The organism is Oribacterium sinus (assembly GCF_963553175.1).
Taxonomy (GTDB): domain Bacteria; phylum Bacillota; class Clostridia; order Lachnospirales; family Lachnospiraceae; genus Oribacterium; species Oribacterium sinus_B.
In genome coordinates, this window is record NZ_CAUVME010000007.1 from 1 (window position 1) to 57,671 (window position 57,671).

Consider the following 57,671-nt stretch of genomic DNA (forward strand, 5'->3'; position numbering starts at 1 on the left):
GTTAGGCACGCCGCCAGCGTTCATCCTGAGCCAGGATCGAACTCTCATAAAAAGTTAAGAGATTACTCTCTTTAAGTTCTTTCTCCAGTCAAAACTTAGCTTAGCTTTTGTTTTTCCTTTTTTTACTTTTGGTTTATTAAACCGTTCGTGTAAGTTTCGTTTGAAACATTACTGAAAATTCTTCAAGAATCTTCAGGGTCTGTGTATTATTCGATCTTTGATTTTCAAGGTTCAGTTTTGCAAAAAGTTTTTCGGTTCATCTTGGCTGAAGCCTTGATTTTCCTTGCTTTCTTTTTGCTTTTTGCTGTCTTGTTTTTTGCGACAGCTTGTGTATCTTAACACCCGATAATGGGACTGTCAATAGTTTTTTTAAATTTTTCTTACTTTTCGATTTTTTGCTTATTTTTTCTCTGCTATCGCCGATAGTAATTACCCATAAATGTTCGTGACATCTTCCCCTATTGCCGGATGAAACAGTATTTCTATAGAACTAAAAACCATTACCGCTTTTAAAAGCAGTATGATAAAGCTTATAGAATCCGTCAAAAAAAGCTTTGTAAAGTTTCCTTTACAAAGCCTTTTCCTCGGAATGACAGGACTTGAACCTGCGGCCTCTTGACCCCCAGTCAAGCGCGCTACCACCTGCGCTACATCCCGATAGGGAAAAATATATCTTATTTTCCCCCACAATGCAAGCTTATTTTGATTTTTTTTGGAAGAAACTCTGGGGAATCTGTTGCACGATTCCAATAGCAATAGCAATGGTAAAGGCTGTAAGAAAGCAAGACCGCCCATATTTTAACGATAATGCTCCATTTCCCGTAATTAAATAATAAATTGCCTTATATACACCAATACCCGGAATCAGGGGGAAGATACTGGTGGATAAAAAGATTGTGGTGGGGCACTTTCTCTTGGCCGCTAAGGATCGGGAGAATACTGCCGCAAAAATCCCCGAAAACAGAACCGCCATGGAATCCATTCCTGAAATATCCTCCACCATCAGATAAATGAACCAGGAAACAGAACCGATAATGCCGATGTCCCAAAAGTATTTATAATGTACTTGATAAAGAAGGGCAAAGGAAACCGTACCCATCCCTGCCGTTACTGCACAGAGCGCTTTATACAATACGCCATAAAAATTTATTCCTTGGGCTTCTCCCATTTGCATAGCAAAAGGTAAAACCTCCGCCGTTGCCGCAACTCCAACGGACATGGAAACGCAGGTAAGCATCGCGGTAAGCAACAAAGATGTTCCTACCAGGTAGTTGTTTTGAGAAAATTCTCTAACGGAATTCGTGAAAAAGGCTCCCGGAACCAATAGCATCAAAGCTCCCAGCATTACTCGACTGGGATGTTCGCCGATTCCGAAATAATACATCACATTTACACTTAGCGTCACCACACAGCTTCCCAAAATCGTCATAATATAACTTGTGCTCACAAAGCGGGACAAGTAATAACTGGCAATTCCCAAACATATACCGGCCAAACCGGATATAGCCGAATCCATAAACGGGACTCCAAGAGCCATGGCAAAACCGAAGGATCCAAAATAGTAGGCAACTAAAATCCAAAAAAATCCATATCCCTCTATTTTATCTATAGCATCCAAGCGTCGAAAAATTTCCGCTTTCGGAATTCTATTCTCCTTGGAAAGACTGCGGGACAAGGTATTCACCTCTTCCACCTTTCGTAAATTATAAACAGTATCCGGTACATTCATTACGCCTGATTCTTTTATACCTTGCTCATTGGTTCCGGAGGCAAAGATTCCTCGATTTAAAACATAAGCGGAAAAATGCTGAACCCCCAGTGATTTTGCTACATAATTCATAGTTTCTTCCACGCGGTAGGTTTCTGCACCGCTTTTCATAAGCATTCTTCCCACCGCCATGGGAATCTCTATATCCAATCCGGAACAACTCTGCCCCTTATCCATTTTTTCCAATAACTCTGCCATCTTAAGCTTCTTCACCCCTACTATGCAATTTTCTCAGCAAAAGAGGGAAGAATTCATCTTCTTCCCTCTTTGAGAATCTCATATTACCCTAGGCAGATTTAAATTGCAAGGGATGAGAGCATAGTCCATCTTCGTATTTTGAAATTTTGTACAAAAAGCTTTATTATGATGGATTTGCCGCACTGCTTTCTGCTGCAGAGCTACTTTCCTTCTCTTCATTTGCAGAAGAGCTTTCTTCCTTATTCTCTGCACCGGACTCTGTGCTTTGCGCCGCAGGATCTTTTACGGTTTCCTCTACTGTATACTTGTCCAGCTTCTGGCTTACACATTGATTCCGAAGAGAATTCAGGTCTTCAAATCCGCTAAAATTGAATTTCACTGTACTGAACCAAGATACCACTCCGGTATCGATGGTGGCGTAGTGATAAGGAATATCCATATCATTTAAATCTACTGTAACCTTACCGCTTCCCTCGTCCATAAGGTTGGTAAATGCGCCTGTAAAATAATAGCTGTGTTGCGCATTGTAACTCTTATCCGGAATGTTAATCTGCACATTGACCTTCATTACCGGGAACATGATGTTGTGCTCAAAAGCATTGGCACTCTTGGAAGTCAGGAAATAATATCCCAAGTATTCCGCTCCAACAAAGCTTACCTCTTCTCCTTGGCTTGCTAACTGAGACTGAATCTTATCCGTAATCTCCTTCTGCATATCCTGCAATAAAGAATCTGAAATTGCGTCAGCCTTTTCCACATAGGAAGGCAAGCCCTCTACCGTGATTTCTTTCTCTGTTTCCTTCGGAGCAATACCGTATTTTTGAATCAAAGATTCCGGATTGGCCGGCTCAATTTTCACCTTTACCTTATCACCATTCTTCAAATCCATGGAAGGTTCAACCGTGAAGTAGTACCCCTTGGAGCCATCCATATCTCCGGTTCCTTTCCACTCCACAGCTCCCTCCGGGGAAATGCCGGTAAACTTATAGTCAAAATCCTTAAAGGCATCAAAAAGCTGTACATCCTTTAAACCTTCTACCTTGAATTCTGTTCCCTTCGAAGTGAATTTAACTTTGAACTGTTCTTCCAGTTCTTCCTGATTGAATCCCCAGCTAAGCTTTACGGTCTCTCCGTTCTTCAACTTTCCGTCCGACGAATCCCCTTCAATCTTCCAGTTTCCGTCAATGTAGAAATCATAAAGCAGCTCTGCCGCTCCGTAGTTCTTGGTCAAGCTGTCCTGCAGGAAATTTCCACTTTTCTTTAACTTGATTTTCTTTTTGTAATCCTTGAGGTACGCATCCTTGTCAAACTTCACTAAGGCTTTTCCGTAGCCATCATAGCCGTCAAAGCTTACCGTGACATACTTGTCCAAATTGACTTTTGTCTTTCTTGGTAATAAAGCGAAGAAAGATGCCAAAACAAGTAAAATCAAAACAACGGCAACTCCTACAAAAAGTGCGGAATTATTCTTTCCTGCATTTTCTGCATTGGCATTGTCTTTTACCTGTTTTTTTGCCTTAATTTCTTTGATCTTTTTATCGGTTTCCGTTTCTGCCTTCTCTTTTAATTCGGATGCCTTTTCCGCTACAGCTGCACCTGCTGTTGTAGCTGCCTCCTCTACTTTCTTTACTACTTCTTCAGCCTTAGCCCCGGCTTCCTGAGTCGCTTCTTTAGCTTTGGCTTCTGCTTCCTTTGCAAGCTCTGCAGCCTTGTCCTGAACTTTTTCTGCTGCTTCTCCCGCGTGGGCTTGTGCCTCTTGAACAGCTTCTACGGCATGAGCTTGTGCCTCTTGAACAGCTTCCTCAAGCTTGCTTTCTGCTGCTCCAGCCTGCTTTTCCACCTCAGGAGCAATTTCATTCACTTTATCCTGAGCTTCCTCTGCCAGCTGTTCCACCTGCCCTTGCGCTTCCGTTGCAAGATTCTCAGCATGATTCTTCAGCTCTTCTTTTCCTTCTTCCAACTTTTCTTCTACAGCTTCTGCTGCCTGAAGATTCTCAGAAGGAGTGCTCCCGGCTTCTCCGGAATCGCCATCTTGCTGTAACTTTTCCTTTTGTTCATCTTGTTGTTCCATACTGACCTCCCCTTAATGAAAAGTATTATTTCACTAGCTTAAGAATACCTTTTTAAGGATGAAAAGGCAAGAATAAAATTATTTCCTAGTAATAGAGGAGAAACCGCATCTTTACAGCCGGTTTCTCCCCTAGATAGATTCTGTATTTAATTCTTTTCTTTACGCTCTTCCTTTAATCGCTCTTCGTAATCCTTTAAGGCTGCCAGAGCTTCTCTGCTTAATGGATACATTACAATCAGATTAAAAATTGTCATCAGTCCAACGCCCATGTCTCCCATATCCCACACTACGGTGTATTGTGCCAGGCCTCCCACAAACAGCATAATCAAGGCAAAAATCTTATAGCCGGTTTGAGATGTCCAGTTATCTCCGAAAATGTAAGATATATTGGAACGGGCATAGAACAGGATTCCCAAAAAAGTCGAAAAGCTGAAGAGCCACAAAATAATAGCAATAAAAATCTTTCCGAAGGAACCGAAGTGATATGCCATAGCAGTCTGCAAAATATCCATTCCCTGCAGATTTACAATCTGCTCTTCCGGTACCAAAAGCATGATAAAAGCGGTACAGGAACAGATTACAATGGTATCAATGAATACCCCCATAGCTTGAAACAATCCGATTTTCGCAGGGTGATCCGTATCTGCAGCCGCCGCTGCACAAGGCGCAGATCCGGAGCCTGCTTCATTGGAGAAAAGTCCGCGCTTCACACCATTCATGACCACCGCACCGAAACCGCCTGCCACCATTTGCCGAAGACCGAAGGCTTCAGAGAAGATTCTTTGAAATACACTTGGCAGTGAAGTGATATTTCTCAAGATCACAAAAACGGTAAGCGCAAAGTATAAGCCGGCCATCACCGGTACAATCACATCTAAAACCTTTGCTGTAGCGTGTTTTCTTAACACAATCACCGCTGCAAGAAACACCAAAATCGCTGTGGAAATAATCGGTTTAACGGAAAAAGCATTTTCAAATGCGGAGGACACGGAGTTTCCAATAACCTGACTGATTCCTCCCCAACAAATCAAGCCGGAAAGGGCAAAAAGTATCGCAATAATGTTTTTCTTTTTGGGAATTTCTCCATTCAGTTCCTCTCCGGGAGCCTTCTTAAAAAAGAAGTCATGGATGTAGTAGGCAGGACCGCCACGGAATCCCCCGTATAGGGGATCTTTTCTCTTATGCAGCTGGGCTAATGTAGCTTCTACGAAAGCAGTGGAAGAACCGATTAAAGCGGTAATCCACATCCAAAAAACCGCACCTGCTCCCCCTGCGGAAATGGCCGCAACTACTCCCACAAGATTTCCCATTCCTACTCTTGTTGCCGTGGAAACAATCAGGGTCTGTAAGCCGGACAGTTTCCCTTTCTTCAAATCTCCCTTTTCCTTCCCTTTCGGTTTTTCCAAAATCACCGCCACCATCTCTGAAAATAAACGAATAGGAAGAAATTTCGTGCGAATCGTATAATATATGCCGGCGGGGATTAATAGAATCACCATCAAAGATAGCCCCAAACCGCTTCCTCCGGGCAACGGAATCTTTACCAAGTCTCCCCATAAAAATCCGGTTACCGCTTCAATCATTGATACAATAAGTGCCATAGTTTCCTCCCCTTCTTTATTTAGGCGCATAGTTCCGGTCGTTCCTTCAAGAAAGTTTTGCCGATACAATTTTCTGCAAATTCAATTTTGTTTCTTTGTGCTTTCTCGCTTTTATGCGTCTATGCTTTTATGTGTTAAAGCATTTATCGTAAAAGAAAAAGCACAATGTGCTTTCCCCTATTGTAACAGCTATTTTCTTTTTGGCAAGGACTTTTCTTGCCTGAGGATATTCATTATCTCTCTTCAGGATATGTATCCATTTTATTTCCTAACAATATTCTTCCAATCCCTTCTTCATGGCATGGATATATGCTTCCTTAATATCCTCCGGCCCTTGAATTTTTACAGCTCCTCCCAAAGAAAATACCCAAGCAAAAAACATTTCACTCACAGCCACATCTACATGACAGATGGCATAGCCTGACTCTTCCGCAGGAAAAAGGGAAATCTCTTTTCCAAAACGGTCCAGGAGAATTCCAACCATTTCCTCCCGAAAGATAAGGCTCACCTTTTTCCGTTCTCCTGCAAACATTGAAAAGGTTCTTTGCCGAAAATGCTCCATGTCCAGATTCTGAAAAGCATCTTCCCCTTGTCTTTTCTCCTCCATAATCCGGATATTTTTCATTTTGTCCACCCGGTAGTGTTTAAAAATCTCCTCCTCTCCATCATAGCCAAGAAGGTAATAATTTTCATTTTCCAGAATCAAATTCCAGGGACTGACCAGGTAGGGCTTTTTCTTTTTCTCCACCAGTTCCTTATGCATATTCCATTGCAGGTAGGAAAAACTGATTTGTTTATTCTCTGCAATAGCTCTATGTAATTCGTCCACCACATAATAAATGGATTCATTCATGCTCTTGATTCGCCCGGGAAGCATCAGCTGTCGGTTTAATTGCCTGGCTTCATATTCGCTGACAAAGGTGGTGAGCTTCTTGATAAGCTCTTTAGACTTTTTCTCCGTAATAAAGCGGGAGGCCTGCACCGCATCCGCCAAAAGCTTACATTCCGCCAGCTCAAATTCTTTACTGCCAAGGTAATAGACATAGCTTCTGCCCTGCTTTTCCATCACAACATCATAGCCCATTTGGCGAAGGCACTCCAAATCATCATAAATACTTTTCCGGTCTGTTTCGATGTCCATATCCCTAAGATAATCCTGAATTTCCGCCATGCTTAGCGGATGCTGTTCATCAGCCTTGTGCAGTAATATTTCTCGCAAATGATACCACTTCCACTTTTGATTCCTTCTTTTTGCCATATCAGCCCCCAATAATTAGAATGATATTCTAAAATACTTTACGCACATTTTAACAGGAAAAGGCACAATAGGATATTCAGAATTGCAGAATATTGAAAACGAGCATCCCAAGTTTTTACAGGATACTCGTTTTCAATAAAAAACTATAAATCAGTCTCGCAAATTATAAGAGTGCCTCTACTGCCTTCTTTACATCCTCCATAGAATGGGTTGGCTCAAAACGCTGTACCACATTTCCCTTTCTATCCACCAAGAACTTGGTGAAGTTCCATTTAATATCCGGATTCTTCTTGTACTTCGGATCCTTGGCAAAACACATAGCCCCCATGGCCATAGCCTTTACGCCCTTTCCAAAGCCCTCAAAACCCTTTTGCTCTTTAAGATAGCTATATAAAGGAAGAGCATTGGCACCATTGACCTCTGCCTTTTTCATCTGATCGAATTCTGTTTTATACTGTAAGGTACAAAACTCATGGACTTCCTCATCAGTTCCCGGAGTCTGTCCCGCAAACTGATTACAGGGAATATCCAAAATCTCCAGGCCCTTTTCATGAAAATTCTCGTAGAGCTGCTGTAAGTCCTCATACTGCGGAGTAAAGCCACAGCCGGTTGCCGTGTTGACAATCAATACAACTTTGCCTTCGTACTCTTTTAAAGAAAGCATTTCCCCATTTCTCTTCTCTACACTGTAATCATAAATTCCCATATTTTCCTCCTGTACTCTATTTTCCCTTAGGGGCTAAACTTGTGTAATCGTTTTTTATCTAATATATTGTTTACAATTTAATTTTACTCTATCATATTCCTTTGTCAAGAAATTTTTCACCTTGCATTTTAATTTGATTATTTTTGTTACATTTGCAACATTTATCTCTTTTTTTCTCTGCTATCCTAAAGGCGTAAAGAGAAAAAATCAGGAGAGGAGTTTATATGATTACGAAAGAAATGACCTTAGCGGATGTTGTAAAGGAATATCCCGGTACCATTCCTTATTTAAATGAATATCGTTTGGATTATTGCTGTGGAGGACATGACCCTATTGAGAAGATTGCCAAAGAGAAAAATATTGATTTAGAGCCTTTTATACAGGAGCTGGAAAGATTGGCAGCCCTGCCAAAGAAAAATAATTTAGACTACGAGGGGGAGCTGCAGCGTTTTCGTGCTCTGTCCGTACCGGAAATGTTGGCGGATTTAGAGCGTAGCCACCATATCAAGGAAAGAGAGCTACTGGCAGATGTGGAAGCTCTTTTGAATAAGATTCTTGTGGTGCACTACGAGCACCATGGAGAAGAGCTTAGTTCTATTCATCATCATTTTGCCCTCTTAAAGGCAGATTTGGAAGAACATTTTGCGAAAGAAGAAAAGCTGGTCTTCCCAATTATGAAAAAATCCGGAAAACCAAGCTCTGGAGACATTGCATACGTAAAGAGTTTGGAGGAAGAACACAGTACAGCCGGAGAACTGATTAAGCTTTTACAGAAAGAGACAAATTTCTTTACAGCCCCGGAGGATGTTTGCCCTACCTATAGAAGATGCTTCAGCCAGATGGAAGCCTTGGTGGAAGATATTTTCATGCATATCTTTAAGGAAAATTCCATCGCCTTTCCGGAGTATTATGAGCAGGAATAAAGGGGTTTTAAAAAAATAAAATAATTTTCTTAGCAATATAGGTCTGAAACGGGGCACGCTCTCGCTATGTTCAACACTACTTAGGGAAGGAGTATATTTATTATTGAAATGACGCTCCGATGCAGTATGGATCTTTATTCGGGGCACGCTCCCGCTAACCTCGCCTTCGCAGCGGTACTAACTTCAAGCTTCGCCTTGCTCGCTTTCAGTAAGTACCGGCGGGCTCAGATTGCCCCTCATACAGACCCATACTGCATCAGTCGCTTACACTAGTAAATTTCTATAGCCCTTCCCTAAGTAGGCTTTCCACAAGTACTGACAGCTCAGATTGCCCCTCATACAGACCAATACTACATCAGTCGCTTACACTTGTAAATTTCTATAACCCTTCTCTAAGTAGGCTTTCCACAAGTACTGACAGCTCAGATTGCCCCTCATATAGACCAATACTACATCAGTTACTTACAGTAGTAAATTTCTATAACCTTTCCCTACACAGGCTTTTCATAAGCACTGACGGGCTCAGTTTACCCCCTCCTTTAGACCTGTACTGTAAATTCATGCTTTTATTATCCGTTTTATTTTCAAAAAAAGGGACTACAATAAAGAACGAAATTTTCGGCAATATAGGTCTGAATACGGAGTAGTCTGAGCCCGATATTTGCTGATAGCAAGCGAAGAGAAGGACTGTTGAAATTAATTGATTGGAGCGAATGATGCATATGGGTCTGTATGAGGGGCAATCTGAGCCCGTCAGTACTTACTGAAAGCGAGTAAAGCGAAGCTTGAAGTTAGTACTGCTACGAAGGCGAAGTTAGCGGGAGCGTGCCCCGAATACAGACCCATACTGCATCAGAGCGTCTCTCGATATTGAATACAGTCCTTCTCTACTCAAAATTAAGTATAGCTAAAGTATGCCCCATTTCAGACCTATATTGCTTAGAAAATTATTTTAATTATTTACAGCCCCTTTATTTCAATCTAATACAGAGCTTCCTGAAAGGTCTCTACAATTTCATTTAACTCTTCCTCCTGTATGGTTCTTAAGTCCATCCAGTAATCATCTTCCCAGATTCTTCCGATAATCGGCGTTTTTCCTTTTCGAAGTCTGGCTTCCAGCTGAGATACGGAAAGCTTCTCCGGATGATAAACCACAGCATAGCTGTCCATATAGGTATCCGGAAGAGAGCCTCCACCAACCTGGGCTTTTGAGGGCTGTAAAGAATATTCTCCGGGGATAGATTCCTTTTGGAACAAATGAAGCAATGCTTCCCCCCGTCTTTTGACCACGCTCTGCTCTTCCGACAGCATACGAAGTACAGGAATTCTTTCTTCAATCCCCTCCTCCTTCAGATATTCTAAAAAGCATAGTTCCAATGCGGTTATGGTAAGCTTATCTACCCGAAGAGCCCTGGTAAGAGGATTTTTCTTCATTTGATCAATATATTCTTTTTTTCCGATAATAATTCCTGCCTGAGGACCTCCCAAAAGCTTGTCTCCGCTGAAACAAACCACATCCACACCGGCTTCGATGGCTTCCTGTACCGTCGGTTCGTGGGGAAGGCCGTATTTTTCCAAAGGAAGGAGCACGCCGGAGCCTAAATCTTCAACAATAGGAATTCCGGTTTCCAAAGAAAGAGGCTTTAATTCTCTGGCCTCTACCGACTCCGTAAAACCGCAGATTTTATAATTGCTGGTATGCACCTTTAAGAAGGCTTTGGTATTTTCTGTGACCACTTCCACATAATCCCGATAATGAGTCTTATTGGTGGTGCCCACTTCCCGCATCTCCGCTCCGGAAGCGGCACAAACATCCGGAATACGGAATTTTCCGCCAATTTCCACCAGCTCTCCACGGGATACCACAACCTCTCCCCCCTTGGCCAGGGTAGAAAGAATCAATAAAACCGCCGAAGCATTATTATTGACCACCATAGCGTCCTCTGCACCGGTGATTTTGCAAATGCTGTCCTTAATATGGCTGTAGCGCTCTCCCCGCTCACCCTTTTCCAAATCATATTCCAGATTAGAGTAGGAAGAAAGCATCTTGGCAAGCTCCTGCCCGATCTTCGGAGATAGTAAAGCACGACCAAGGTTGGTATGCAAAATGGTGCCGGTGGCATTAATCACTTTTCTTAGCTTCGGCTTTACATCTCCCTCGATGCGCTCCGTAATCCGACTGTAAAGAGAAGAAAAGGCCTGTTCTATTCGGCTTTCCTCTTCTTCCTCCCGAACGCATTTTCGGAGATTTTCCACCTCAAGCCTTACGCAGTCCGTAACGTAGGATAAGCCGTAATCCTGAATAAAGGAGAGAATCTGCTCCTCCTCCAATATATTGTCAATTTTTGGAATTCTTCTAAAAAATGCATTTCTATCCATGGTCTTCTTCCTTTTCTCTTGTGTTTATACTTTCTTTAGAATCCATTGTATCATAAATTCACTAAAGGATAGCTACATTGAATGAAAAACTCCGGGATTTCCATCCGAATTTTATGTATAAAAAAAGAGCTTAGAAGAAATGCTTTAAAGGAGTATCTCCCAAGCCTTCATTCTAAGCTCTAAATTTGCTACGATTCTTTATAAAAATTGCTTTTATAAAGTCTTGTTATAACAAAATATCATTTTTATAAAATATCGTTTTTATAAAATAGTATTTTTATAAGCTGCTGTTTTTTCCTGCTGTTTGTAAACGGATAAGGGCACGATAAAGCTTTGCCTGATTCCGAAGTCTTTGTTCTTCAGAAAGTTTTTCATCCTGAATCTTCTTCTCAGCTCGCTCCTTGGCTCTCTCGGCACGATCAACATCGATTTCTTCACTCCACTCAAAGGTGGTGGGAATCAATCGACAATGGTTGTCCATCATGGAAAGCATTCCTCCGATACAGGCTGCCTTTCTTTCGCTACCATCCTTCATAATCACCTTGGCTGTACCCATACCTACCGCTGTGCAGTAATTGATATGGTGAGCCATGATAGCCAGGTCTCCTGTAATGGTTCTTAAGCTGACACGTTCTACTTCATCGTCAAATTTTTGCCCATCCATAGAAACAATCTCTAAATGGAAGTTTGCCATAAAGGTCCCTCCTTACTGTTTCTTAGCTTTTTCAAAAACTTCATCGATGTTTCCTACTAAGAGGAAAGCAGACTCGGGAAGCTCGTCACATTCTCCGTTCAAAATCATCTTAAAGCCGCGGATAGTTTCCTTTAATGGAACATACTTTCCTGCAAGACCGGTGAACTGCTCTGCTACCGAGAAGCTCTGAGACAGGAAGTTCTGAATTTTTCTGGCACGGAAAACGCTAATCTTATCTTCCTCAGACAATTCATCCATACCCATGATGGCGATGATATCCTGTAATTCCTTATATCTCTGGAGTACCTGCTGTACACCTCTTGCCACCTGGTAGTGCTCTTCTCCTACGATTTCCGGAGTAAGAATACGGCTGGTGGAATCCAAAGGATCTACTGCAGGGTAAATTCCCTTACTTGCGATATCTCTGGACAATACGGTGGTCGCATCCAAGTGGGTAAATGTTGTTGCAGGCGCCGGGTCGGTAAGGTCATCCGCAGGCACATAAACCGCCTGAACGGAGGTGATAGATCCCTGCTTTGTGGAAGTAATACGCTCCTGCAAAGCACCCATGTCTGTTGCCAGTGTTGGCTGATATCCTACCGCAGAAGGCATTCTTCCGAGAAGTGCGGATACCTCTGAACCTGCCTGGGTAAAACGGAAAATGTTATCAATGAAGAGCAATACGTCCTGGTGCTTCACATCACGGAAGTACTCCGCCATGGTCAGACCGGAAAGAGCAACTCTCATTCTCGCTCCGGGCGGCTCGTTCATCTGTCCGTAAACCAGGGCAGTCTTATCCAAAACGCCGCTTTCCTTCATTTCTCCGTAAAGATCGTTACCCTCACGAGTACGCTCTCCTACACCGGTAAATACGGAAATACCGCCGTGGGCTGTTGCCACGTTGTGGATCAGCTCCATGATCAATACGGTTTTACCTACTCCCGCACCACCGAAAAGTCCGATTTTTCCTCCCTTTGCGTAAGGACAAATCAGGTCTACTACCTTGATACCTGTCTCCAGGATCTCTGTAGCAGGGGTCTGCTCCTCGAAAGAAGGAGCCGGACGGTGAATCGCCCATCTTTCCTCTGTCTCAGGGGCAGGTTTTTCATCTACAGGATTTCCCAAAATGTTGAAGATTCTTCCCAAGCAGGGCTCTCCAACAGGTACTGTAATGGGGTTTCCTGTATCAACAGCTTCCATTCCTCTAACCAAGCCATCGGTGGAACTCATTGCGATACAACGTACCACATCATCTCCCAACTGCTGTGCAACCTCCGCAATCAGCTCGGTATCTCCAAGCTGAATGGAAATTGCGTTCAATAAGGAGGGGAGTTCCCCTTCCTGGAATCGAATATCCAGGACGGCACCCATGACCTGTATAACCTTTCCTACATGTTTTTCTGTCATGTATCTCTCCTTTTTCTACACTACAACTCTTCCGCACCGGCAACGATTTCCGTGATTTCCTGGGTAATACTTGCCTGTCTTGCTCTATTGTAGAATAGACTTAATTTATCAATCATCTCTCCGGCGTTATCTGTAGCCGCCTCCATAGCCGTTCTTCTTGCCGCCAGCTCACTGGCAACAGAAGTACAAATTCCGCTATAGACCAGCCCTGCAAGATATTCCGGTACTATCGCATTAAAAACATCTTCTCCACTTGGCTCGTAGAGAATCAGGTTACGAATCTTCTTCGCTTCTTCTTCGCTTTCCTCTTTAAAATCAGACAAGGGCAAGAGAGAAATAGCTCCTGCCTTCTGGCTCATCATGGACACAAAATCCGTATAGATCAATGCCACATGGCCGAATTCCTGATTTTTATAGGCTTCACAGATTTTCTGGGCAATGCTGTAAGAGTCGGAAATTCCAACCTCTCCAACATGAGTATAGCTGTCATTAAACAGCTCATACTTCTTCTGCCGTCCATACTCTAAGGCTTTCTTTCCTAATGGGAACAAAGCAAATTCCTTGCCCTTGATTTCTTCCTCCAGGGTACGGAAAAGATTGGCATTATAGCCTCCCGCCATACCACGGTCTCCCGCAATCAATACATAGCACCACTTCTCGGAGCTGTTTTTCTTGGTATAGGGAGAAGAAAAATCTGTATTTCCATTGGCAATCTCAGAAAGAGTTTTCTTTAAAGTCTGAAAATACGGTTTGGTATTCTCCGCCTTTTCCTTTGCCTTTCGAAGCTTAGAGGAAGCCACCAGCTCCATGGCCTTGGTAATCTGCATGGTATTCTGGATGCTCTTAATGCGGAGTTTCACTGACTTCATATTTGCTGCAGCCATGTTTTCTCCTTCTTCCTGGGTTTACAGTCTCTTTAAAAATTCCGCTGTAAAACGCTCTAAGCTAGCCTTAAGTTTCTTCTCCGTCTCTTCTTCCAGCTTACCGGTCTCTCTGATGGCATTCATTGCGCTCAGAGCCTCTGCATCAGCATCTAAGAAGTGATAAAGCTCTTCCTCATAGTGACGGATATCCTTAACCTCTACAGCAGTCAAGATTCCATGAACTACTGCATAAAGAATGGCAACCTGCTTCTCAACGGCAACAGGCTCTCCCTTACCCTGCTTCAGTACCTCTACGATACGCTCACCCTGGGCAAGTCTCTGCTTGGTATCCTGGTCAAGGTCGGAACCGAACTGTGCAAAGGACTGTAACTCTCTAAACTGAGAGTAAACCAGCTTCAAGGTTCCTGCTACCTTCTTCATGGCCTTAATCTGCGCATTTCCACCTACACGGGATACGGAGATACCGGGGTTAACCGCCGGCATAATTCCACTATGGAATAACTCTGTCTCTAAGAAGATCTGTCCGTCCGTGATGGAAATAACGTTGGTAGGAATATAAGCGGATACGTCTCCGGCCTGAGTCTCGATAATAGGAAGGGCTGTTAAAGATCCTCCTCCTAATTCAGGAGACAGCTTTGCGGCTCTTTCCAACAATCTGGAGTGTAAGTAGAATACGTCTCCGGGATATGCTTCTCTTCCTGGCGGTCTACGAATCAGAAGGGAAATGGCACGATATGCCACAGCATGCTTACTCAAATCATCATAGATGATAAGGACATGCTTTCCCTGGTTCATAAAGTACTCACCCATAGCACATCCTGCATAAGGGGCGATGTACTGCAAGGGGCTCGGCTCGGAAGCGGTTGCCGCAACAACGATGGAGTAATCCATAGCGCCGGCTTCCTTTAATTCATTTACCAATGCGGTAACGGTGGATCTCTTCTGTCCGATGGCTACATAGATACAGATAACATCCTTGCCCTTTTGGTTAATGATGGTATCAATTGCAATAGTGGTTTTACCGGTCTGTCTGTCACCGATAATCAACTCTCTTTGTCCTCTTCCAATAGGAATCATGGAGTCAATCGCCTTGATTCCTGTCTGCAAAGGCTCTTTAACCGGCTGTCTCTTGATGATGCCGGGTGCAGGACTTTCCACTGCACGGAACTCTGTACTTTCGATAGGACCAATGCCGTCAATAGGCTGTCCAATCGCATTTACCACTCGTCCGATTAATTGCTCCCCTACAGGAACAGATACTACTCTACCTGTGCGCTTAACGCTCTGCCCTTCTCTGATTCCTACGTCGGAACCGAAAAGTACCGCAGAAACACTGGTTTCTTCAAGGTTTTGAGCCATACCAAAGGTGCCGTCCTCGAACTCTAAAAGTTCTCCGGACATACAGTTTGTCAGACCGGAAACACGGGCAATACCGTCACCTACGGTGAGTACGGTGCCTGTTTCGTTCTGTACAATGGCATTTTGGTAATATTTAATCTGGCTTCGAATGACCTCGGAAATTTTTTCTGGTTTTAATTCCATTCTATGCCCATCCTTTTTACAAGACTACTTCATTAACAGTTTTACGAATCTCTTTCAATCGAGCAGAAACCGTACCGTCTAAGGTCTTTCCTGCTACTTCTACCTTCAAACCGCCCAATACCTTCGGGTCGATTTTCTCGGATAGAATAATGCTTTTTGCACAAAGCTTTTGCAACTTTTCGATTAAAGCTGACTTTTGCTCCTCTTGTAATGGTACTGCACTGATTACCAGAGCTTCTGCAATGCCCTGATCCTCCTGATACAGCGCTTTATAGGTCTTGTAGCTTTCTTTAAAGCCTCTTACCAGACCCTTTTCCAAAAGCAGCTTCAAAAAATTCAATAAATAAGGCTGCAGTTCCGTTGCAAAGGCTTGATCCAAAAGAGACAATCTCTCCTTCTTAGGAACGGAAGGCTCTGCAAGAAGAGAATAATACTCCGGATTTTCCTCCAGGAGTGTTTTTACACAACTCATCTCTTCTAAGATTTCTTTTTCCAGATGCTCTTCCTTGGCTAAGTCGTAAAGACTTTTCCCGTACAAGCTGGATGCCTTATTCATGATGCCTCCTCTACATTTTGTAAGAACTCATCAATTAAAGCCTTATGCTCATCTTCGTGGATTTCCTTCTCCACAACTTTTCCCGCAATATCCATAGCAATGCTTCCGATTTCATCCTTTACCTCATTCAAGGCTTTCTTTCTCTCTAAACGGATATCCTCTTCCGCCTTTGCTTTAATAGAACTTGCGTGTTGTTCCGCCTCTTTAATCAATTCCTCGGCACGGAGGTTTGCATCCTTCTTCGCATCCTCGATGATACGGTTTGCCTCTCCTCTAGCATCAGACATACTGGTCTCATATTCTGTCTTAACAGCCTCAGCTGCTTCTTTTGCTTTCTTTGCCTCTTGTATATCCTTATCTGCCGCTTCCTGTCTTTTCTTTAAGATCTCGTTAATTGGCTTAAAAAGAAAACGCTTAATGAGATATACCTGAATAAAAAGGTTCAAAATCTGGGCAATGAAGGTCCATGGAATGATGGTTACCAACTGTTGCGATTCCATACTTTTCTCCTTTCTTCACTTCTTGGTAGTATTTTTTCTTACTGTAAGAAATTCATGAACATACCAGGAGCAACGAAGATCAGAAGAAGACCGGTTACGAATCCGTAGATACCGGTTGTCTCGGCAATCGCACAACCCAATAACATAGTAGAAGTAACATCACCCTTACACTCAGGCTGTCTTCCGATAGCTTCCAAAGCCTTTGCTACAGCGTTACCTTCTCCGATACCGGGTCCAATACCTGCAATTAATGCAGCACCTGCACCGATAGCACATCCTGCTAATGCAATACCTCTTGCTAAAAACTGAAATTCACTCATTTTCTTGTCCTCCTAAATAAAATTGTTTATCCTTCTGCTGCGTTGGCGATATACATAATCGTCAACATGGTAAAAATAAATGCCTGCATGGCACTGGTAAACCAGTCAAAATAAAATCCTACGATAGCGGGGATACCCACTTGCAAAATAGGAATATTTGATAGAAAATCTCCTACTACACCGGGGATTAAGCCAAAGAGCGCGGAAGAGGCAATGGCCAATGATGCATAAATCAAACCACTGATAACCACTCCGGACAAAATGTTTCCGAAATGACGACATGCCATACTAATGGGGGTAGCCACATCCGAAAGGATGTTAAATGGCGTCATAACAGGAATGGGCTGGGTAAATCCCTTTAAAAATCCAATAATTCCACCTGCCTTAATCTTATTGGCAATGATGATTACATAAACCGTAATCGCCCAGGCTGCCTCTGTGGACAGATCTGCGGTAGGGCTTCGTAATCCGATCAAACTGATTAAGTTGGAAACGAGACTGGTGCCAAAAAGGGCTGCCACAAAGGGAATCATCTTATCAAACTTGGTTCCTCCCGTGTTGCTCCGTACTAAGTTGTTGGCACTTTCTACAATCAGCTCTGCAATGGCTTGCCTTTTACTAATATTTTCCACCCGTAGATTCCGAGTAAGGAAGATACATAGTCCTGTGATAATCGCCATAACAATCCAGCTGACTACTAGGGTTTCCGAAAGCAGAAAATCTCCTAGGAATGGAATTCCTGTAGGAATTTTAAGGAATATTTTTGCTCCAGAAATATCAAAATTCATACTCTAGTTTTCACCTCCTTGTGTTTTCGTATTCTTTTTCCAGGAAAGTACCCCTCGAATTCTCAAAAATGCTCCGGGAAAAAGTAAGGGAATAATACCGGCTACGGCGTTAAATATGGGAGCGATTAGCGCTATCACAATCCAAATCAACTGTAGCATGGTACGGTTTCGGTAAGACGCTCTCATCTTCTGATATGCATCCTCCTGATTTTCCGTATTGACAATTTCCTGTACAGTAATCCCCATGAGATAAAAATTCATTACTGCCACAAAAGTTCCCAATACGGCGGAAAGAATCACTCTGTAGTCAAAGCTGACTTTTTCCGGTTTGGCTATATGAAGAAAGAAAAAACAGATTAGCAGCACAAGGCAAGCTATTCCGCACTGCACAGCAATCTGCACAGTTTCTTTTTTCACAGTAGATTGTACCTTCATTTTTCTTATCCTTTCTAATGTAAAAGCTAAAGTCGGAGCTTCCTAACGATGTTGGTTAAAAGCCCGGTCCTTTGTCTCTTGCTTCTTCTCTTTCTCGGAGACAGACAGGTAAAACTTATAGGCTGTCATAAAGGAAGCCGCAAGACCGAAGAAAAATGCAGGCAGGTATATCCAGTAAGAAATGTGAAAGTGCTCTCTTAATTGATATGCCACAAATAAGCATAATAAAAGCGGCATTGCAAGGGATAATCCAAACTGACTCAGAATCGTTAGATTTCTGAATGCCTTTGACCATTCCTTCATGCCGCTCTCCTCCTTGATTGCTCACTTACGAGATAATTCCCGTTGCCATTTTCCATATAAAAAGGATTCTACACTAGCCCTACGAAATAGACAATATTGTTAAAGAAAAAACTTTTACAATTTCTTTCAAAGCAAAAGCAAATTTTATGGTAGTTCTTTTTTGCTTTTAGCACTTTTTACTGTAATGTTCTTTCTAAATCCGTCTTTTCGGGACAGCTCCTTTTTTATGAAAATTTTCACAACAGATACTTTATCGACTACTTTTGTAAGTTTTAAAAGAGTTTTATGAAAAATTTTATTCAGTTTATTTCTTTATGCTTATGAAATACTCTTTTCTGCCATATCTTGATGATGATAAAGATATCTTTTGCATTTATCCTACGGAAACGGGAGCTTCCTTAGCTTCTTCCTTCTTTTCCTGTACCGCTTCCTTCGGTTCTACCTTCTTCACTCTTTTACCGGTAATGGCGGAAGTGGGACACTTCTGAGCACAAATACCGCAATCGGTACATTTTTCATTCATCACTGCCAAATCATTCAGGACATGAATGGCATCGAAGGGACAGTTCTTCTCGCAAATTCCACAGGCAATACAGCCAATGGAACAACTATCCTTCACCGCCTTGCCCTTCAAAAGATTCTTGCAGGAAACGATGTGTTTCTTCTTGTAAGGAACAAAGGAAATCAACGCCTTGGGACAGGCCTTGATACAGGCACCGCAGGCCGTACACTTCTCCTTATCCACAATGGCAACACCATCCACCACATGAATGGCATCAAAGGCACAGACCTTTACACAGGAACCATAGCCACAGCAGGAATAGGGGCAGGACTTTTCCGTTCCTCCCGGAACTACAGCCAAGTCATTGCAGTCTGCAATTCCCGTATAGCTGGCAATCTGCTTTGTCTTGGAGCAAGAACCCTGGCAATGCACATGAGCAACCCTTTTTTCCTGGTCCATGGATACCTCTCCGGCACCAAGGATTTGTGCAATTTTCTCCGCTACAGGACTTCCTCCAACCGGACACTGTGTTACGGGAGCTTCTCCCAATGCCATAGCCTTAGCACAACCGTCACAGCCGGGGAATCCGCAGGCACCACAGTTGTTTCCCGGAAGTGCCCCGCGAATCTTTGCCTCTGTTTCGTCAACCTCTACTTTGAATTTCTCGGAGGCCACTCCTAAAAATACGCCCAAAATCAAACCTGTTGCACCCACTAAACCGGCGGCAACCAGGACCAATGTTGTCATTAGACTCATACTCAATCCTCCTTAAATCAATCCGCCAAAGCCGAAGAATGCAATCGCCATAAGGGCTGCGGTAACCAGGACAATGGGAGACCCCTGGAAAGAACGGGGAATTCTATCATTTCCTTCAATGATATTCTCCCGGATTCCTGCCATAAGCAGTAATGCTAAAGCAAAACCTACGGAAATTCCCAGTCCGTAAACTAAGCTCTGGGCAAAATTATAGCCATAAGAAACATTATTCAAGGCCACACCCAATACCGCACAGTTTGTGGTAATCAGAGGAAGGTATACTCCCAAAGACTCATAAAGAGAAGGTACATTCTTCTTTAAGAACATCTCTACAAACTGTACCAGTGCCGCAATAACCAGGATGAACACAATGGTATTCAGATACTCCAGACCATCCGTTAGCCCCAAAGCTTTGCAAAGGGGGCTGGAAGCCGCCAAGAAGGCAACATAGATGCCATGGGTGATTACAGAGGCAATCACGATAACGAAGATTACCGCTCCTCCCATACCCTTGGAGGACTCTGTCTTCTTAGACACACCAAGGAAAGGACAGATTCCCAAGAATTGGGAAAGCACTACGTTACTAACCAGGGAATACTTAATGGCAATCAATAGCAAATCAATCATACTGCCGCCTCCTTCTTCTCTACTTCACTCTTTTCAGGAGCCTTTTCCTTGCAATCGGAGAAGCAGCCCATGCAGTTTCCGCCACAAACAAATTCCTCCGGAGCATCTCCGTTGGTTGCGGAAGGAAGACGCAACTTGTTCTGAATTGCCGTAAGAACCGCAAGAACCAGGAAGGCACCGGGAGCCAGTACGAAAATGCTGATGCTGTAGGCCTCCGGAATCAATCTGAAGTTAAAGATGGTTCCTGCACCGATTAACTCTCTTACGGATCCGATAATGGTTAAGGCCAAAGTGAAGCCGATGCCCATGCCCAGACCGTCAAAGAAGGATAAGGCCGGGCCGTTAAACAAAGCATAGGACTCCGCTCTTCCTAAAATGATACAGTTAACTACAATCAAAGGAATATAAATTCCCAAAGCCTCATATAAAGCCGGTACATAGGCCTGAATCAAAAGCTGAACAATGGTAACCAAAGATGCTACTACCACGATTTCTCCCGGAAGACGCATACGCTCCGGAATAGTTTTACGAAGGGCGGAAATCAGCATATTGGAAAACATTAATACCGCTGTGGTGGACAATCCCATTCCCAATCCGTTTATCGCACTGGTGGTGGTTGCCAAGGTAGGACACATTCCCAGCATGATAATGAAGGTAGGGTTTTCTTTGATAATACCGTTATATAATCTTTCTATGTATTTATTCATTTCCCCCTCCTACTTTAAAACGTAATTTTCCACAAATTCCGTGGATGCATTTACCGTATTGGTTACCGCAGTACTGGTAATGGTGGCACCGGAAATCGCATCGATTTCATTCTCTCCTGCACCGCCGCCTTTTTTCACGGCAATCTTTGTAGTTTTCCCGGCAAACTGCTTGTAGAACTCGGGAAGAGTTGCTTTTTGTCCAAGACCTGCCGTCTCCGGTAAGGTTTCCGGGAAAGAAATTCCGGTAACCTTTAAGTCTTTATCCACACCTACAACCACTACAACGGGACCGCCGTAGCCTGCTGCATGTCCCTTCAGCACATATCCTACAGTTTCCCCTGAAGCATCCTTAGCCACAATAGCATCCGTCAGCTCTGCGCCGCCGTTATCCGTTGCCAAAGTTCCTTCTTCGGTAGCCTTCTGTAAAGTATCCTTCAGTTCCTCACTGTCATAATCCGCAGCATCCAAAACCACCTTGTAGGCTTTGTTGGTTGCTTCTTTAATGGCATTGGCAATGGTATCCTTCGTCATTCCGTATACCACGCCTAAAAGCAGTCCGGAGATTAAGGTAATGGCAGTAAGCACTAAGGCGTCTTTCATAAAGGAATCTTTTTTCATCTTACTTTCCCTCCCTGCCAAATGCCTTCGGTATCGTCATGTTATTGATGGTCGGTACCAAAATATTGCTCAAAATAATCGCATAGGAAACTCCCTCTGCAGAACCGCCGAAAAGACGGAACAATCCGGTTAAAATTCCCACAAGCACCGCAAAGACAATCTGTCCGTTGGGGGTAATGGGAGAAGATACATAGTCTGTCAGCATAAAAAAGGCACCGAAAATCAATCCGCCTCCTAAGATTTCGGAAGCCAGATAATGCATATCAAAGCCTCTTCCGGAGAAGATCAGGGTAAACAGCGCTACGGTTCCGATATAAATCAAAGGCATTTTCGGAGAAATAACCTTCCGAACAATCAGGTATAAAGCACCGATCAAAAGACAAATCTTAGATACCTCTCCGATGGTTCCCGGAATTCTTCCCACAAACATATCCATCAAATTCATGCTGGCATCCGGAGTTGTTTTTAAAATTGCAAGAGGGGTTGCGGTGGCAATTCCGTCTGCCCCTGCGTTGTTGAAAGCAGTCATCTTTCCTGCAAAGGAAATCAAGAGGAAGCAACGAGCCGCTAAAGCCGGGTTCATGAAGTTGGCTCCCAGGCCTCCATAAAGCTGCTTTACCACAATAATGGCAAACACGGATCCCACCATAGGAATCCAATAGGGAATTCCCGGAGGACAGTTTAATGCCAAAATCATACCGGTTACCGCAGCAGACCAGTCATTCACTGTTACCGGCAGCTTCATAGCCTTCTGATAAGCAAACTCTGTAAAAACCGCCATCAAAGTGGTGAGTACCACTACGAATAGAGCGTGAAATCCCCACTGTAAAACACCGTAAATAGCAGTGGGAAGCATGGCAATCACAACGTCTCTCATTAATTCCGCGGAAGTCACCCTGTCACGCACATGGGGATTCGCAGAAAGATGTAAAAGTTTCATTTATTTACCTCCCTGGGCCTTTGCGGCTTTTGCTCTCTTCTCTGCATTTACTTTTCTCTTCATCTGCTTAAAGCCCTGGGTCAAAGGACGCTTTGCGGGACACACATAGGAACAGCATCCGCACTCGATACACTCCATACCGTAAAGCTTTTCAAAGCGTTCCGTGTTCTTCTGAAGAGAAGCCACCATCATCAAGGTAGGCATCAAATTCTCCGGGCAGGCAGTAACGCATCTTCCGCAGTTAATGCAGGGAGTGGTCGCTTCTTCCGCCACCGGATCCTTCTTAAACGCCAAAATAGAGCTGGAGTTCTTGGTCACAGGAATGTCCAGCACGAAAAGCGGCATACCCATCATGGGACCTCCGGAAATCACCTTCTCCGGATCCTCCGAGAAACCGCCTGCTGCAGAAATCACCTGCTGATAATTGGTTCCTAAGGGCACACGGAAATTACCGGGGCTGGCTACCGCATCTCCGGTTACTGTTAAAATCTTTCTAACCAACGGCTTGGACTCGCAAACCGCCTCATAAATAGCCACAACGGTGTCTACATTGTCCACTACAACCCCTGCATCCGCAGGCAACATGGAGGAATTAATCTTTCTTCCGCTGGCTGCATAAATCAGCTGGCGCTCTCCCCCCTGGGGATAACGGGTTCTTAACGGCACAACTTCAATCTTATCCATGCCTTTTACCTTCTCCGTTAAAAGCTTGATGGCTTCAGGCTTGTTGTCCTCAATGCAAATCTTTCCTTTAGCGTTGGGAAAAAGGGAAAGCACCACCTGTAAGCCGCCGATCAGCTTATCCGGCATCTCCAGCATATCTCTGTAATCGGAGGTAAGATAAGGCTCACACTCCGCACCATTCACCAAAAATAAATCAATCTTATCGATTTCTTTCGGACTAAGCTTTACAAAAGTAGGGAAACCGGCGCCTCCTAAGCCCACAATGCCGGCGTCTCTTACGATGTTTACAATTTCTTCCCGAGACATTGCTTTGTAGTCTCTTTTATCACCAAAGCCCGGAATGGATTCATATTGTTGATCATTATCCACCACAATGGACTCCACCATAGCTCCCCCTACGGTCAGTCTCTTCTCAATGGCTTTAACGGTACCTGACACAGAAGAAATAACAGGTGCGGAAATAAAGCCGTTTGCCTCTGCAATCTTCTGTCCTAAAAGAACCCGATCTCCCTTTTGTACCAAAGGCTTGGCAGGGGCTCCAATGTGTTGCGAAAGTGGATAAACCATCAACCCCTCCGGACGCAAATCAACAATGGACTTATCCATTGCCAATTCCTTTCCGTCATAGGGATGAACGCCACCCTTAAAAGTGGTAACACCCATTTTTATACCTCCCAAAATCTTTTCATAGACAAATATTATTATACTATGAAGATTCTTAAAAACAAAGAAAGAGAACCCTATGCACGGAATTTTGTGCATAGAATTCTCCTATATTTTCTTACTTTTTTTATGATATTTGCACAATCAGCTAAAAATTTTTTTGTCAAATTTTTGTCACTAGCTCTTGAAGACTTCCCTTTCATTTTCTATTTCTGTTAAAAATTTTCTGAAAATAGAAAGAAGGGGCTGTAAAAAAAATCAAAATAGTTTTCTAAGCAATATAGGTCTAAATTCGGGGCACGCTCTCGCTAGCTTCGCCACGTAGCGGATACTAAGCGAAAAACTTCGATTCTCTTGTTTTTCGCAAGTACCGACGGGCTCAGACTACCTTTCATTTAGACCTATATTGCCGAAAATCTATTTATCATTTTGATTTTTTACAGCTCCTTATCCCTTCTCCTGTAAACGGTAGGCTTTCAAAAGCTGCTTGGCCAATACCGCAGTAGTTACAGCGCCCAAGCCTCTTGGCACCGGAGAAATCTTTTCGGCAACGGTTGCCATAGTATCAAAATCCACATCTCCTACAAGATTTCCCTTTTCATCCCGGTTGGTTCCCACGTCGATTACCGTAGCCCCCTCCTTACAATAAGAAGAGCCTATTGCTTTTGCTTTTCCCATACAGCAAACCAAAACGTCCGCTCTCTTGGTCACTTCTTTTATATTACTCGTTTTACTGTGACAGAGAGTTACCGTGGCATCCCCATTGGTCATCAGGATGGACAAGGGTCTTCCCACTACCAAAGAACGTCCCAAAATGCAAACTTCCTTTCCCGCCAGGGGAATCTTATAAAAACGGCACATTTCCATAACTGCCTGTGCAGTGCAGGGCGCAAAGGCACTTTCATCCTTTAAAATCAAGCCCGCCATGCTCTCTCTGCTGACCCCTTCCACATCCTTTTCTCTCTTAATCATTCTGAAGGCTGTTTCCTGATCCAAATGAGAGGGAAGGGGACGAAATATCATAATTCCGTGAATCTCTTCATCATCATTTAAAAATTGAATAACCTCCTGAAACTGCTCATTGCTGCAATCCGCCGGAAGCTGATAGCTCTTTACTTCCAATCCGAAGGATAGAAAACGCTTTTTAATGGCCTTCTCATAGGTAACATCCGCCGTCCTTTCTCCTACACGGATAAGCGCCAAAGCCGGCATCACCCCGGGTCTCTCCGCCAAAAAGGCCACACATTCCTTCTCTATTTCTTCCGCCACCGGTTTTCCCAATAATTCTTCCATACTTCCTTACTACTCCTTTCCCCATTTGAAATTAAGTCTTTAAGCTCCTCTTACCACATTTTCTACCGTCTGAATAATCTCTTCCAGCGAAGAAATGCCCGTTCTTGCCCTATCGCAAACTGCCTCTCTTTTCGCCTTGATTTCCCGATTCTGCATACTTTTGGTATTGATATATACATTCAGTATGGCACTTTCCATGGCTGTCTTCAGGAAGCCAGCCCCTACTCCCACATCCGATAGGGCAATTCGGGAACCTCTCTCCTGTAATCTGGCAAATAAAGGAAGCTTCTCTAAGCATAGCTCCAAAAGCTCTGTAGGCACCAATGACGCCTCCGTAAGACAGCGCTCCATCGTTTCCCTGTAAATCTTTTGTTCTTCCTCTGTTTCTCTGGGTAAGGAATATGCCTTTGACAGAGGCAGGAAAACCTCTTCATCCTTTGCTTCCAAAGCAAGAGCCTTCTGTTTTGCCTCCTCCAGGGATTTCATGATTTCTTCCAGTTCTTCCTGAAAGTCTGCATAGCTCTTCTTTCCTAATGTCAGGTTCCCCACCATCAAGCCCAGAGAAAAGGCAAATGCAGCCGACAGAGCCGCCGCCCCGCCACCTCCGGGAATCGGGCTCTTGGAAGAAAGAGCCTCTAAATACTGAACAACGGTTTCTTGCTTCTGCTCTTTCATTCCTTTCCCCTCCTGCACTTGGCCCTTAATGGACTTCTATAACATACCAATCCTATATCCTATAATTTTGCTGTTTATACTAGCATAATATTTCTGTTTTATACAAGTTTTCTGTTTTACACAAGCTTTCCGTTTCGCACAAGCTTTCTGTTATACACAAGCTTTCTCAATGCAATATGGTTGCCCAAATCGCTTGAGTGACGCCAACAAGACAGGACACGATACAGGGAGAACAGGCCTAAACACAAAACAAGGTTCCAAGCTGTCTTCCTCCACCGGCTTGGAACCTTCACACAGTATTTTGCTTTATATTCTTCGAAGGAAAGAATTTATTCTTATGAAAAACTTCCTTTTACGCTTTCTTCTCCTGTAAAGCCCTTACTAGCTCCGGGAGTCCGAAAAGGGTGATGAAGCCCCCGGCATCCTTATGATCGTATAAATCTCCCGTGGTAAAGCTTGCCAGGGAAGCATTGTAAAGAGAATAGGGAGAAGAGGTTCCGGCCTTTATGATATTTCCCTTATAAAGCTTCATCTTGGTCTCTCCGGATACCTTCTCCTGGGTGCTCTTCACAAAGGCCTGCAAAGCTTCCCGAAGAGGAGCAAACCACTTTCCTTCATAAACCACCTGAGAAAACTTCTCCTCTACGATTTTCTTCATTTCCATGGTCTGCCGATCCAAAATCAGCTCTTCCAACTGCTTATGGGCTTCCAAAAGAATGGTTCCCCCGGGAGTTTCGTAAACTCCACGACTCTTCATCCCCACCACGCGGTTCTCCACAATATCCACAATGCCGATACCGTTCTTTCCCCCCAGGTGATTCAGTTCCTCAATCATCTCCTTCAAGGACATTTTCTTCCCATTCAATGCCACCGGCACTCCCTTTTCCCAGGTAATGGATAGAGGGGTTTCCTGATCCGGTGCCTTCTGAGGTGTTACGGAGAGCATTAAAAGATGCTCATAATTAGGCTCTGTCTCCGGGTCCTCCAGCTCTAAGCCTTCATGGGAAATATGCCAAAGATTCCTGTCCCTGCTGTAGGAATTCTCATGGCTCCCAAAAGCCAGGTCAATACCCTTTCCCTTACAGTATGCCATTTCATCTTCCCTGGACTGAAAAGTCCAAAGCTCTGTCATTCGCCAAGGGGCAAGAATATGCAGCTCCGGTGCTAAAGCCTTAATGCCTAGCTCAAAACGAATCTGGTCGTTACCCTTTCCGGTAGCTCCGTGACAAATGGCGCTAGCCCCCTCCTTCTTGGCAATCTCCACCAATCTTTTGGCAATAGCCGGACGAGCCATGGAAGTGCCCAAAAGGTATTTATTTTCATAGCAGGCATTGGCTTGAATACAGGGAAGAACATATTCCTCGCAGAATTCATCCTGAATATGCTCGATATACAGTTTCTCCGCTCCTGACAGCTTCGCCCGTTCCGGAAGGTCGGAAAGCTCCTCTTCCTGCCCCACATCCACGCAGACACAAACAACCTTATAGCCAAAATTCTCCTTCAGCCAAGGAATAATGGCAGTGGTATCCAGACCTCCGGAATAAGCCAGAATAATCTTCTCCCCCTTGGTATTTCCCTCCGGTATCATGCTTCCCATATTGACTCCTTTCAAAAATCCATCTTCTCCAAAAACGCTGCTCTACCCTCAAGACCAGCTTAGAATAATAGATATTTATTCAGATGTCAAGCATATTTATTCATTTATATCCACTATTATTCCTTTTATATGAATATTAATTCCTCCATAGAGAATGATAATTTCTCCCAAGAGAATATTTCTCCTCATTTCGATAGTTCCCGAAGTATTCTTTTTTCAGAGCCCGGGAAATAAAAAAAGAAGATGCAAACAAGCTTACGTTTACATCTTCTTTTTTATTAATCCCAAAGCGCTCCGGGAGCTCCTTTGGTCTTCCTGTTCTTTACACAGCTTTCCAGAGAAATAGCATCATAGATATCTTCTTCCACTAAATCGGAAAACTTCCTGTACTCTTCCAAGGAAAGCTCTTCCAAATCCTTTCCTTCCTTCTCACAGTACAAAACCAACTCTCCCACAACACCGTGGGCAGTACGGAAGGGCATGCCTTTTTTCACCAGATAATCTGCCACATCCGTAGCATTGCTGAAGCCCTTTTTCGCGCTTTCCCGAAGGCGTTCCAAACGGAATTCCATGCTTTCCAGCATTTTCGCCATGACGCGAAGACAAAATTGCAGGGTGTCCATACTGTCGAAGGCCACCTCCTTATCCTCCTGCATATCCTTGTTATAGGCCAGAGGCAGTCCCTTCATGGTGGTCAAAAGAGAAAAGAGATTGCCGTAAACTCTTCCGGTTTTTCCCCGAATCAACTCCGCCATATCCGGATTCTTCTTCTGGGGCATAATGCTGGAGCCTGTGGAATATTTGTCGGACAAGCGGATGTAGCCATAATCGTTGCTGTTCCAAAGAATGATTTCCTCACACAGTCTGGATAAATGCATACTAATCATGGATAGGCAGAATAGATATTCAATCAAATAGTCCCGATCCGAAACGGAATCCATGGAATTTTCCGTAGCGGCGGTAAAGCCAAGCTCCTTTGCCACCATTTCCCGGTCCAAAGGATAGGTGGTGCCGCCGAAAGCTCCGGCGCCCAAGGGAGAGAAATTCATTCTCTTCTCTCCGTCCAAAAGACGACTCCTGTCTCTTAAAAACATTTCCTTGTAGGCCCCGAAATGATGAGCGATGGTAGTTGGTTGAGCCTTTTGCAAATGGGTAAAGCCCGGCATAATATCTCTTCTATGCTTCTCCATGAGTTTTTCAATGACGGCAAGTAATTCCTCCAGATACCCTCTGCATTCTTCACTGTTTCTCCGTACATAAAGACGCATGTCCAGTGCTACCTGGTCATTTCGGGAGCGGCCGGTATGCAATTTCTTCCCCAGCTCTCCGATTCTTTGAATTAAAACCGTTTCCACAAAGGAATGAATATCCTCCGCATCCCCTTCTATCAAAAGCTTCCCGGACTCTAAATCCTTTCGAATCCCTTCCAATCCCTCTTGGATCTTCCGACCTTCCTCTTCCGTGAGAACCCCCACCTTGGTAAGCATTTTCACATGGGCAAGGGAGCCCTCCAAATCTTCCATAGCTAAACGCTTATCAAAGGGGAGAGAGGCATTGAAGGCCTGTGCCAACTCATCCACGTTTTCCGTAAATCTTCCACCCCATAATTTCATCCGCTACTCCTTTACATCCATTTTTTCCACTTCCAGTCCCCGTTTTCTTCCTCTGGGAAGTCTACCGGTATAAACCTTTACCGGATAGGGACTGTGGCCTCTTTTCCGGCTTCTTCCGTTGGGAATATTGTCATGGGGAATCTTCACCCGCAGGTTCTCTGCCCCGGAACGCTGCTCCAAGCTTTTTGGTGCCGGCCCCAGCTTCTTCCGAATCAAGAGAAATGCCGCGAAGAAAAGGATTGCCGTAAAGCTTAGCAAAAGCCCGAATCGCCAACCCTCCGGCGTATATTGTAAACGAACGGTGTGCTGTCCTTCCGATACGGGAACGCCTAAAAATCCTGTAAAGACTGCCTCCGGCTCCACCTTATTTCCATCTACCGTGACCTTCCAGCCCGGATCATAAGGAATACTGAAGAAAATCTTGCCCTCTTCCTTGGCCTGCACCGTACCTTCTATCGTTCTTGTATTCATTTTACCAAGCTTAAATCCTCGTCCGGACAGAGCCTCCACAAAATCGGAAAGCACCTCATAATGAAAACGATATACGGTGGCATCCATGCTCTGCCCCTCCGTCTTGGAGCTGAGCTTTACTTCCGTTCCGGCGGAAAGATAGCCTAAATCCAGCAAATATCCTCTATCCACATGGTCATAGCTTTTTTCCCTCTCCGGAAATTGCACCTTGACCTCTTCCACCTTCGTGTTATTCACATAGGCAAAATAGTGCCCTTCCTCTGTAGCAGTAAAGCTGTAATCCTCTCCTTCTCTTTCACCAAGAATGGTTTCTAAAGCATTTTCCCCTGTAATAGATTCGGAAATACTGTTTTGCACCAGCGCCGGAGTTCCCGCCTTTTCATTCCACTGATTCAGCTCCTCTTCGCTTAAAGCAAAGCCAACAGGTAGAACTTGGGTGTTTTCATAAAGACGATAGTCTCCCTCTCCTGTCCAATAAGCCAGCCCCTGTTCCTCCGCATTCTTCAATTCTTCCTTGGTAATCAGATATTTGACCGAAAGAAGACTGTTCATCAAGGGTGTGGCCCCGTTAATCGCGTAAGCGTTGGTGGAAGCCTCCATTCCTAAGAGAGTATAAACCTCCGACATTTTCCCGTAGGCTGTGGAGGAGAAAATAGAGGCACTGGGATACTGCATAAGCGCCCCGTCATCCTTAGTTTTACGATCCGCCCTATCCACACGGTAAAAATCGGAATCCTCCAGCTTGACTTCCGAAAGCAGGGTAGCCGTTTCCTTCTGTCCCTCCAGATAATTCGCCCGATTGGTGGTGGGCACGGAGGTCACCGCCATATTTGCCGTAGCCTCTATAAAGCAGAGGGCAAGCAAGGTATAGAAAAAGCTTCTTGGGGTAAATGCTTTTTTCTCCAGCACGAAGAGAAGATAGTACAAAAAGCTGAAGAGCATGCCCAGATAGAACACAGACCAATGAAAGCCCTCCACCGTAATCAGCTTCTGACACAGAAGCGCAAAAACAAAGCAGAGGAAGAAGGAAAGACTGTAGTCCTTTTTCGTATTCCCTTTCCGTTTCACCATAAGCTCCGCTCCCTGGGTAAGGATCAGGAAAATGTATAAAAAGCTCTGTCTTGCAGGCAGGCTGTTGGGATAATGAAAGCCATGCCAGATAAAATTCAAAACATTGATGGAAAAGCTTAAAAAGAAGAAAATACTCAGGATGGCGTAAAAGCATTTTCTGGAAAGGGAAATGCTTTGATTTCGGTAATACAGGGGCAACAAAAAGAGCAGCAAGGTTCCGGCATAAATATTAGGCCAATGCTTTAAGCCCTGCTCCGTTTCCACAAAGGCAAACTGTCTGGCCAGCATATCGATGATGCCAAAATATTGGGTAAAGGTCTTCGGAAAGGAAATGCTGGAAGAAGCGGTAAAACGCAGGGCAAAATAAGCCGGGAGCAGAAAAACCGCCGCCATTGCCCCGGCCAAGAAGGAATAAAGACCGAAGCGAAAAAGAATGAGAAAAATCCCCTGTCTTCTTTCCCGAAGGATAAAGAAAAATTGGAACAGAAAATATACCACCAAAAACAGGCAGATCATAATACTGATGTAATAATTGGAAAGAATGGAAAGGGCCAGGCTTACCGTATACAGTCCAACCTCTCCCCTTTCCATCATTCGCTCCAAGCCCAGAAGAATCAGAGGGAAAAGCAGTACACAATCCAGCCACATTACATTCCAGGAATAGGCCGCGATATAGCCGGATAAGGCATAAAGTAAGGCAAAGATAATAAAGTAAGGACTGTTTTTCTGAAAATGATAGCGAAAATACAGGGAAGCCGTCGCTCCTGTCAGTGCAATTTTCAGAAGCACCAAATAACTTACATACTCAATCACCAAGCCCTTAGGAAAAAGCAAAATAAACCAATTCAAAGGGCTGGCCAGATAGTAGGCAATCAGAGCAATAAAATTGCTGCCAAGGCCTATATGAAAGCTATAGAGTAAAGATTCCCCGGATTGCAGCTTTCTTTGAAATTCCTGAAAAAAGGGAGCGTACTGATGATATAAGTCCGTACGCAAAAAGCTTTCTTTTCCAAATGGAAATACCCCCTTTGCCACAAAAATCCCCAGCATGGCCAGAAGGGGGAGCAGGAAGGAAATGATTTCCTGCTTTCCCAAACGGATTTTCTCGAAAGCGCTTCTCTCTTTATTCATAGCATCTTCTCCTTACTTAAAAATCAAAAATTTGCTGGCAAAGTAATTTCCCACCAGATTAATGACCGAACTTCCCAGCCATCCCAGTCCATGGGAAAAATGCAAAATATCCACAAAAAATACCAGCAGGAAAAAACTGGCTATGCCGGAAAACACCCTCAGGGAAAAGAAAGAAATAAATTCCTGAATTCCCTTCTTTTCCGTTTTTTGAAAGACAAAAAACTTATTTCCGTAGTAGGCAAAGACCACCGCCAAGAAGAAGGCAACGCCATAGGATATTTTATAGGAAAAAAAAGGGGAAATTGATTGCTTTTGCAAAAGAAGATCCAGAACGTGGTAAATCACGTAATTCACTAAAGTGGTGAGAACCCCCATTACAAGATATCGTATACTTTCTAATAATTGCTTATTCATTATATTTTTTAACACCTTAAATTCTATTCTTAGTTTTTGAACATGCCTAGTATACGAAAAGAGGGAGGGGAAAGCAAGAAGGGATAGGGAAGTCCGGGAAAATAATACTGTAGGCAAGAAGAGAAAATAATACGCTATAAAAAACAGCTTTGGTACAGGGGCTAAGATTGTCCCTGCGCCAAAGCTTTTTTGGTATAAGTATCTTTTGTATCGCTGTTTTTGTAAAGCTGCGTATCCCTTACTTTCTTACTGCCTTTAGCTTTCTCCCATCTTTCCTTACCGACTTCTCCATCTACTCTATTTTCTAGCCGGCCTTCTTGGGAGAATGGGCATGAATCCTTTCTTCCACCTCCACTCTGGGTATACTGAGGGAAATGGAGAGCTCCTCGTAAAGAATATCCTCTGCCTGCTCCATAAAGTGTAAGTCTAAAAGGGTGAGTTTTTTCCCCTGTCTTGCCCGTTCCACTCTTCTTTCCATCAAGGTCTTAATCACCTGTAACAATGCATCCGGCGCACAGCTCTTGATACTGTCTCTGCAATTCTCTTCCCGCTGTTTCGGCGTCTTACATTGTAAGGCATGAATGTTCTCCACACTAAGCATAAAGCTTTCCGCCTGCTCTCTGGTCATTACCGATCGCATGTTGGTCTTGCCTGCCTCTACCGGAGCATATACGGCACCATCCGGTTTCTTTACTGCCTGCAAGATATAATATTCTTTGTCTTTGGGAATTCCTTCTAAATTCAGGTGTGTCGTTCCGATAATCTTATGGACACCCTTACAGCCATAAACCACATACGTGCCTGACTGGTACATTTTCTCCTCCTATTCTATTGAGATATTTACGATTTCCTTAAAACTGCTTTTGATTGTAACATTCTCCCAATAGGATTACCAGCATTTTGCACGATTTATAAAAATTTTGTCTGACTTAAATAAAAAGAATTTATAAGTAATCGCTTTTTTATGCGTTTTTCTTTTTTACTTATGATAAGGCTCCCCTGCATTTATACGGAAGGCTCTGTATATTTGCTCCAAAAGAATCACTCGCATGAGCTGGTGGGGAAAGGTCATAGCGGAGAAGCTTAAAGAATAGTTGGCTCTGGAAAGGACGGAGGGAGCCAGTCCCAGAGAGCCTCCGATTACAAAACAGAATTCACTTTCTCCGTGGAGAGCCTGCTTTTCCAAAAATTTGGCAAAGGCTACGGAGTCCAGCTCCTTTCCCAGGATGGCTAGGGCAATCACAAAGGCACGATCCTGAATTTTACTAAGGATTCTTTCTCCCTCCTTCTCCAAAACCTGTAAAACCTCCGTTTCACTGGCTTCTTCCTTGGTCTTTTCATCTGCCACTTCAATAATTTCCCATTTACAATAGGAAGAAAGGCGCTTTCCGTATTCAGAAAGTGCCTCTCGATAAAACTTCTCTTTGATTTTTCCAACCGCAATAATTTTAATGGTCATAGTGTCCCAACTCTGTTTTTTACTCTGTTCTTCTCAATATTATCCTCTACTACGCTCTGTAGGAAGTACGCGAATACAGGATATTCTATATTCTTTAGACTCTGCCTCTTGGATACTTCGTCACATCAAAGGAAATCAGCTTCTTATCCGCATAGCCCAGAGCGTCAAAGTAATAGTTTTTCCCCTCAATCAGATAAGAAATGTTGGTTTCTCCCTCGGCCTGTACCATGCCTCTGGGGCGTCCCTGCTCATCCTTTTCAAAGTAGAAAGTGTGGAACTTTCCATTTTCATCCGGAATGCTGGCCCATCCGGTAAGAACTACCCCTGCGGTATCGCTGTTTTGCTCTTTATTATCATACTGCGCGAAAAACCAGTGGCTGTCCTCGTTAAACCAGCCTTCAGCCATCTTTCCTTCGGCATTAAAGTAATAAAAGCGGTCTCCAATCTGTACCCAACGCTCCTTGGCGTACTTCCAGGACTTGGACTTTACGTCCAGGTACAAAAGCTTCCAGGCACTGTCTTCCTTTTCCCAGATATAGGCTGTGGTGCTTCCCTTCTTCACCCCGGTAAGCTCTTCCTTGGTGGCTGCCCTTTCCTCGGCATGTCCCTGAAAACTCTGAAAAGAAAAGAGGAACAAGAAGGAGAAAAGCAGGAGCAAGGTGCCCCATACTCTTCTCTTCTTTTCCTCTACCGTTGTTCTCTCTGCTTTACACATAAAACCTCCCGTCTACTCGGGAAGTTAAAGCTTAGGAAAGAGCCTTCTTTCTTTCCAGAACCTGCTCAAGCATCTGTCTATACTTCATAGCCTTTTCTTCCTCCTCCTGCACCTTTTCCTTCGGTGCCTTGGACAGGAAGCGCTCATTCTTTAACATTCCCTCTGCACGTTGAATTTCTTTCTTCAGCCTCTCCTCTTCCTTCTCCAAACGTTCTCTTTCCTGATCCAAATCCACCAGATCAGAGAAAGGAAGGAAAATGTTGGCCTTCGGTATCAAGACAGAAACAGCATTTTCAGGAATACCTGTTCTGTCTTGCTGTATTATAACATCCTGTGCATAAGCAAGGGTAGCAAAGAATACCTTACTATGTGTAAACGTTTTTCTTAACCCCTCGTCCTCGCTTACGATGTAAACCGTAGCCTTTTTGGATGGGGGAACATTCATTTCCGTACGAATATTTCGGATGGCGCGAACCGCTTCCTTGATGGTCTCTCCCTCTTTTTCCGCTTCGGAAAAATCCAGTTCTTCCGCAAAAACCGGCCAATCCGACAGCATCAGCATCTTCTCTTCTCCCGGGAATAAAGACTTCTCCGTATCGTAAATCTCTTCCGTAATAAAGGGGCAGAAGGGGTGCAACAAACTTAAGGAAGTTTTCAAAACCTTTAAAAGAGTCCAAAGGGCAAGGGTCTTACTCTCTCCGCCCTCACTGTAAAGTCTGGGCTTCACCATCTCGATATACCAGTCACAGAACTCTTCCCAGATAAAGTTTTGAATCTTATCCAGGGCGATTCCCAGGTCAAAGGACTCTAAGTTTCTGCTTACCTCGGAAACGGTGTGGTTACACTTGGAAAGAATCCACTGATCCGCAAGAGCCAGATTCTTGGGAAGCACGGAAAGCACCTCTTCCAGGCTTGCTTCCTTCTTTCCTACCAAAGAGAGAAGGGCCTCTTTCTCCTCTTCCTTTACATTCATAAAGAGGAAACGGGAAGCATTCCAAACCTTATTCATAAAGTTTCTGCTGGCTTCCACACGGCTATGATAGAAACGCATATCATTTCCGGGAGCATTTCCGGTAAGAAGCGTCATTCTCAAGGCATCTGCCCCGTAAGTACCGATGATTTCCAAAGGATCGATTCCGTTTCCCAAGGACTTACTCATCTTTCTTCCCTGATCGTCTCGCACCAGACCGTGGATCAGTACCTTCTTAAAAGGTGTCTTTCCGGTCTGCTCAATTCCGGAGAATACCATTCTGACTACCCAGAAGAAAATGATGTCATAGCCGGTAACCAGCACATCCGTAGGATAGAAATACTTGTAATCCTCCGTCTCCTCCGGCCAGCCCAAAGTCTCAAAGGGCCAAAGGGCACTGGAGAACCAGGTATCCAGGGTATCCTCATCCTGACGAAGGGCGGTACTCTTACACTTTGGACAACATTCCGGCTTTTCCAGGGATACGATCAACTCCCCGCAGTCCTCACAATAGTATGCGGGAATACGGTGTCCCCACCAAAGCTGACGGGAAATACACCAATCCTTGATATTTTCCAGCCAATGCAGGTAGGTCTTTCCATAGTTTTCCGGAACAAATTCCAAATCCCCCTTGTTCAGTGCTTCGATAGCAGGCTTTGCCAGCTCTTCCATCTTCACAAACCACTGGGGCTTCACCATAGGCTCAACGGTGGTTCCGCAACGATCATGCACACCTACATTGTGACTGTGGGGCACTACCTTCTTTAACAGTCCCTGCTTCTCTAAATCCTCCACCATCTTCTTTCTGGCTTCATAACGATCCATGCCGTTATAGGGGGAGCCTTCACAGAGAATCTTGGCATCATCCGTTAAGATGTTTAAAAGCTCTAAGCCGTGTCTTTCTCCTACAAGGAAGTCGTTGGGATCATGGGCAGGAGTAATCTTTACACAACCGGTTCCGAATTCCTTATCCACATAGGCATCCGCAATCACCGGAATCACTCTGTCCGTCAAAGGAAGATGCAGCTGTTTTCCTACGATATCCTTATATCTTTCATCCTCCGGGTTTACAGCCACAGCCATATCCCCTAAGAGCGTTTCCGGTCTAGTGGTAGCAATCTCCACAAAACGGCCTTCCTCTCCCACTACCGGGTAAAGGATGTGCCAGAAGGAGCCTTCCTGCTCCTCATGCAAAACCTCCGCATCGGAAATGGAGGTATTACAAACAGGACACCAGTTAATCATCCTGGAGCCGCGGTAAATCAAGCCCTTCTTATACAGGCGGACAAAGGTCTCCAGCACCGCATGAGAGCAACCCTCGTCCATGGTAAAACGGAGACGATCCCAGTCTGCGGAGGAGCCCATCTTATGGAGCTGGTTCACAATACGATCCTCGTATTCTTCCTTCCACTTCCAGGCCTCCTTTAAGAAGCCTTCTCTTCCCAGCTCCCACTTATCAATGCCCATATCCTTCAGCTTATTGATAACCTTTACCTCGGTGGCAATGGCTGCATGGTCCGTTCCCGGCTGCCACAAGGCCTCAAAGCCCTGCATTCTCTTAAAACGAATCAGAGTATCCTGTAAAGCATTGTCCAGGGCGTGTCCCATGTGCAGCTGCCCGGTAACATTGGGAGGCGGCATCATAATGGTAAAGGGCTTCTTATTAGGATTTACCTTTGCGGCGAAGGCATTTCCCTTCAGCCACTTTTCATAGATACGGTCCTCTACCTCTTCCGGATTGTATTGTTTTGCAAGTTCTTTCATTTTCCCCTCCTGTAACTAGGCTCTACCACGTATTTCTTCTTTCCAGGCTTCCAGCTTTTTCTCCGCTTCTTGGAAAAATGCCTCTTCTCCCTCGTTATAGGCATTCTTCAGCTCCAAAATTCCTTCCGCCTGATCCGCTTCTTCCAACGCCTCTTCCCACTCTGCCTGCCATTCCTTGACCAGGTCTTCCTCTACTCCCTGCCAAAGCTCCTTATGCCTATCCTTCGGAAAGGTAATCTGAGACAGGAAATACAGTCTTCGTAAAGCGGCCTTATCCTGATTTTTTTTATATAATTTGGCAAAGGCATCTCCTGCTCTTTGAAACTGCTTTAGATAAAGGTAGGACTCTGCAATCTTACGAAGCCTTCTGCCATTTTCCTCCAAATGATATGCGTCCTGATAGGCATCCAAGGCCTTTCTATATTTCTTCAAGGAAAAGAAGCTGTCTCCCATCCTTTCCTTCCGTTCCGGCTCGGACAAAGCCTGAATCCTTCTAAGCTCTAAGGAAAAATCCTCCAGCTCTCTCTCCGTAAAATAGGAGCACTCCCGAAGCAGACGGAAAAGCAAACGCTCCTCCCGCTCCCCCATGTCCTTTAATTGCTTCAGCTTTTCGGAAAGCATGGGGCGGTTTAAGCCGGTACTGACCCATTCCAATAGACGATGATCCACAAAGTGCTCCGGAATCAGGAGGGGATACTTTCCCACCGCATAGCAAAGCTCCTCCAAGGAATAGATGGAAATATCCAATCGCTCATAATAATAGGGAAATGTAGCTTCTTTTTGACATAAAATCACTGCCATACTTTACTCCTTTCCCAAACTGATTCGCTCTTCAATCACCATTCCGGAGGCAGGGTGCAAGTCTCCCAAGCCCTTGTCCTCCACCCGAATCAAAATGGTGGAAGCATCTACAAATCGACTCTTTAAAGAGAGCTTCGTGCAACGTTCCTCTCTCTTCGGAAAGCCTTCCAGCAACATCCGAAGCTGCCTTCCCTTGCTTCCCACGAAGGGCTGCACTGTAAAATCAATATAATCCTGCCGGTCCGGTAGGAGCAAAAGCTCCTCTTCCTTTTCCAGCCAGGCATCTCCAGCCTTTGCCAGATAATAGGGAAATTCCCTTTCCTTCTGACTTACCCGGAGGGAAACATCATAAGCCACCCTGGTTTCGCAAAGGAGAAGATACTCCTCCTCTTCTCCTCTTCCCAAAAGCTTGGCATATTCCAAAGCCCCGATGGCAAAAAGGAAGGATTCCACGCAAACTCTTCTTCCCTTTAAAAGCTTCTTCATAAAGCCCGGAGCAAATTCCGTACTTTCAAAGCCCTTTCCGGACAAAAAGAAGGCACTGTAGACCTTCCCTCTGGTAATTTTATCGCTAAGCCCGGAAAGAATCTGGTCTGCCATCCGCTTACCCCGGGGCTTTTCCATAATGTCGAAGGAAATGGCCTCCGGCTGGGCTTCCCCGGCGGAAATGGCATACTTCTTCGCCCCCTTGGACACCTGCATTTCATAGTAGTGAAGCACCTGGTTGGAAAATTCAAACATGCCCACCAGGCGGTTATAGAGGGTTTTATCCTGCCGTAAAAGGTAGTGGGCAAAGGCCTCGGTGTGGCTGATGCACTGCACCGAATACTCCTCCCCGAAAAGCTTTTCCAGAAGCTCCTTTAATCTTTTGAAGAGCTCCGGCTCTCCCTCCCGAAGGGTAAGGATTAACGTATCCTTTCCCTCTTCCTCCGGAAGCTCCTTCCCCTCAATTCTTTTCTCCCCCTCCGTCAAAAGGGAACGAAGGAAGATAGACAGAAGCTCCTCCGCCCCATAGCACTGTCCTTCTATGGTGGCACTGCCCTTTTTCTTAAACAGGGACAAAAGCTTGTCCACCAATACTACTCCTCCGGTGAGATTCTTCTTGTACGCTTCCTCACCGATAGAAAACTGCGTCCCTCGCTTCTCTCTACAAAGAAGAGTAGGAAAGCGATATGTATATTCTTCCTGATATAGGGAAATGTCGGTATAATCATCCCCTAAACTAATGCCAATGCTTTTCACAAATACCTCTTTCTCTTACTCCTCCAGTAATTTCGATAAAGCAATTTCCTTCTTGCCGTACTCTTCCATCATTTCCAGTAAAGGCTCTGCCTGCTTCTCCGTCATCAGTTCACACATCCGACAAAGCTTGGTATAGGCATCCTCTCCGGCATAGGATTTCTCGGAGTCCTCCTTCTTCAGGGTGGACTGATACAATAGCGTGTCCTCTTTCCCCAAAGTAAAGCGATATTCCATGCTTTCTCCCGGGAAAAGCAGGAAGGAAGCGGTGTAAATGCCGTGATAGCACTCCTGTAATTCCTCTCTGTGGAACTCTTCTTCTCCCTGATTTCTTATAGACAGGAAAGGCTTTTCCTCTTCTCTTCCGTGATACTCCAAGACGGATTTTTCTAAAATTTCATTGGGCAGGGAAACAAATTTTCCCAGCTCCTTGGTATAGCTGAAAATCAAAGATTTTTCCAAAAGAATCGGCAGAAAGGCGGAAAGCTCCTCCAGCTCTTCCTCCTTAAGCTCCTTTCTCTTGGAGAAAGAAAGACTCAATGCCAAAAGATAAAGCACCGGCACCCTTTCCTTATGGCTTTCTCCCCGGACTTCTTCAAAAATCTGCTGCATAATCCATTCTTTTTCCGGCTTCTGTCCCAGGAAGACAGAGGCGGAATAGGCAGTGAAAAAGGCACGAAGAAGTAAAGGATCCGCCCCCCCGTAACGGGTATAGAGAGCAAAAATCTCTTCGCTTTCCTTCCGTTTTTCCGTGAAAAGACTCTGGGCCAAAAGCCGCTCTCCCATGTTTAAGAAGGAGGAAGAAGGAATCTTCGCCTTCTGCTGCTTCCTTTGGTCTGCTGCCCGCATCATTTGCAGCATCTCTTCCGTGGTGCCATTATATTCCTCCAAAAGGAAATGAAGAATACTGTCCTTTTCCAGCTTGGAAAGAAAGGCCTTTTCCGAAAGATACAAAAGCATCTCCCTTTCCTCTTCTCCGTAGACCTTCTCTCCCCGGGTCTCAGAAAGAGCTCCCTCTAAAAATGCTTCCAATGCTCGCTTATCCAGGGAAAGGTAGGGATAGGCAATGAGATATTCCAAAGCCTTGTCATAATCCCCCCGATAAATCAGGGCACTAAGCACATCCTCCTTCTCTTCCTTCTTTAAAGCCCCAAAGGGAAGGGCATGGAGAAAGTCCAGATTCTCCTTCGGGAACTCTACTCCCTCCGCCTTCTTATGATAGGAAAGAATCAGATGCAAAATCTTCATCCGAAAATACAGGGTAAAATCCTCATAGGAAAAAGCCTTTTCCATGAGTTCCAGGTCCTTACTGTCGGAAATTCCCTTTTCCACCAGGCTAAGAGTCTTCCGAATCAGGAAAATGCCCTTGTCCTCAGAGAGGCTTTGGCATTTCTTCTCCAATTCCGCCTCTTCCATCAGTCTGGTCTTTCTGTGGGGTACCCGACTGTAACGGTTTCCTAAGGCATCCTGGAAAAGCAGAATCATATTGGGAAGGGGCATGGGCACTGTACAAAATCCCCCCTTCACCGGGAAGGAACATTCCCTGCGCAAAGCAGGGTGAGTCAGTACCAGACGCTCAATACTCTGATCCTCCACCTCCACCAGATAGCTGTTTAAAATCTTCGGAAGGAACTCCGCCATCCTTTCATCAATCATTTCCGGTAGAATCAGCTTGCTATACAACAAAGCCAGCTCCTCATTGACTTCCCCCCGCAAAAGACAGGCAATAGCATAGTCCTGCATCGGCCTTGCAAAGTGGGAGAAAATCTCGGAACCTTCCTGGAAATTCTTCAAAATATTATAATAAAGAGGAAGCTTAATTCCCTCTTCTAAACGATATTCATAGGAGAAGTAAAGATATACCCCCTTGGGTAATTCTTCTGAATAGCCCATAGGCATAGCATAGAGAAGGTTCTCATATAGTTTTGTAATCTTAACATTCTCCTCTACACCCTTTTTATAAAGGGCAAAGGCGCTAAGACTCCAATCTCCTCTGTGGATGCACTCCGTAATCTTTTCTTCCAGGCTTGCATCCTCCGGAAAGTGGAGAACCTCTTCCCTTTCCTCCCGTCTTTGGTAGGGAAGCACCTCCCGCCTCATAGCATTCTTCGGGCGATGAGAGAAATAGGTCAAAAACTCCTCTAAAGCAAGGGTTCTGTCCCCGCAGGACTTTAAAAGCTCATAGAGTCTGAGGGCGGTAATATCCTGAAAAATCGGGGCTTCCAAAAAATCGCTGTAATCAAAGATTCTGCCGCAAGCCTTTCTGTCCTCCTCCGCCATGTGTTGCAAATGAGAAAAGTCCTTAATCTCATGGATTTGCTTTGCAGAGGGCTGTTTTTCCACCACAAAGGAATAGGGAATCCGTTTCTCTCCCCCATTGTAGACAAAGCAAAGCTCCCCTTTGATTTCTTCTTCATCCCCCAGGTTCTTCGTATCAATGGTAAAGCTTACCTTGGTACGTACACCTCCAAAGGCGGATTTATGCAGGGTTAGATAGGGTCCCTTGGCATAGACCAGGCCACGCATGGCGACTCCGTTTACCGACTGCAAAAAGATTTCAAATGTTCGACTTTCCCGATAAGGAATTACAGCCATAATCTGCTCAACAGAAAAATGCAGGGAAGGGATTCCTTCCTCGATAATTCCTCTGGCTAACTTATTGATTTTTTCTCTCATAGCAAACTCTCCATAGGGCTTTATTTTAGCACAGGAAGCCCTTTCGAGAAAGACAGAATTTTCCATTAACGCTTCCTTCTATTGCAACTAGGCTTACAATTCTGTTAAACTAATTCCAATCTTTGCTTTTTTCTCTTTCAGGCTCAGGCTTTTCTTTTCGGAAAGGCAATTTCCTTAGAGCAGTATAGCGTATTTCTTAGAAAAAAGCGCATTTTGCAAAGATTTATATTCTGAACAAGACGGAAACTCCCAAAAAACAGAAACTCCCATTTTTATGGGATAAAGAAAGGAATTTATGGCTACAGAAGCATTGACCCAATACAAACTGATGATTCTTTACTTACTCCATTCCGTAAAATACCCCCTAAGCAACAGTCGGCTTAGCGGATTTTTTTTAGAAAATGAATATACCACCTATTTCACTTTACAGCAATGCATCAATGATTTGGAGGAGGCTTCTCTCATTTCCGCAGAGCACAGCCAAAGCACCACCCGCTACGAAATCACGGAAGAGGGCAAGCAGACATTAAATTTCTTTTCCCAGGATATCCCGGAGCTGGTGCGGGAGGACATGGACCTCTTTCTTTCCAAAAACAAAAGCCGCCTGCAAAGTGAGGCGGCCCTATATTCCGATTATTCGGAGACAGACACAAAGGAGTACCTTGTGCAGCTGGAAATTCGGGAAAATCGCACCCTACTCTGTAGAGTGGAGCTTACGGTTCCCGATGAAGAAAGCGCCAAGGCTCTCTGCTTAAAATGGGAGGCCAAGCACCAAAAGGTCTATACCTACCTTTTACAGGAATTTTTAGGGGAAGACTAGCTTTTAAGCCTGTCCTTCCTTCTTATCCTTTAAAAGCTTTTCCACACTCACCAGCTTTACACAGAGGGTGAAAAGCTCGGAGGCAATACGCAGATCCTCCAATGGTGGGTAAGTCGGAGCAATACGGATATTGCTGTCATTGGGATCCTTCTTATAGGGGAAGGCGGAACCCGCGGGAGTCAGCTTTACGCCGGCCTTCTTACACTTATCCACTACAGCCTTTGCACAGCCGGGAAGGGTTTCGAAGCTGATGAAATATCCCCCCTTCGGCTTAGTCCATTCTCCCACGCCGGTTCCTGCAAGGTTCTTCTCGAAAATATCCTCTACCATCTCAAACTTGGGACGAAGAATATTGGCATGCTTCTGCATGTGCTTCACCATACCGTGAATATCCTGGAAGAAACGAACATGACGAAGCTGATTCACCTTATCGTGTCCGATGGTCTGGTACTGTACCTGCTTCTTAATATCTTCCAGATTGTTCAAGCTGGTTGCCATGGAAGCAATACCGGAGCCCGGGAAGGAAATCTTGGAGGTGGAGGCGAACTTATACACCAAATCCGGGTGACCTGCTCTCTTACACTCCGCCAGAATCTCAATCAAATAATCCTGCTCATGGTCATAAAGGTGATGCATACCATAGGCATTGTCCCAGTAGATACGGAAGTCTCTGGCTGCCGGCTTCAGGCGGGCAAAACGGCGTACCGTCTCATCGGAATAGCTATAGCCCTGAGGATTGGAGTACTTCGGCACACACCAGATTCCCTTAATCGCCTCATCGGAAGCTACCAGCTCTTCCACCATATCCATATCCGGGCCCTGCTCTGTCATGGGTACCGGAATCATTTTAATCCCAAAGTACTCGGTAATCGCAAAGTGACGGTCATAGCCCGGAACAGGGCAAAGCCACTTTACCTCATCCAGTTTACACCAGGGTGTACTTCCCATAACACCGTGGGTCATGGAACGGGAAATGGAGTCATACATCACATTCAAAGAAGAGTTTCCGAAAATAAGGATATGATCCGGATGATTTTCCATCATGTCGGAAAGAAGCTCCTTGGCCTCTGCGATTCCATCCAATACTCCGTAATTTCGAACATCCACACCTTCGCTGGAATACATATCCGCATTGCTGTCCAGAGCATCCATCATATCATTGCTCAAATCCAGCTGCTCTCTACAGGGCTTTCCTCTACTCATATCCAGGTTCATATCCATGGTCTGGTAGCGCCTGTATTCGTCCTTTAATTCCGCTCTTAAGGCTTCCAACTCCTCTACGGATAATTCCTCGTATCTTGCCATATTTGCACCTCTTTCTCCTACTTGCTTTCCCGTTTTTTTCTTCGCCATCTGCTACTCTCCTTTGGGCATAAGTATACGAGAAAAAAGTATACTATCCTTTTCCTGTCCTAGCAAGAAATTTTCCATGTCTACGACTTTGATTTCCACATGTACTGTTTCAATTTCCATTCTACTGCTTCAAATCCAATAGCCAGTCTCTTGCATTCAGAATCTTTATGCCGTCTATATCCCTTGGAGGATCATCATCCAGTGTAAGGAGCACCTTGGGATAGTCGTCCTGAAGCATTTGCAATGGTCTTAATTCTCTATTCAATGTAGCTTCTTCTCTTACCGTCAAAGCCACCTGATAATAATGATTGCCGTCCTGATTTTGTGCGACAAAATCCACCTCAAAACTATCCACCTTTCCCACATACACATCATAGGATCTGCGAAGCAATTCCAGATAAATAATATTTTCCAGTATATGGCCTGCATCCATAGCTTGTTTGCCAAGAAGCATATATCGAAGTCCAATATCTACCGCATAGTATTTATCCAAGGTCTTAAGGTACTGTTTCCCTTTGATATCAAAGCGTTTAGCCTGATAAATGACGTAAGATTCCTTCAAAGCCGTAAGATATTTTTCTATCGTTTTAGAATCAATCTTTCGACCGTCGGAAGTCATGGTATCCGCTATTTTTTTGGTGGAGAAGGGATTCCCGATATTGTCAAAAATAAACTTCAAAACACTTTGAAGCATCATGGAATCCGTCACCTGTTTCCGATTCATGATATCTTTAATGACTATCGTATTGTAGATACTTTCCAAGTAATCTCTGATGATATTGGGTTCGGAATCCAATGCTAAAGCATAGGGAAAGGAACTGCTTAACAAGTAATCGGTATATTTTCTTGCTCTATCTTCATAGCCCCCCTTTGCCAGACAATATTCCTTAAAGGACAAAGGAAGCATCTCTATTTGAATATATCTTCCTGAAATTAAGGTGGCTATCTCAGCAGAAAGCATATAGGCATTGGAGCCGGTCACATACAAATCTATATCCAGGTTTAACTGTAGACTATCCAATACTTTAGGAAACTTATCTACATTTTGAATTTCATCCAGAAAAATATAAGTCTTGCTGTTTTTCTTTAAATTCTCTTTAATATATTTATGAAGACTTCTATAATTATTCAAGTCCTCATACTCCAGGTCCTCAAAGTTAATAAAAATAATTTGGGATTGATCAATCCCTTGCTCTAACAGCCAATCTTGGAACTGGAGCAGTAGCGTTGATTTTCCGCATCTTCTTATTCCGGTCACAATCTTGATAATGTGTTTATCCTTGAGAGCCTTTAGCTTATTCAGATATTCTTCTCTTATAATCACCCCGGCACCTCCCTTCCCGTTGAGAATAGCATCCTTTCTATAGAAAGTAAAGTTTTTGGATTTAATTCCAAAAACTATTTATTTTGTGATAGTTTTTGGAATGCATTCCTAAAAGTTTTTTGGTTCTAATATTTTTTTGAATCTACTCCATAAATAATTGAGTTTTGACTACGGATTTTTGACACTAAAAAAGGAGCTATAAAATAATCAAGTTTTACATAGACTCTATGCAAGATAGAAAACTTCTCCGATTATTCTCCAGCTCCTTTTGAAATAGTGTGCTTTTCTTAATTGCTTCCTTCTGTTGTCTCTGTAGTCTCCGTTGTTTCCTGCTTTTCCGTAATTCCCGCTTTTTCTTTCAATAACGGATTCTTCTCCAAGGCTTCCATACGGTTTTTCAGAAAGCTAAGCTCCCTTTTCGCATCCTCATCTCCCGGATAACGGGTACAGTATTGCTGAAAGGCTTCATAAGCTTCCTGCCATTTGGCGGTCTTCTCCAGATATACCGCCCCGTCAAAAAGATATTCCCTATCTTCTTCCAGCCCCTTTTCTTTGATTTCTGAAAGGAGCTTCTCCGCATCCTCCAGCTTATTGTCATTCAAAGCAGTTCCCAGCTCCTGAATCAGCTTTTTTCCGGCAATTCTCTCTTCCAGCAGGGGCAAATCTTTTTTCGCCAAGGTCTTGTAACTTTGCAGGCTTTCCTCCGCATCGGAAATATTCCCCAATTGAATTTCCGCCTCAATCTTATAAGCGAGAATATCCATTTGCAAAGCGGAGACCTGCCCGTTACTTTTCTCCAAGGCCAGATTAAAGTTTTCCAATGCCGTCTTTCCGTCTCCCCGTTCCAGAGCTTCGATTCCCAGAAGACGATATTCCTTCGCCTTATTCTTACAGGCAAAAAGGCTTAAAGAGAGAAGGAGAAAGAGTAGCAGAAAAGAGCTTAAGCTTTTTCCTTTTTTGTTCTTCCTTTTTTGCATTTTCCCCTCCTATTATGCCTTCCCGGTGGTGCCAAAACCCCCACGGTCTTCGTTATCCAGATGATCCACCTCAATAAAATGCACCTCCGGCTGGTGAGGCATCAAGCGGAACTGTCCGATTCGATCATTGATATGAATTTCCGTATCTCGCATGGCTAAGATAGGCATATGGATAATGTCATTGTCACCGCAGAAGGATTCATCCACCACTCCCATGGCATTGGTTTGCAAAATCCCGAAGTTCTTATAGGCCGAGCTTCTGGGAACAATCAGCATTTCATAGCCCTTGGGAATTTCCACGGAAATACCCATACTGATTAGGCGGTATTCTCCCTGCTTCATACTGACATTTTCCGCTACCCGTAAATCAATCCAGTCACTTTTTCCGTCAATGTAGCGAAGCTTTTCCAGCTCCTTTACATGATATTTGATTTTTAACTTAGCCTCCACTTGCATTTCTCCTTTCTCCAGGAATTTCTTTGCACTCCCTTTTCTTCTCTATAACAGTTTCTTAACGGCTTTCTACGGCAGGTTCCCCTTGCAGGGAGAAGGTTTAAGTCTTTCGATTCTTCTTCGAGTTCCGGCTCCCGAATCTCTTCTAAGTCCTCTTCTGGCTCCGGTTCCACATCAGTCTCTGATTTATCTTCGGTTTCCGAGTTCTCGAATACTTCGTTGTCTTCTTCCAGCTCTACTTCCTTCTCCGCCTCTAATTCCATAAGATAAGCTTCGATAAAGCTTTCTTCCTCTTGCAAAAGGTCCCTGCCTACTGTTCCGGGTCCAATGCCTTCGCGTCCTCCTGCCCTTCTGTACTTTCTTCCGCTTCTTCTTCCACTGTTTCTTCCGCTGTTTCTTCCGCTTCTTCCGCTTCTTCCGCTTCTTCCGCTTCTTCCGCTTCTACCTCCGCCTCATCCGCAGCTTCTTCCAATTCTTTTTCTTCTTCGCTTTCCGCAGAAAATTCCGGCTCCGGAGTTTCTTCCTCTACAGTGTCTTCCAGCTCCGGAGTCTCTTCCTCTACAGTGTCTTCCGGCTCCGGAGTCTCTTCCTCTACAGCGTCTTCCGGCTCTGTACTTTCTTCCGCCTCATCCGTAACTTCTTCCGGTTCTTCGTCCGGCTCTTCTTTTTGATCTTCCAACCGCTCTTCTTTAGCTTCTTCTACCTTCTCCGGCTCTAAGCCAAGGCTGTCCTTAAGTTCCTCCGTTACTTCCTCTTCCAAAAGCTTCTCCAGATCCTTGGGAAGACTGGGAAGGGAAGCTAGAGAATCTACACCGAAACGAGTCAGGAACTCCTCGGTGGTGCCGAAGAGCACAGGTCTTCCCGGAGCGTCCAAACGGCCCACTTCTTCAATCAAGCCGAATTCCACCAAACGATTTACCGCATGGTCGGACTTTACCCCACGAATCCGCTCCACCTCTGCCTTTGTAACCGGCTGGCAGTAGGCGATAATGGAAAGGGTTTCCAAATGCACATCGGAAAGCACCGGTTTCCTACTCTGCTTAACCACTCGAATCAAAGCATCATAGGTTTTGGGATGACTGACCATCTGATATTTTCCCTCCAGCTTTCGGATCAAAAGCCCTCCCTGTCGCTCCTCATATTTCTTCCGTAAACGCTCTGCCGCAAGCTCTGCTCCATCCACACCCATGTGCAGACAAATTGCCATTTCTTCCAGACTCACGGTTCTTCCCAAAGAAAACAAAAGAGCTTCCAGTAAATCTTCCTCTTCCTGCAAGCTTAGGGCATCTTCTCTTTCTATTTCTTCCTGCAAGCTAAGAACCGGGGCCTTATCCCTAGAGCCTTCGGCTTTTTCTTCCACCGAATTCCTATCCTGTAAGGCTTCGGCAGCTTCCCCTGCCAAAGTTTTTTCCAACTCTTCTTTCAAAGAGTACTGTTCGTTTTCCTCCACCTGCCTTACTCCCTTCTAAAAGCTATTTAAGATAAATTCTTTTCTATATTTAATTCACTGACGAGACCTTCCATGCATAGCTTGCGCAGCGCTTTATTAATCAAAATCTTCCACCAGCGTCAGATCCATTTCTTCCTGTTCCGCTTCTTTATTAACGGTAATATCCAGGTCTCCAAAGGCATTTTCCTGCTTAAGAGTAATCTTCCCCATTTTCATCAGCTCCAAAATGGCCAAGAAGCTCACCACCGTCTCCGTCTTTCCCTGCTTTTTCTTTAGCATTTGTCGGAAGGAAAATCGACCGTGGCTCTTCGCATAAGCCAGAATATCCTGCATTTTCCCCTGCAAGCTTATCTTTTCCCGCTTAATCTTTCCAAAGTTTGCCCGAAGCTGGTCCTTTCTAGCTTCCTTCCGCCTTAAAATCTCCTTCATGGTCTCCCGAAGGCGAAGAATATCCAAGCCCTTCAACAGATCCTCCAGGTCCAAAGGCGGCTTGTACTTTTCCACTTCCTTCGGAATACTGGGTTCCTTTTCAATGATATTGGGGGCAGTTTCTTCCTTGGTTCGTAGCATTCCGCTGATTCTTTTATATTTTTTATATTCTAAAAGTCTCTGTACCAGCTCTTCTCTGGGGTCTACTTCCTCCCCTTCCTCTTCCTCCTTCTTGGGCAGTAACATTCTGGCCTTCATTTCCAGAAGCGTCACTGCCATCAGCAGGAAGGCGGAAACGATTTCCAGATCCTCTTCCTCCAGCGCCTTCATATATTCCAGATACTGCTCTGTGATTTCCGAAATTGGAATATCATAGATATCGATTTTATTTTTTTCAATAAGGTGGAGCAATAAGTCCAGCGGCCCCTCAAAGGCATCCAGCTTATAAAAAATCACCTTTTCTTCCATCATTTTCTCCTTACGCTTCTCCCATAGGAAGAATGTCAAAGCAAGCCAGCTCCGGGAAGTTTGCCAAGCGCACATTAATGCTGTGGGTCCCCAGTCCCCTTCCGGTAAAATGCCATTGTTCCCCTACTTTTCGTAAGCCTCTTGGGTTTTTCACGAAAAACTTATACTGGGGGGTCATCAAAGCAAAGCCCGGGAAGCCGATAGCTCCTCCATGAAAATGTCCGGACAGCACCAAGTCCACCGGCAAAGCCTCCATTTCCGCTTGATAAAAGGGGCTGTGCATTAAGGCAATACGAAAAATGTTTTTTGGCCGATTCTCCCCGGTAGCTTCTATAGCCTTTTCCCAATTTTTCTTATCCTCTTCCCCTAAGGGTTTTTTCTTCTTCCAAAGTAGAGGCCGATAATAGGATAAATCCAAGGACAAACCGCTAAGCTCTAAGTCCTGCTCTAAGCGCAGGGAACGATTTTCTAAGAGCTCCACCTTTTCCAAAGCCTTCCGAAAGGCCTGCTGCTTTCCCTGAAAATCCTCTTTACTAAACAACTTTTCCTCATGGTTTCCAAAGGCATAGTAAAGAGGATATTTTTCTGCTAAAGCATACAGCAAACGGCAGGAATTTTCCACCTCATCTCTCTCCGCCGTTTTTTCTCCGGAATAGCTTATAGGAAAATCTCCCCCAATGAAAATCCATCGAGGCTTTAATTCCTCGATTTTTTTCAGTAAAAGGGCATTATCCTTTCCAAAGCTCTTGTCATGGAGGTCTGTCAGGAAGAGAAAACGATAGGCTTTATTTACTTTGTCAGTAGAAATCCTATACCTCTCCACTCTGAGTTGATTTCTTTCCCAGTGAGAATAGATAAGCAGGAGTATGGGGAGAATTAAGAGGAAAAGAAAAGTCATTTTGTCTATTCCTTTCTATACGAATCTGCATAGTAATGTTAAAATTATACAAGATAGAAGAATTCTTTATATTTTGTCTTCCTTTTCTCATTCTAAAAGGAGTATATGTGATTAGTTATGCCCCATTTTGGCGACTGATTGAACGAGAACAAGTGAGCCAATATCGTCTTATTCAAGACCACAAAGTTTCTGCCGCACTGCTGCATCGTTTGAAGAAAAACCTACCGGTCTCTACAGAAACCATACGACAGCTTTGCCTTTTGTTTTCCTGTACTGTTTCAGATATTATGGAAGTACGTCCTTAGAGACCGGGCATAGTCATATATGGTATTTTATCATAGGGAAAAGGTCTGCCAGAGAAGGAACTCTGACAGACCTTTTTCGTACATTTCTTTCAGAAAATGCGGTTTATCTATAGAAGCGTCTGCCTCTTAGGCTTCGGTGTGTCCTTCCTCTTTGCCCTCATTTTCCTCTGTTCCTTCTTTCAGCTCTGAAGAATTTTCCGGATTCTCTCCTCTTCCTTCCTTTTCCTTTACTTCGGCAAAGATCTTCATAAACTCTTTTCCGGTAATGGTTTCCTTCTCAATCAGGAACTTTGCAATCTCATCCAGAGCATAACGATTTTCCAACAAAATATTCTTGGACTCTTCGTAGCACTCCTTCAAAATGCGTGCCACTTCCCGGTCCACCTCTGTAGCGGTATCGTCTCCGCACTCTAAGACAGCCCGACCTCCCAGGTACATATTTTCCTGTCTGGCAAGTCCCATTAACCCGAACTTCTCGGACATACCGTACTGGGTTACCATCGCTCTGGCAATCTTCGTCGCCTTCTCAATATCATTGCTGGCTCCGGTGGTTACAGTTTCAAAAACGATCTCCTCCGCCGCTCTGCCTGCCAGGCATTCCACCATCATGGAATGAAGCTCTGCCTTGGTATTCAGATATTTTTCTTCCTCAGGTACCTGCATAACGTATCCTAAGGCTCCCATGGTTCTTGGGACAATGGTAATTTTCTGTACCGGCTCGGAGTTCTTCTGCACTGCCGCCACAAGGGCATGCCCTACCTCGTGGTAAGAAACAATCTTTCTCTCCTGCTGGGAAAGGATACGATCCTTCTTTTCCTTACCCACCAAAACCACTTCCACCGCCTCAAACAAGTCCTTCTGGCTAACCTTTTCTCTACCATTTTTTACCGCAGTGATGGCGGATTCGTTCATCATGTTGGCAAGATCCGCTCCCACCGCACCGCTGGTGGCCAAGGCGATTTCGTCAAAGTCCACGCTGTCGTCCAGCTTGATGTCCTTGGCATGCACCTTTAAGATGTTGACTCTTCCCTTCAAATCAGGCTTTTCCACAATGACACGGCGGTCAAAACGTCCCGGACGAAGCAAAGCCGGATCCAGGATTTCCGGACGGTTGGTGGCCCCCATGACCATGATTCCCTTCCCTGCATCAAAGCCATCCATTTCAGAAAGGAGCTGATTCAGAGTCTGTTCTCTTTCATCATTGCCCCCGTAACGGGTATCTCTGGTCTTACCGATGGCATCAATCTCATCAATGAATATGATGCAAGGCGCAGTCTGGTTTGCCTGTCGGAACAAATCTCTTACACGACTGGCTCCCACACCAACGAACATCTCCACAAAGTCTGAACCGGAAAGAGAGTAGAAGGGCACATTGGCCTCTCCTGCCACAGCCTTGGCCAGCAGGGTTTTTCCGGTTCCCGGAGGCCCTACCAAAAGGGCTCCCTTAGGAAGCTTTGCACCGATAGAAGTATACTTTGTGGGATTATGTAGGAAGTCTACGATTTCCACAAGGCTTTCCTTTGCCTCATCCTCACCTGCTACATCCTTAAAGCTAATGCCGGTGTCCTTCTGCATATACATCTTCGCCTTGGACTTGCCTACCCCGGAGAATCCTCCACCGGAGGCTCCCATTTTCTTCACCATGGTGTTCATCAGAAGAATCAGGAAAACAAAGGGCAGTACAATACTGACAATAATCTGCATCAGAAAGGCGGAATTATCCGGTCTCTTTCTGTAAATCTCCACGTTATGTCTATAGAGACGCTCCACCAAAGATGCCGCATCCGCGTTGACCGGCACAACATAATAGACTCTGCTTTCTCCCTGAGTCAGTCCGGAAGAGCTGTCGGATCCTGCATTATTTCTTCTTTTCAAATGATTCTTTAAAATCATCCCCAGGATAGTTTCCCAAGAAGTCCTATCGGAAATATCCTCCTTAAAATAAACCTCTTCCGATTTTAAACCGTTCTCTTTGAGACCTTCCTTATTATTCTTAGAGGAATCCTGCGACAAGGAGGAATTCTGTTCAGAGAAAGAAGTTTCTTCCTTTGACGTATCAAAGTTCAAGGCCTTTCCTTCTTCATCATCCCTGGCAATGCCTTCCTTCTCCTCTTTACTTGGATTTTCCTTCGGCTGCTCTGTCTTCACTCTGCTCTTGGGATAAACCGTAATCTGTCCGTCTCCCCACTCTACCTTGGCCACCAAATCCTGATCCACCATAGAAAGAAAACGACTATAGCTTAATTCCTGAGACATGCCCTTGGTCATAAAACGCTGGGCTACCGTATATATAAAGAAGGTTACTGTTGCCGCTATTAAAACGATGAGAACCGTCTGCCCCCAGTTAGAGAAGCCTCCATTCTCACCGCCTTTAAAATCATTATTATTATCCATTCCACTCTCCTTATTCTCATGGCTTACGCCGTTATATCATTATACGGAGAGCCCCCACATAAAGCAAGGCAAATCGGCGTCGCTACAAGCTTTTTCCGTTTTGCCTATTTTTTAAAGATATTCTATTATTTTTTTGTCAAACAAGGTTCCAAGAACTTTACAGCTGAGCCACTACAAAATCCCCCATTTCCGAACAGGACAAAAGCTTTTCCCCTTCTTTTCCGGAGAAGATATCCTTGGTTCTGCCCCCCAGCGCCAAGACCTTTTCCACTGCATTTTCCACTCTGGCCGCCGCTTTCTTCTCTCCTAGAGAAATTTCCAGCAGCATAGCTGCGGATAGAATGGTAGCTAAGGGATTGGCGATATTCTGTCCGGCAATATCCGGAGCGGAGCCGCCGCTGGGCTCGTAAAGCCCAAAGGCATTTTCCCCTAAGGAAGCAGAGGGAAGCATGCCCAAAGAGCCGGCAATCTCCGCCATCTCATCGGAAAGAATGTCTCCGAACATGTTTTCGGTAACAATCACGGAGAAGTTTCTCGGATTTCGAACCAGCTCCATGGCAGTGGAATCCACTAAGGCATGACGAAGTTCCACATCCTTCTCTTCCTCTCCCAGCTTTGTAAAAATCTTTCTCCAAAGTCTGGAGCTGTCCAAAACATTAGCCTTATCCACGGAGCAAAGCCTTCCGCCTCTTGCCTTTGCCAGGGAAAATGCAATACGCCCGATTCTTTCGATTTCATGAGCTCGATAAATCAGCTCGTCTCTGGCCACCTCTTCCCCATTTTCCTCGGTAATGGAGCGCTTTCCGAAGTACAAGCCCCCGGTAAGCTCTCGAATCATCATAATGTCAAAGCCATCTCCAATGATTTCTTCCTTCAAAGGACAGGCATCCCGAAGCTCCTTGTAAAGCTTGGCAGGACGAAGATTACAAAAAAGGCCAAGTTGCTTCCGAAGAGAAAGAAGACCCGCCTCCGGCCGCTTTTCCACCGGCAAAGAATACCAGGGGGAAACGCCTACCTTTCCCCCAATGCTTCCCATCAGCACTGCTTGGGAAGCTTTGCAGGCCTCTAAAGTATCCTCCGGCAGAGGCTCTCCGTACAAATCAATGGCTGCACCGCCAAAGGCTTTTTCCGTGAACTTAAGGCTAAAGCCCTCCAGCTCCGCTACCTTTTCCAATACCTTTCTGGCCTCTCCTACAATCTCCGGTCCGATTCCGTCTCCCGGCAATGCGCAAATGGAATACTGCATTTTCGCTCCTTTCTCTTCTAACACATTTTCACTGTTGAATGCATGCTCTTCTAAGAAACAAGGCTCTCCGGCTGTTATATACTTGCTCTCCTAAGATGCGAGACTCTATAGCCATTAACTCTTGCATTATATTCTCCTCTATTCTACTGTAAATTTCTTTTTTAACATATATGAATTTGCTATACTAGAAATAACGTGCTGTTTCAGGCTTACAAACAGCTTGTGTTGTGAAAGCAGCTTCATAACGATGCATTATAAAAATGTTTCAAAGATGCTTTATGGATATAGGGCTATAGCTTAGAAAGAGGAATTTATGGACAGATCACAGCTTACAGGAGAATTTAAACTGCATTCGGATTATGCCCCCATGGGGGACCAGCCTGCTGCCATTGAAAAACTGGTGAAGGGCTTGCAGGAGGGAAACCAGTTTGAAACCCTGTTGGGCGTCACCGGCTCCGGAAAAACCTTTACCATGGCCAATGTAATTCAACAAATCCAAAAGCCCACCCTCATCATTTCCCATAACAAGACTCTGGCGGCACAGCTCTACTCCGAGATGAAGGAATTTTTCCCGGAAAATGCGGTAGAATACTTCGTTTCCTACTACGACTACTACCAGCCGGAGGCCTATGTTCCCAGTACCGACACCTATATCGAAAAAGACTCGGACATCAACGAAGAAATCGATAAGCTTCGAAACTCCGCCATGGCAGCCCTTTCCGAGCGAAAGGATGTGGTGGTGGTGGCTTCCGTTTCCTGCATTTACGGCTTGGGCGCCCCCACGGAGTATTTAAACATGGCCATTTCCCTCCGTCCCGGACAAATGCGGGATAGAGATGAATTGATTAAAAATCTGGTGGAAATTCAGTACAACCGAAACGATATGGATTTTCGCCGGGGAACCTTCCGGGTAAAGGGGGACATTGTAGACATTTTCCCCGCGTCCGAAGGAGAGCAGGCCTATCGCATCCAGTTCTTCGGAGATGAAATCGAGGAAATCCAGCTGATTGATGCCCTCACCGGGAAGGGCAAGGCAAAGCTTGAGCACTGCATGGTGTTCCCTGCCACCCCCTACGTTATTCCTATGGAGAAAATGAAGATTGCCTGCAAAAACATTTTGGAAGAGCTGGACGAACGGGTGGCCTATTTCAAAAGTGAAGAAAAACTTTTGGAGGCCCAGCGTATTTCCGAACGAACCAACTTTGATGTGGAAATGATTCGGGAAACCGGTGTATGCTCCGGCATCGAGAACTACACCAGACACTTAAACTTTGCCCAGCCCGGAGAGCCTCCCTACACCCTAATGGACTACTTTCCGGAGGATTACCTGATTATTGTAGACGAGAGCCATATCAGCCTGCCCCAGATTCGGGGAATGTATAATGGAAACCTATCCCGAAAAACCACTCTGGTGGACTTCGGATTCCGTCTTCCCTCTGCTCTGGATAATAGACCTTTAAATTTCAGCGAATTTGAAGGAAAAATCAACCAAATGCTCTTCGTTTCCGCAACTCCCGGAGAGTACGAGGCGGAACACGAAATTCTTCGTGCTGAGCAGATTATCCGTCCTACAGGACTTTTGGATCCGGAAATCGTGGTGCGCCCCACTAAGGGACAGATTGATGACTTGCTTTCCGAAATCCATAAGGAGACCGACAAGGGCAATAAGATTCTGGTAACAACTCTTACCAAGAAAATGGCAGAAGACCTTACCAAATATTTGCAGGAAGCAAAGGTAAGAGTTAAGTATCTCCACTCCGATATTGATACTTTGGAAAGAGCCGCCATTATCCGAGATATGCGTCTGGATAAGTTTGATGTTTTGGTGGGCATTAACCTGCTTCGAGAGGGACTGGATATTCCGGAAATTACACTGGTGGCCATTTTGGATGCGGATAAGGAAGGCTTCCTTCGTTCCGAAACCTCTTTGATTCAAACCGTTGGTCGTGCCGCTCGAAATTCCGAAGGCCACGTTATCATGTATGCGGATACCATTACCGACTCCATGAGGCGTACCATTGACGAAACCAAGAGAAGACGTTCGATTCAGGAGGAATACAACAAAGCCCATGGCATCACCCCCACCACCATCAAGAAGGCGGTTCGAGATTTGATTGCCATCTCCAAGGTACTTCGAGATGATGAGAAGGGCTTCCAAAAGGATGTGGAATCCATGTCTAAGGTAGAGATTGAAAAGATGATTCGTGAGTTTAGTAAGAAAATGCGGGCAGCCGCTGCAGAGTTAAACTTCGAAGATGCCGCACTATATCGTGACAAGATTCAAGAGCTTCGGGACAGTTTAGAGAAAAACGGATAAGATAGTTTCAAAGGATAATAGGTCTGAAATCGGAGTATTCTCTCCCCTATTTCAGACCTATTTTTTATAAAGACATGAATCATATCAAACTATTACGATTATGGGAACTATAGCTTTGGACAGCCTATTCCTCTGACCGCTTCCTTTAATTTCTATCTTTGATAGCCACGGTGGTTTTTTCCAGAATCTGATTACAATACTCGTAATGTCTCCGATAATACTCGGTGTACATTATGTCTACCAAGAAGAGCTGACTGATTTCTGCGGAGGTGGAGCCCTTCTGCAGAGAACCCACATTGGCTCCGCAAAGCAATAAAATATCCGTATAATCCGTAAGCTCCGACTTCTGGAAACGGGTGATGGATACCACAGTGGCTCCGGACTCCTTCGCCAGCTTTGCGATCTCCACGATGTCTCTGGTCGCACCGGAATAGGAGAAAATCACGGCCACATCTCCTCTTTCCATGGTTGCTGCACTCATCAGCTGCTGACTTACCATCTCCGAACAATAAACCTTCGGCTCAATACGATGGAACTTATTCATCGCCTTCATCGCGGTCAGCATGGAAGCGCCAACACCGAAGAACAGAATCCGTTTTGCCTTGGAAAGGGCATTCATAGCCTCCGTAACCTTGTTAAAGTCCAAAAGAGAATGAGTCTCCTTAATGGAATCTATGGTTTCTTCCAAAACCTTTCCGGCAAGCTCCGCAATATTGTTATCCTGTAAAGAAACATTGCCTCCATCTCCCTCCTTGCTTTCCTTTCCATTTCCACGCATGGACAGAGAAAGAGTCATCTTAAATTCCTGGTAGCCCTTCACATTCATAGTTTTACAAAAACGGAAAACAGAAGTATCCCCCACCTTACAGGTTTCCGCCAAATCCGAAATAGACATAAACAGAACCTGATCGGGATTTTGTAAAATATAGTCCGCTACCTTCTTCTCTGCTTTGGTAAATTGGTTGTAAGCAGAGCGTATTTTCGTCAAAAAATCTTCCTGCATAGACTCACCCCTTCTGAAATTGTACAATATGATTATTATAGCAAATGGGAAATTTTTTTCAATAAGCAGTGGGTAAATGAATAGAAATTTTTTCTTTTTTCTTTTATCGAGGCAATTTAAAATTTTTAACAGTGAAGTTTCTCCGCTATTCCCTTGAATTTTTTAGCGGAATGTTCTATACTTTTGAGGTTATCACCTTTGTTATAGACTGATTTCAGCTCTGTAGCTTTGGCTAATAATTGCCCCCGTAGCTTAATGGATAGAGCGCTGGCCTCCGACGCCAGTAGTGGCGGTTCGAGTCCGTTCGGGAGCATAAGAAAAAGGAGCTGTAAAAAATCAAAAAATTTTTTTGATTTTTTACAGCTCCTTCTTTGTACCTTTAATTGTTGTAATATACAACACATTTCCTATTCTCTTATAAACGGAGGTATGTTTTATGGCTATCATGAAAACAGCTAGTGAAAATGTAAGAACAGAGGCAAAGTCCATCCCCATTCAAGAAGAAATGTCGAATG

Annotated in this window: 51 protein-coding genes and 2 tRNA genes (1 of these 53 running past the window's edge); 6 read left to right on the forward strand and 47 right to left on the reverse strand. The window is 44.5% G+C overall.

What is annotated here, in order from left to right; translation table 11 throughout:
• Window positions 1-584: 584 nt before the first annotated feature.
• From RYO92_RS03035 to RYO92_RS03060, 6 genes are all read right to left on the reverse strand, one after another.
• Window positions 585-657, reverse strand: a tRNA-Pro gene (locus RYO92_RS03035).
• Window positions 658-697: 40 nt separating this feature from the next.
• Window positions 698-1,966, reverse strand: coding sequence for a threonine/serine ThrE exporter family protein (locus tag RYO92_RS03040; RefSeq protein WP_083793730.1), 1,269 nt, complete (start codon window positions 1,964-1,966; stop codon window positions 698-700).
• Window positions 1,967-2,129: 163 nt separating this feature from the next.
• Window positions 2,130-4,037, reverse strand: coding sequence for a hypothetical protein (locus tag RYO92_RS03045; RefSeq protein ID WP_315369453.1), 1,908 nt, complete (start codon window positions 4,035-4,037; stop codon window positions 2,130-2,132).
• A gap of 146 nt (window positions 4,038-4,183) precedes the next feature.
• Window positions 4,184-5,638 carry an alanine/glycine:cation symporter family protein gene (locus RYO92_RS03050; protein WP_314833946.1) on the reverse strand — a complete coding sequence of 485 codons (1,455 nt, stop codon included), beginning with the start codon at window positions 5,636-5,638 and terminating at the stop codon, window positions 4,184-4,186.
• Between the two features lie 268 nt (window positions 5,639-5,906).
• On the reverse strand, window positions 5,907-6,896 hold the full coding sequence (locus RYO92_RS03055) for a helix-turn-helix transcriptional regulator (protein ID WP_314329582.1): 990 nt from the start codon (window positions 6,894-6,896) through the stop codon (window positions 5,907-5,909).
• Between the two features lie 163 nt (window positions 6,897-7,059).
• Entirely contained in the window at window positions 7,060-7,602 is a 543-nt protein-coding gene (locus tag RYO92_RS03060) for a glutathione peroxidase (RefSeq protein ID WP_315369454.1), read from the reverse strand.
• 224 nt (window positions 7,603-7,826) lie between these two features.
• Between RYO92_RS03060 and RYO92_RS03065 the strand changes: the two genes are divergently transcribed.
• Window positions 7,827-8,525: a DUF542 domain-containing protein gene (locus tag RYO92_RS03065; RefSeq protein WP_315369455.1), complete on the forward strand. Its 699-nt coding sequence runs from the start codon at window positions 7,827-7,829 to the stop codon at window positions 8,523-8,525.
• 981 nt (window positions 8,526-9,506) lie between these two features.
• On the opposite strand, the gene selA is transcribed toward RYO92_RS03065, so the two are convergent.
• The 30 genes from selA to RYO92_RS03215 all read right to left on the reverse strand — a co-directional run bounded on the left by selA (window position 9,507) and on the right by RYO92_RS03215 (window position 41,719).
• Window positions 9,507-10,904 carry an L-seryl-tRNA(Sec) selenium transferase gene (gene selA, locus RYO92_RS03070; RefSeq protein ID WP_315369456.1) on the reverse strand — a complete coding sequence of 466 codons (1,398 nt, stop codon included), beginning with the start codon at window positions 10,902-10,904 and terminating at the stop codon, window positions 9,507-9,509.
• 277 nt (window positions 10,905-11,181) lie between these two features.
• Entirely contained in the window at window positions 11,182-11,598 is a 417-nt protein-coding gene (atpC, locus tag RYO92_RS03075; RefSeq protein ID WP_007157828.1) for an ATP synthase F1 subunit epsilon, read from the reverse strand.
• A 12-nt stretch (window positions 11,599-11,610) separates the two neighbouring features.
• Window positions 11,611-13,005: a F0F1 ATP synthase subunit beta gene (gene atpD, locus RYO92_RS03080; protein ID WP_007157829.1), complete on the reverse strand. Its 1,395-nt coding sequence runs from the start codon at window positions 13,003-13,005 to the stop codon at window positions 11,611-11,613.
• Between the two features lie 20 nt (window positions 13,006-13,025).
• Window positions 13,026-13,889: an ATP synthase F1 subunit gamma gene (gene atpG / locus RYO92_RS03085; protein ID WP_183683038.1), complete on the reverse strand. Its 864-nt coding sequence runs from the start codon at window positions 13,887-13,889 to the stop codon at window positions 13,026-13,028.
• Window positions 13,890-13,910: 21 nt separating this feature from the next.
• Window positions 13,911-15,431 carry a F0F1 ATP synthase subunit alpha gene (gene atpA / locus RYO92_RS03090; RefSeq protein ID WP_315369457.1) on the reverse strand — a complete coding sequence of 507 codons (1,521 nt, stop codon included), beginning with the start codon at window positions 15,429-15,431 and terminating at the stop codon, window positions 13,911-13,913.
• Window positions 15,432-15,447: 16 nt separating this feature from the next.
• Window positions 15,448-15,987, reverse strand: coding sequence for an ATP synthase F1 subunit delta (gene atpH / locus RYO92_RS03095; protein WP_315369458.1), 540 nt, complete (start codon window positions 15,985-15,987; stop codon window positions 15,448-15,450).
• Window positions 15,984-16,487 (reverse strand): F0F1 ATP synthase subunit B, encoded by a 504-nt coding sequence (gene atpF / locus RYO92_RS03100; RefSeq protein ID WP_315369459.1) that lies wholly within the window; start codon window positions 16,485-16,487, stop codon window positions 15,984-15,986. The genes atpH and atpF overlap by 4 nt, the downstream gene beginning before the upstream one ends.
• Before the next feature lie 38 nt (window positions 16,488-16,525).
• Window positions 16,526-16,807: an ATP synthase F0 subunit C gene (gene atpE, locus RYO92_RS03105; protein ID WP_315369460.1), complete on the reverse strand. Its 282-nt coding sequence runs from the start codon at window positions 16,805-16,807 to the stop codon at window positions 16,526-16,528.
• A 26-nt stretch (window positions 16,808-16,833) separates the two neighbouring features.
• The gene (locus tag RYO92_RS03110) at window positions 16,834-17,595 is read right to left on the reverse strand and encodes a F0F1 ATP synthase subunit A (RefSeq protein ID WP_315369461.1); all 762 of its coding nucleotides are present in this window, start codon (window positions 17,593-17,595) and stop codon (window positions 16,834-16,836) included.
• Window positions 17,596-17,598: 3 nt separating this feature from the next.
• Window positions 17,599-18,030 carry an ATP synthase subunit I gene (locus tag RYO92_RS03115; protein WP_315369462.1) on the reverse strand — a complete coding sequence of 144 codons (432 nt, stop codon included), beginning with the start codon at window positions 18,028-18,030 and terminating at the stop codon, window positions 17,599-17,601.
• A gap of 42 nt (window positions 18,031-18,072) precedes the next feature.
• Complete coding sequence (locus tag RYO92_RS03120; protein WP_314834171.1) at window positions 18,073-18,333, reverse strand: AtpZ/AtpI family protein; 261 nt, start codon at window positions 18,331-18,333, stop codon at window positions 18,073-18,075.
• A 373-nt stretch (window positions 18,334-18,706) separates the two neighbouring features.
• Entirely contained in the window at window positions 18,707-19,591 is an 885-nt protein-coding gene (locus RYO92_RS03125; RefSeq protein ID WP_315271795.1) for an RnfABCDGE type electron transport complex subunit B, read from the reverse strand.
• A gap of 12 nt (window positions 19,592-19,603) precedes the next feature.
• Window positions 19,604-20,218 carry an electron transport complex protein RnfA gene (locus RYO92_RS03130; RefSeq protein WP_183683052.1) on the reverse strand — a complete coding sequence of 205 codons (615 nt, stop codon included), beginning with the start codon at window positions 20,216-20,218 and terminating at the stop codon, window positions 19,604-19,606.
• Window positions 20,215-20,925: an electron transport complex subunit E gene (locus RYO92_RS03135; protein WP_315365388.1), complete on the reverse strand. Its 711-nt coding sequence runs from the start codon at window positions 20,923-20,925 to the stop codon at window positions 20,215-20,217. Before RYO92_RS03135 ends, RYO92_RS03130 begins: the two co-directional genes overlap by 4 nt.
• A gap of 9 nt (window positions 20,926-20,934) precedes the next feature.
• Window positions 20,935-21,543, reverse strand: a complete 609-nt coding sequence (locus tag RYO92_RS03140; RefSeq protein WP_007157841.1) for an RnfABCDGE type electron transport complex subunit G — start codon at window positions 21,541-21,543, stop codon at window positions 20,935-20,937.
• A gap of 1 nt (window position 21,544) precedes the next feature.
• Window positions 21,545-22,483: an RnfABCDGE type electron transport complex subunit D gene (locus tag RYO92_RS03145; RefSeq protein ID WP_304072185.1), complete on the reverse strand. Its 939-nt coding sequence runs from the start codon at window positions 22,481-22,483 to the stop codon at window positions 21,545-21,547.
• Window positions 22,484-23,830 carry an electron transport complex subunit RsxC gene (gene rsxC, locus RYO92_RS03150; protein ID WP_315369463.1) on the reverse strand — a complete coding sequence of 449 codons (1,347 nt, stop codon included), beginning with the start codon at window positions 23,828-23,830 and terminating at the stop codon, window positions 22,484-22,486.
• Window positions 23,831-24,277: 447 nt separating this feature from the next.
• Window positions 24,278-25,123 carry a bifunctional 5,10-methylenetetrahydrofolate dehydrogenase/5,10-methenyltetrahydrofolate cyclohydrolase gene (locus RYO92_RS03155; RefSeq protein ID WP_315369464.1) on the reverse strand — a complete coding sequence of 282 codons (846 nt, stop codon included), beginning with the start codon at window positions 25,121-25,123 and terminating at the stop codon, window positions 24,278-24,280.
• A 39-nt stretch (window positions 25,124-25,162) separates the two neighbouring features.
• Window positions 25,163-25,798, reverse strand: coding sequence for a cyclodeaminase/cyclohydrolase family protein (locus RYO92_RS03160; RefSeq protein WP_314346617.1), 636 nt, complete (start codon window positions 25,796-25,798; stop codon window positions 25,163-25,165).
• Window positions 25,799-26,150: 352 nt separating this feature from the next.
• A complete protein-coding gene (locus tag RYO92_RS03165; protein WP_315369465.1) occupies window positions 26,151-27,395 on the reverse strand; it encodes an argininosuccinate synthase in 1,245 nt (414 codons plus the stop codon).
• Between the two features lie 278 nt (window positions 27,396-27,673).
• A complete protein-coding gene (gene argH / locus RYO92_RS03170; RefSeq protein WP_315369466.1) occupies window positions 27,674-29,008 on the reverse strand; it encodes an argininosuccinate lyase in 1,335 nt (444 codons plus the stop codon).
• A gap of 3 nt (window positions 29,009-29,011) precedes the next feature.
• Window positions 29,012-31,681 carry a YfhO family protein gene (locus RYO92_RS03175; RefSeq protein ID WP_315369467.1) on the reverse strand — a complete coding sequence of 890 codons (2,670 nt, stop codon included), beginning with the start codon at window positions 31,679-31,681 and terminating at the stop codon, window positions 29,012-29,014.
• 12 nt (window positions 31,682-31,693) lie between these two features.
• Window positions 31,694-32,095 (reverse strand): GtrA family protein, encoded by a 402-nt coding sequence (locus RYO92_RS03180; RefSeq protein WP_304071016.1) that lies wholly within the window; start codon window positions 32,093-32,095, stop codon window positions 31,694-31,696.
• 304 nt (window positions 32,096-32,399) lie between these two features.
• Window positions 32,400-32,909 (reverse strand): CarD family transcriptional regulator, encoded by a 510-nt coding sequence (locus RYO92_RS03185; RefSeq protein ID WP_304071018.1) that lies wholly within the window; start codon window positions 32,907-32,909, stop codon window positions 32,400-32,402.
• Window positions 32,910-33,074: 165 nt separating this feature from the next.
• Window positions 33,075-33,554, reverse strand: a complete 480-nt coding sequence (gene rlmH, locus RYO92_RS03190) for a 23S rRNA (pseudouridine(1915)-N(3))-methyltransferase RlmH (protein WP_314345556.1) — start codon at window positions 33,552-33,554, stop codon at window positions 33,075-33,077.
• Between the two features lie 94 nt (window positions 33,555-33,648).
• Window positions 33,649-34,269, reverse strand: coding sequence for a cell wall-binding protein (locus RYO92_RS03195; protein ID WP_315369468.1), 621 nt, complete (start codon window positions 34,267-34,269; stop codon window positions 33,649-33,651).
• A 31-nt stretch (window positions 34,270-34,300) separates the two neighbouring features.
• Entirely contained in the window at window positions 34,301-37,003 is a 2,703-nt protein-coding gene (locus tag RYO92_RS03200; RefSeq protein WP_315369469.1) for a valine--tRNA ligase, read from the reverse strand.
• A 15-nt stretch (window positions 37,004-37,018) separates the two neighbouring features.
• Window positions 37,019-37,804 (reverse strand): tetratricopeptide repeat protein, encoded by a 786-nt coding sequence (locus RYO92_RS03205; RefSeq protein ID WP_315369470.1) that lies wholly within the window; start codon window positions 37,802-37,804, stop codon window positions 37,019-37,021.
• Window positions 37,805-37,807: 3 nt separating this feature from the next.
• A complete protein-coding gene (locus RYO92_RS03210; protein ID WP_315369471.1) occupies window positions 37,808-39,046 on the reverse strand; it encodes a DUF5716 family protein in 1,239 nt (412 codons plus the stop codon).
• Window positions 39,047-39,061: 15 nt separating this feature from the next.
• On the reverse strand, window positions 39,062-41,719 hold the full coding sequence (locus RYO92_RS03215; protein ID WP_315369472.1) for a DUF5717 family protein: 2,658 nt from the start codon (window positions 41,717-41,719) through the stop codon (window positions 39,062-39,064).
• A 295-nt stretch (window positions 41,720-42,014) separates the two neighbouring features.
• Here RYO92_RS03215 and RYO92_RS03220 point away from each other — a divergent pair, with 295 nt between their 5' ends.
• Window positions 42,015-42,539: a DUF4364 family protein gene (locus RYO92_RS03220; protein WP_308579423.1), complete on the forward strand. Its 525-nt coding sequence runs from the start codon at window positions 42,015-42,017 to the stop codon at window positions 42,537-42,539.
• 3 nt (window positions 42,540-42,542) lie between these two features.
• Here RYO92_RS03220 and RYO92_RS03225 read toward each other — a convergent pair whose 3' ends face one another.
• From RYO92_RS03225 to RYO92_RS03260, 8 genes are all read right to left on the reverse strand, one after another.
• Window positions 42,543-43,844: an aminotransferase gene (locus tag RYO92_RS03225; RefSeq protein ID WP_308579434.1), complete on the reverse strand. Its 1,302-nt coding sequence runs from the start codon at window positions 43,842-43,844 to the stop codon at window positions 42,543-42,545.
• 169 nt (window positions 43,845-44,013) lie between these two features.
• Entirely contained in the window at window positions 44,014-45,216 is a 1,203-nt protein-coding gene (locus RYO92_RS03230; protein ID WP_315369473.1) for an ATP-binding protein, read from the reverse strand.
• A 287-nt stretch (window positions 45,217-45,503) separates the two neighbouring features.
• Window positions 45,504-46,193, reverse strand: a complete 690-nt coding sequence (locus RYO92_RS03235; RefSeq protein ID WP_007157863.1) for a hypothetical protein — start codon at window positions 46,191-46,193, stop codon at window positions 45,504-45,506.
• 12 nt (window positions 46,194-46,205) lie between these two features.
• Complete coding sequence (locus RYO92_RS03240; RefSeq protein ID WP_040649546.1) at window positions 46,206-46,643, reverse strand: dUTP diphosphatase; 438 nt, start codon at window positions 46,641-46,643, stop codon at window positions 46,206-46,208.
• Complete coding sequence (locus RYO92_RS03245) at window positions 46,628-46,945, reverse strand: hypothetical protein (protein ID WP_308579426.1); 318 nt, start codon at window positions 46,943-46,945, stop codon at window positions 46,628-46,630. The genes RYO92_RS03240 and RYO92_RS03245 overlap by 16 nt, the downstream gene beginning before the upstream one ends.
• Before the next feature lie 11 nt (window positions 46,946-46,956).
• The gene (scpB, locus tag RYO92_RS03250; RefSeq protein WP_315365158.1) at window positions 46,957-48,096 is read right to left on the reverse strand and encodes an SMC-Scp complex subunit ScpB; all 1,140 of its coding nucleotides are present in this window, start codon (window positions 48,094-48,096) and stop codon (window positions 46,957-46,959) included.
• A gap of 96 nt (window positions 48,097-48,192) precedes the next feature.
• Window positions 48,193-48,996, reverse strand: coding sequence for a segregation and condensation protein A (locus RYO92_RS03255; RefSeq protein WP_007157867.1), 804 nt, complete (start codon window positions 48,994-48,996; stop codon window positions 48,193-48,195).
• 7 nt (window positions 48,997-49,003) lie between these two features.
• Window positions 49,004-49,891 carry a metallophosphoesterase gene (locus RYO92_RS03260; RefSeq protein ID WP_315369474.1) on the reverse strand — a complete coding sequence of 296 codons (888 nt, stop codon included), beginning with the start codon at window positions 49,889-49,891 and terminating at the stop codon, window positions 49,004-49,006.
• A gap of 107 nt (window positions 49,892-49,998) precedes the next feature.
• Between RYO92_RS03260 and RYO92_RS03265 the strand changes: the two genes are divergently transcribed.
• The gene (locus tag RYO92_RS03265) at window positions 49,999-50,196 is read left to right on the forward strand and encodes a helix-turn-helix domain-containing protein (RefSeq protein ID WP_183683130.1); all 198 of its coding nucleotides are present in this window, start codon (window positions 49,999-50,001) and stop codon (window positions 50,194-50,196) included.
• Between the two features lie 126 nt (window positions 50,197-50,322).
• Here the strand turns inward: RYO92_RS03265 and ftsH are convergent, their stop codons facing one another.
• Together ftsH and leuB are read right to left on the reverse strand one after the other, a co-directional pair.
• The gene (ftsH, locus tag RYO92_RS03270; protein WP_315369475.1) at window positions 50,323-52,590 is read right to left on the reverse strand and encodes an ATP-dependent zinc metalloprotease FtsH; all 2,268 of its coding nucleotides are present in this window, start codon (window positions 52,588-52,590) and stop codon (window positions 50,323-50,325) included.
• 157 nt (window positions 52,591-52,747) lie between these two features.
• Window positions 52,748-53,836, reverse strand: coding sequence for a 3-isopropylmalate dehydrogenase (gene leuB / locus RYO92_RS03275; protein ID WP_315369476.1), 1,089 nt, complete (start codon window positions 53,834-53,836; stop codon window positions 52,748-52,750).
• A gap of 313 nt (window positions 53,837-54,149) precedes the next feature.
• Between leuB and uvrB the strand changes: the two genes are divergently transcribed.
• The gene (gene uvrB / locus RYO92_RS03280; RefSeq protein ID WP_315369477.1) at window positions 54,150-56,153 is read left to right on the forward strand and encodes an excinuclease ABC subunit UvrB; all 2,004 of its coding nucleotides are present in this window, start codon (window positions 54,150-54,152) and stop codon (window positions 56,151-56,153) included.
• A 145-nt stretch (window positions 56,154-56,298) separates the two neighbouring features.
• Here uvrB and RYO92_RS03285 read toward each other — a convergent pair whose 3' ends face one another.
• Window positions 56,299-57,156 (reverse strand): MurR/RpiR family transcriptional regulator, encoded by an 858-nt coding sequence (locus tag RYO92_RS03285; protein ID WP_007157873.1) that lies wholly within the window; start codon window positions 57,154-57,156, stop codon window positions 56,299-56,301.
• A gap of 241 nt (window positions 57,157-57,397) precedes the next feature.
• Here RYO92_RS03285 and RYO92_RS03290 point away from each other — a divergent pair.
• Window positions 57,398-57,469, forward strand: a tRNA-Arg gene (locus tag RYO92_RS03290).
• A 123-nt stretch (window positions 57,470-57,592) separates the two neighbouring features.
• Window positions 57,593-57,671: the beginning of a hypothetical protein gene (locus RYO92_RS03295; protein ID WP_315369478.1), read on the forward strand. 104 nt of this gene lie beyond the right edge of the window; only the first 79 of its 183 coding nucleotides appear in the window; the start codon lies at window positions 57,593-57,595; its stop codon lies off the right edge, out of view.

Excerpts from the sequence above, each read along its gene's own strand:
- atpG (WP_183683038.1), bottom strand. The coding sequence starts at position 13,889 with ATGGCTGCAGCAAATATGAAGTCAGTGAAACTCCGCATTAAGAGCATC.
- RYO92_RS03140 (WP_007157841.1), bottom strand. The coding sequence starts at position 21,543 with ATGAAAAAAGATTCCTTTATGAAAGACGCCTTAGTGCTTACTGCCATT.
- RYO92_RS03175 (WP_315369467.1), bottom strand. The coding sequence starts at position 31,681 with ATGAATAAAGAGAGAAGCGCTTTCGAGAAAATCCGTTTGGGAAAGCAG.
- RYO92_RS03145 (WP_304072185.1), bottom strand. The coding sequence starts at position 22,483 with ATGAAACTTTTACATCTTTCTGCGAATCCCCATGTGCGTGACAGGGTG.
- RYO92_RS03135 (WP_315365388.1), bottom strand. The coding sequence starts at position 20,925 with ATGAATAAATACATAGAAAGATTATATAACGGTATTATCAAAGAAAAC.
- leuB (WP_315369476.1), bottom strand. The coding sequence starts at position 53,836 with ATGCAGTATTCCATTTGCGCATTGCCGGGAGACGGAATCGGACCGGAG.
- atpE (WP_315369460.1), bottom strand. The coding sequence starts at position 16,807 with ATGAGTGAATTTCAGTTTTTAGCAAGAGGTATTGCATTAGCAGGATGT.
- atpD (WP_007157829.1), bottom strand. The coding sequence starts at position 13,005 with ATGACAGAAAAACATGTAGGAAAGGTTATACAGGTCATGGGTGCCGTC.
- RYO92_RS03165 (WP_315369465.1), bottom strand. The coding sequence starts at position 27,395 with ATGGGAAGCATGATACCGGAGGGAAATACCAAGGGGGAGAAGATTATT.
- selA (WP_315369456.1), bottom strand. The coding sequence starts at position 10,904 with ATGGATAGAAATGCATTTTTTAGAAGAATTCCAAAAATTGACAATATA.
- atpC (WP_007157828.1), bottom strand. The coding sequence starts at position 11,598 with ATGGCAAACTTCCATTTAGAGATTGTTTCTATGGATGGGCAAAAATTT.
- atpA (WP_315369457.1), bottom strand. The coding sequence starts at position 15,431 with ATGGAATTAAAACCAGAAAAAATTTCCGAGGTCATTCGAAGCCAGATT.
- RYO92_RS03130 (WP_183683052.1), bottom strand. The coding sequence starts at position 20,218 with ATGATTGATTTGCTATTGATTGCCATTAAGTATTCCCTGGTTAGTAAC.
- RYO92_RS03115 (WP_315369462.1), bottom strand. The coding sequence starts at position 18,030 with ATGAAGGTACAATCTACTGTGAAAAAAGAAACTGTGCAGATTGCTGTG.
- RYO92_RS03045 (WP_315369453.1), bottom strand. The coding sequence starts at position 4,037 with ATGGAACAACAAGATGAACAAAAGGAAAAGTTACAGCAAGATGGCGAT.
- RYO92_RS03120 (WP_314834171.1), bottom strand. The coding sequence starts at position 18,333 with ATGAAGGAATGGTCAAAGGCATTCAGAAATCTAACGATTCTGAGTCAG.
- RYO92_RS03195 (WP_315369468.1), bottom strand. The coding sequence starts at position 34,269 with ATGTGTAAAGCAGAGAGAACAACGGTAGAGGAAAAGAAGAGAAGAGTA.
- RYO92_RS03040 (WP_083793730.1), bottom strand. The coding sequence starts at position 1,966 with ATGGCAGAGTTATTGGAAAAAATGGATAAGGGGCAGAGTTGTTCCGGA.
- RYO92_RS03185 (WP_304071018.1), bottom strand. The coding sequence starts at position 32,909 with ATGTACCAGTCAGGCACGTATGTGGTTTATGGCTGTAAGGGTGTCCAT.
- RYO92_RS03155 (WP_315369464.1), bottom strand. The coding sequence starts at position 25,123 with ATGGAAGAATTATTGGGAAAACCGGTGGCGGAAGAAATAGAGAAGGAA.
- RYO92_RS03055 (WP_314329582.1), bottom strand. The coding sequence starts at position 6,896 with ATGGCAAAAAGAAGGAATCAAAAGTGGAAGTGGTATCATTTGCGAGAA.
- RYO92_RS03065 (WP_315369455.1), top strand. The coding sequence starts at position 7,827 with ATGATTACGAAAGAAATGACCTTAGCGGATGTTGTAAAGGAATATCCC.
- ftsH (WP_315369475.1), bottom strand. The coding sequence starts at position 52,590 with ATGGATAATAATAATGATTTTAAAGGCGGTGAGAATGGAGGCTTCTCT.
- RYO92_RS03220 (WP_308579423.1), top strand. The coding sequence starts at position 42,015 with ATGGCTACAGAAGCATTGACCCAATACAAACTGATGATTCTTTACTTA.
- RYO92_RS03060 (WP_315369454.1), bottom strand. The coding sequence starts at position 7,602 with ATGGGAATTTATGATTACAGTGTAGAGAAGAGAAATGGGGAAATGCTT.
- rlmH (WP_314345556.1), bottom strand. The coding sequence starts at position 33,554 with ATGACCATTAAAATTATTGCGGTTGGAAAAATCAAAGAGAAGTTTTAT.
- RYO92_RS03285 (WP_007157873.1), bottom strand. The coding sequence starts at position 57,156 with ATGCAGGAAGATTTTTTGACGAAAATACGCTCTGCTTACAACCAATTT.
- argH (WP_315369466.1), bottom strand. The coding sequence starts at position 29,008 with ATGAAATTATGGGGTGGAAGATTTACGGAAAACGTGGATGAGTTGGCA.
- RYO92_RS03050 (WP_314833946.1), bottom strand. The coding sequence starts at position 5,638 with ATGGCACTTATTGTATCAATGATTGAAGCGGTAACCGGATTTTTATGG.
- RYO92_RS03225 (WP_308579434.1), bottom strand. The coding sequence starts at position 43,844 with ATGGCAAGATACGAGGAATTATCCGTAGAGGAGTTGGAAGCCTTAAGA.
- RYO92_RS03125 (WP_315271795.1), bottom strand. The coding sequence starts at position 19,591 with ATGAGTCTAATGACAACATTGGTCCTGGTTGCCGCCGGTTTAGTGGGT.
- RYO92_RS03255 (WP_007157867.1), bottom strand. The coding sequence starts at position 48,996 with ATGATGGAAGAAAAGGTGATTTTTTATAAGCTGGATGCCTTTGAGGGG.
- RYO92_RS03160 (WP_314346617.1), bottom strand. The coding sequence starts at position 25,798 with ATGAAAGAGCAGAAGCAAGAAACCGTTGTTCAGTATTTAGAGGCTCTT.
- RYO92_RS03215 (WP_315369472.1), bottom strand. The coding sequence starts at position 41,719 with ATGAGAGAAAAAATCAATAAGTTAGCCAGAGGAATTATCGAGGAAGGA.
- RYO92_RS03260 (WP_315369474.1), bottom strand. The coding sequence starts at position 49,891 with ATGACTTTTCTTTTCCTCTTAATTCTCCCCATACTCCTGCTTATCTAT.
- RYO92_RS03235 (WP_007157863.1), bottom strand. The coding sequence starts at position 46,193 with ATGCAAAAAAGGAAGAACAAAAAAGGAAAAAGCTTAAGCTCTTTTCTG.
- RYO92_RS03180 (WP_304071016.1), bottom strand. The coding sequence starts at position 32,095 with ATGAATAAGCAATTATTAGAAAGTATACGATATCTTGTAATGGGGGTT.
- RYO92_RS03110 (WP_315369461.1), bottom strand. The coding sequence starts at position 17,595 with ATGAATTTTGATATTTCTGGAGCAAAAATATTCCTTAAAATTCCTACA.
- atpF (WP_315369459.1), bottom strand. The coding sequence starts at position 16,487 with ATGGAATCGCAACAGTTGGTAACCATCATTCCATGGACCTTCATTGCC.
- atpH (WP_315369458.1), bottom strand. The coding sequence starts at position 15,987 with ATGAATAAGGCATCCAGCTTGTACGGGAAAAGTCTTTACGACTTAGCC.
- RYO92_RS03200 (WP_315369469.1), bottom strand. The coding sequence starts at position 37,003 with ATGAAAGAACTTGCAAAACAATACAATCCGGAAGAGGTAGAGGACCGT.
- RYO92_RS03205 (WP_315369470.1), bottom strand. The coding sequence starts at position 37,804 with ATGGCAGTGATTTTATGTCAAAAAGAAGCTACATTTCCCTATTATTAT.
- uvrB (WP_315369477.1), top strand. The coding sequence starts at position 54,150 with ATGGACAGATCACAGCTTACAGGAGAATTTAAACTGCATTCGGATTAT.
- rsxC (WP_315369463.1), bottom strand. The coding sequence starts at position 23,830 with ATGGGTGTTACCACTTTTAAGGGTGGCGTTCATCCCTATGACGGAAAG.